This window comes from Collinsella aerofaciens (assembly GCF_039758965.1).
Taxonomy (GTDB): domain Bacteria; phylum Actinomycetota; class Coriobacteriia; order Coriobacteriales; family Coriobacteriaceae; genus Collinsella; species Collinsella aerofaciens_BR.
The window spans coordinates 1-57,671 of record NZ_JBDMSL010000009.1; the positions used below are offsets into that span (position 1 = coordinate 1).

A 57,671-nucleotide genomic window follows, 5' to 3' on the forward strand; every position below is an offset into this window, starting at 1 on the left:
CGCGGATGCCCGCCAGCATGAGGGTGGACAGCGGGTAGTAGATCATGGGCTTGTCGTAGACCGGCAGCAGCTGCTTGGAGGTAACGAGCGTGAGCGGGTACAGGCGGGTGCCGGACCCGCCGGCGAGGATGATGCCTTTCATTTATTTATCCTTCCCTGGATCAATGGTCCTTGTCTCAAATGAACAATCGATGAGTAATCTCCTGCCAAGATCGGACGTTCTTTTGATTACCTTTGCAGGATTTCCGATAACAATCGAATTGTCCGGAATCTCGCCCTTCACGACGGCGCAAGCACCTACGATGCAGTCTTTACCAACCGTTGTACCTGGCAGCAACGATGCCCTAGCTCCAATAAAAGAGTTATCTCCAATGGAAATCGTTCCATCAAGCTTCAGATGCCTATCAGTTGTTCCACCGCCCACGGCATGAAGGGCATTCTCAACCGAGTAGTCATGCGTCAACAGCATCACTTCGCGAGAGATAACAACCTCGTCACCGATTTCAATACCATTTAGTCCTTGCCCGTCAAAGTAGGCCGACGATGCGATGTAGTTAGGCCGCCCATGAAAACGTACGCCATGCTTCTTAAGAAACTTGGAGTACGCATCCGTAAAGACACGGTTATTCAAGCCGTCAAGACAGCAGATAAGATTCCTTTCAAGAACGCTCAGTACCTTCTTAACCTTATTCATTTGCTATCACCCTCTTGATAGGCTCCGAGCAGGCCGCGACGTCCGTCCGCAAGCCCACGTCGTATCATTTTGAGTTTTGCCGCCTTATTAGGTTCGAATAAGAGCATCTTTGGGATGTTGACAAACAGCTCCCTGTAGTACTTATCCCTATAGAAAGCCTTGTCCGTACCATATAAATAACGGCTATTTCGATAGCGGTAGTAATATCGAATCGCACTGTGATTCATCGCAAAGAATGTATGACCCAATAGCTTTATTTCAATTGGTGAGCCAATTTCATGCACAAGGGAGTAATTGTTCAAATAGCAAAGTTTCAACCCAGCGTTTTTTAAGCGATGCCCAAACTCAATGTCGACGTAATCGATAAATAGACTGCCGTCGAATCCGTCAACCATCTCGTAAGCACATAGAGAGAGAAAATTGCCAGAAGTAAGCCAGTACTTTGCTTCGGTAATCTCATCAGACTGCGCCGAATCAGCTGCGTTGAAATTTAAGCCAACAAGTGCATATTCGCCGAGAAGATCTTCGACTTTACTCAGAATCTGGATTGCATCATCAACCGGAAACTTACTATCTTGATCCATGGTCAGAGCGACGTCGAAGCCGTCTTCCATCAACGCATGACAGCCGGCGTTAAGAGCCGCAGCAATGCCCATGTTTCCACCCATGGAAAGGTAACGGACACCGTTCATAGATGCAATCTCAGATACCGCTGGGGAGGATACGGTCGAGTTATCTACGACCACTAGCTCCCCCAGAAAAGGAAGATACGTCTCAACGTTGCCCACGACATCATCCGCGGGATTAAAAAGGACAACACACCCGCCAAGCCTCATCTCGCAGCACCTCGCTTGTAGGAATAAATCCGCTTAGCGAGCTCGCAAGCGATAACAACGCGATTAGAGACCATCTTAGGCAACGGGTAATGCTCCATGCTGGATGAATTGGAACCGTGCCGCCGATAATCAAGAAGAACGTCGTCTATGAATTTAGTTTTCGAGAGCGACTCGGAGACCAGACCAATCCACCAATCGTGCATCTCAATATTCTCAGGTATGGGGAGAGCCGCAGAAAGCAAATCCCTCCTAATTGCCATACAGCAACCTACATACGAGTTTTTCATAAGGTTCTTTAGCAATCCGGCCTTAGATTGCCTAAGGTCATATAGGGATTCTCCCATTGGATTGCAATCAGAATCGACTAGCCGAGCATTATGTACGACTACGCCAAAGTTCCCGCTTCCGAACGCTGCGGTGACCTTGCTGACCTTGTCGCTGTGCCAGACATCATCCTGATCTGACAGGAAAACAATATCACCGCTTGCCAAACTAAGCGCATGACTAAAATTAGCGATTAGTCCTCGGCGAGGGCCTTCGACGATTTTGATATTTGCAAACTCCCCCTGCAGCAAAGAGAGTATCTCCAAGGTAGAGTCCTTTGACCCGTCATCCGAGACAATAACCTCATCCAAGGAAGAGAGACACGCCATAATCGAGCGAATCTGCTGTTCGATATATTTCTCTCCGTTATAAGTTGCTACGCAAACGGTAATCACAGAAAACCGTCCTAAGCTCTAGCCGCAAGAATCTTGCGAATCTTCGCTGCATCGCCCCAGATGGCGGGCGAATCATACGGACGATCGGGATACTTACCGTAACCGAGCTTGATCGTGAAGCCGTTCTCATTAATAAAGTGCTCGATGTAGTCACCAAGACCGATTGGCTCACCGGAGCAGATGTTGATGATGCCATTCACCTCATCCTGCTCGACGACAGCGACGACCTGTCGGCAGAAATCTTCATAAGGAAGGAAATCGTATTTGCATCGACCGCTCGTGAATGGGAACTCGTCCTTACCCTCGAGCTCAGCCGCGACGATCTTCGAGAAGATGGAACACCCGCGCCCGTCGTTAGAAACGAGATAAAACCCACGGAGCCACTGCATCTGGGCACCATGCTGGCGGCAAAGCTCTCCAGTAAGCTGACGAAGGGCGTTCTTCGCAACACCGTAGGGCGTAGTGGGATTGCAGGGGGTGTTCTCGTCAACGACACCCTCATGGTAACCGACCTCGTGCATAGAGCCCATGACAGCGATGCGCTTGACGCCCGCCTCGAGCGCCGCCTTGATAAATAGGTAGTGCTTAGAGAGATCATCCAAGTGCGAAATGTCGTTATGTGAGAAGCCGTTGCGCCAGGCAAGGTGCAGCAGTACATCCGGGTTCTCATTGGACTGGAAATTGTAGGAGAACACATCGCCGACGTGCTCCTCAAGATTATAGTGTTTCAGCCCGCACGAACATAGACCCATGGCCATGACCTTGTGTCCAGCATCCAGGAGATGAGAGACGACTCCCTTGCCGATGTAACCGTCGGCACCGGTGACCATAATCCTCATAAGTTGCCTTTCTCGTAGCCTTTATAGGCTGGCTCGTTGCCCAGCAGGGCCTTTACGAAGGTTTCAATGGAATAGCCGCGATACACTTCATCGGGAAGCACCCGATAAGGCGTCGTAAAGAATTGAGAGGGGACGCTGCCCTTCCCACTCCACACAGCGACATCGCCTTTACTCGCGAAATCGTAGAGAGCCGCATCAGGATTGGCAGTAATCAGCTTCCTATGCGCTCCGATGGCCTCGAGCGTGCGCATGGTAAGACCACGCTGCCCAGCCTGGGGAGAATCGACAATTGCTTTGGAACGCGCATAAATCTCAACTATCTTTTCAGTCGAGAGCGATTCAAAGCTGAACTCAACACCCCGATAGGCAGGGTTCGTAAGACGCCGCAAAGAGGCCGCCGACTTCGACGGCATAAAGAAGTAACGAAACACCCGCAGGCCCTGCGATTCTAGGTTGTCGCAGATAGAGCTAACCGCCTCAAATTTGCTCGGCTGGTGCACGCTCCCTATGAAGCAAGCGTCATACGTGAACCCACCGTCGGGAACGAGAGGCAGGCCATCGTATGCCCCAGAGAAGAAAAGAGGACGAAACTTCAGACCGTAACGTTCGCAGTCGGACGGCTCAAAAGAATAAACATCGTCAAATAGATCCCGGCAGGCACCGAAACGCTCGCAATTGTTGAAAGCATCCCAAAGGTACGAAACAAAACGAGCATTGCTTGATGACCTGATGGATGAAAACTGATCGCGTGTGAAACAAAAGGACATGCCACCCATGAAGATCAGCAAATCATAATCACCTGTCGCGACCTTCTTCTTAAGAGATTCGGCATACTTAGCGATCTGCCCGTCGACAAGTCTATAGCTGATCTTCGCAAGGGATCTGAACGAGACAGACTCGCTTGGACGGTCATCAACACATACAACGCTATGACCTTGGCGAGCGAGCTCATCACGTACCCGATCACGATACCCGAAGAAAGTCGGAGCCATAAGCAAAATGCGATAGCCCATCTAGCGCCCCGTTCTCTCTTTGCCGAACATGGCGCCAAAGGTGCCTGCGAAGCACTTCCAGTCCATACGGAAGCAGCGGTTCTGCACATAACGAAGTTCAATCTTCTGGCGCAGGCCGCTCTCGAACGTCGCAGCATTACGATCGGTTGCCTGCCACAGGCCCGTGATGCCGGGTTGAACAGAAAGCAGCTCAGCCCTTTCCTCGTCGGAAAAGTGCTGCTCAAGCTCATCCCTTGTAATGGGGCGAGGCCCAATAACAGAAAGGTCACCGTTTAGCACATTGAGAAACTGAGGCATCTCGTCAATAGAGCATTTGCGAATGAATAGACCAACCTTGGTAATACGAGGATCATCGTCAACCTTGCGTTCGACTTCCCACTGATGTAGCTGCTCGGGACTCAGATACTTCTGCACATCGCCAGCATCGGCGACCATACTACGAAGCTTAAAAATCTTGATTGTTTTTCCGCCCTTGCCGACGCGCTCTTGCGTATACATGGGGCAGCCGGGTGATTCAAGGCTAATAAGCACGCACACGATGGCGATGGGGATAAGCAGCAGCACACTCATCAAAAGACTGAATACAAGGTCAAACAACCTCTTAATAAAGCGGTAGCCAAGCGTACCGCTCGGTTTAATCTCTTTAATAGCCAGTCCATCCCCCACAGATACACAGCTCTCTGTTACTTCTTTAGCAGCCATAGTCAAACTTACGTCCCTGTTCCCCAGGGGTCCCCCAAATCGATAAATTCAAAAATGCGAACGAATAGCTGCTGCAACGTTTCCCTTACGTTTTGCTGGGAACGTCGAGCGGTAGCAGCTCCCTAAATGTGGAGTCACCCTCGCCCACGTCTACCAGGCACCAGCGCTTATGACGGTCGATCTTTTTAACGCGGGCCTCTTGCCCCAACAAGGGACCCTGCTCTATGTGCAACACGCCGTCTTCTATGCGCGCGACACTGTTGCGCACCACGCCGTCGCCGTCTAGCACGCTGCAGTACCAATCCTGCGCATCGTCCGGCATGGGCATGTACGCCCGCTCCCTACTGCCGGCGATGCGACAGCCAAAGCTCAACTGGGCCAAAGCCCTATCGAGCGCGGCAGCATCGTGCGTGGCGACGAAGAAATATTCCTTGTACATGGGTTTGGTTTGGAGCGACCAGGCGCCGTCCCGCTTAAACCAGAACTCCTTTTGCATCACAAAAGCGTCCTGCATCAGGTTGCGCGGGATAATGCGTCGGACCTTTTCGCAGGTCTCGCGCTCTTTTCCATTGGGGGTGTGGACCAGATACCAGCGGACGCGGCCGTGCTGGCTGTTGGTAGTGGCGCCGTTAAATGCGCCCGGCAGCTGCTCTTGGCGTCGTGCCGTCTGTTCCATGTTCTCGCCCCCTCTTTTGGCTTTGCGATGCACGCAAATGCAGGGGCGTTTAGAACAGGCTTCTCGCTCGCAGCTAGGCGCAGTCGCAAAAGTACAGGTTTTTGTATCTTTCGACAGACGACATTATACGAGCAATTAATCAGCGTTTGCCCAGATTACGCAAAATGTACTGCTAGTAGGTACATCTCCATACCCCTCTATAAAAACCTGTACCTTTTTGTGCAACAAAAAAAAGCCGCTCAACCTGCGGCTTTTCTTATTTGGGCATGAAAAAAGGCGACCGCCCTATGTGGACGGTCGCCTTTGTAAATTGTTGTGTCAGTTGCCTTAGGCGCGGGTCTTGATCTCCTCAGTCACCTTGGCAACAAACTCGTCGACGCTCATCTGAACGGTCTCGTTGGAGCGATCACGGACGGAGATGTTGCCGGCCTCGACCTCCTTCTCGCCCAGGATGAGCATGTAGGGCACGCGGTCGATGCTGCGGGCCTCACGGATCTTGTAGCCGATCTTCTCATCGCGGTCGTCGCAGACCACGCGGATGCCGGCCTCCTCCAGCTTGGCGCACACCTCGTGGGCGTAGTCGCGGCTCTTCTCGGAAACCGGAAGTGCCTTGACCTGCACGGGAGCCAGCCAGGTGGGGAACTTACCCGCAAAGTGCTCAATCAGAATACCGATGAAGCGCTCGATGGAGCCAAAGCATACGCGGTGCAGCATGATGGGGCGCTTCTTGGTGCCGTCGGCGTCAACGTACTCCAGGTCAAAGTTGAGCGGCATCTGGAAGTCGAGCTGGACGGTGCCGCACTGCCAGGTACGGCCGAGCGAGTCCTCCAGGTGGAAGTCGATCTTGGGGCCATAGAAGGCGCCGTCGCCCTCGTTGACCTCGTAGTCCATGTGCAGCTGCTCCAGAGCGGTGCGCAAGCCCTCCTCGGCGCGCGCCCAGTCCTCGTCGGAACCCATGGAGTCCTCGGGGCGGGTGGAAAGCTCAACGTGATACTTAAAGCCAAACTTCTGGTACACGGAGTCGATAAGGTTGACCACGCCCACAATCTCGTCGGTCAGCTGGTCGGGACGCACAAATAGGTGGGCATCATCCTGGTTAAAGCAGCGCACGCGGAACAGGCCGTGCAGGGCGCCGCGCAGCTCGTGGCGGTGCACCAGGCCAATCTCGCCGGCGCGAATGGGCAGCTCGCGATAGGAATGCGGCTTGGAGGCGTACACCAGCACGCCGCCCGGGCAGTTCATGGGCTTAATGCAGTACTCTTCGTCGTCGATGACGGTAGAGTACATGTTGTCCTTGTAGTGGTCCCAGTGGCCCGAGGTCTTCCACAGCTGCTTGTTCATGATGAGCGGCGTGGAGATCTCCACGTAGCCGGCCTTGTGGTGGATCTCGCGCCAGTAGTCCAGCAGCGTGTTCTTAAGGATCATGCCGTTGGGCAGGAAGAACGGGAAACCGGGGGCCTCGTCTCGCATCATAAAGAGGTCCATCTCGCGGCCGATCTTGCGGTGGTCGCGCTTCTTGGCCTCCTCCAGCATGTGCATGTGCTCGTCGAGCTCTTCCTTGGTGGCAAAGGCGACACCGTTGATGCGGGTGAGCATCTTGTTGTCCTTGTCACCCTTCCAGTAGGCGCCCGAGACGCCGGTGAGCTTAAAGGCCTTCAGCGCCTTGGTGTAGCAGATATGGGGGCCGACGCACATGTCGATGTAGTCGCCCTGCTGGTAGAAGGTGATGCGGGCGTCGTCGTCCAGGTCGCCGATGTGCTCGACCTTGTACTTCTCGCCGCGCTCCTCCATAAGGGCGATGGCCTCGGCGCGGGGCTTCTCGTACACGGAGAACTTAAGGTTCTCCTTGACGATCTTTTTCATCTCGGCCTCGATCGCGGGGAAGTCATCCTCGCTGATCTTGACGCCCTCGGGCAGGTCGACGTCGTAGTAGAAGCCGTTGTCGGTCGCGGGACCGTAGGCAAAGTCGGCCTCGGGGTACAGGCGCTTGATGGCCTGCGCCATGATGTGCGCGGCGGAGTGACGGATGACGTGCGTGACCTCGTCCTGCGGGAGCTCGGCCACCGAACCGTCATTGTAGAGTGCCTTCATGGGTATGTTTTCTCCTCTCGGATGCCTGATGCAAGTGCGTGCGATGCGCTCGGCGTTTTAACTTGCATCATTATAGGCAGGTTGCCTTGGTATACAAGCGCCCGCCGCACCTTAATGGCATGGCGGGCGATTTTCTACGCATGCTTCATCGTGTGGGACGGAATGTGAGGCGCGCGTGGTTTGCGGCGTGCCCGTGGCTTGCGGCCGTCCCGGCGATGGATGCGCTACTGAATGCGAGTTCGGCAGTAGGGGCAGACCTTCCAGTGCGCATCGAGCGGGCGATGGCAGCTGGGGCAGACATTGCGAACCTGGGTGTCGCACACCGGGCAGACGACGAAGTCCTTCTCGATGGGCGCGCCGCACTGCGGGCAGGTGCCGTACTGGGCAAGCTGGCGCTCGCGCAGAGCCATGTCCAGCTCCTGCTCCTCGCGGTCGGACGCGTAGGAGTGCGGACGCAGAACTAGGTAGGCGATGAGGCCCACAAACGGGATGAGGGCGATGATGCCCCATGCCACGTAGGCGCTGGCGCCGCGACGGCGAGCGTCGATAAACACATAGACGACCGACAGCACATACAGGGCGATGATAAAGCCAACGAAGGCATAGACGACGCCCATAAGCTGCGGCGACATGAGCTCGGAGATGTACTTGGACATTGGGGGTACCTTTCGGAATATTTACAGTCCGGTCAAGTTTACCACGGGGTTTGTTTATATGGGACCACGGCTAGGAGCGGGGCTGGCGCGGACACAAACATCTCAATCTGTAACAGGTGGGAGCTGAATCCAGGTCTAGATGTTACAGATCGAGACAAACGGAGGACCCGCATGGCAAATGTCTCAATCTGTAACATCTGGAACCCAAATCCTCGTCTAACTGTTACAGATCGAGACGAACGGTTGCCGTAGTTGTCGGCAGACGAGGTTGTAGACGTTGCCGGGTCTCCCCTCGTCTGCCGTTGGCGGGTGTTGCGGGGCTGTTCGCCGCATTGCCGCTGCGCTGGAGGTATGCAGACCGTAGGATAGTCTTATTGACGGCCTGTCAACTCGTCTGGGAGGCACTGTGACAGAAACGTTTGATATCGCGATTGTCGGCGCGGGCATCACCGGATGCGCTATCGCGCGACAGCTCGCGAGATTTGACCTTTCCATTTGCGTGGTCGAGGCGACCAACGACATCGCGCTGGGCGCGTCGAAGGCCAACGGCGGCCTCGTGCACGCCGGCTACGATCCGACACCGGGCACGGTTAAGGCGCAGGTCAACGCCCGTGGCTGCGAGTTGTACGGTACGTGGGCGCAGGAGCTGGGCTTTCCGTTCTGCCGCACCGGGTCGATGGTGTTGGGCTTTAACGACGGGGACCGCGCGCATCTGGAGCAGCTGCGGTGCAACGGCCTTGCCAACGGTGTGCCCGAGCTGTCGATCGTTGGACCCGACCGCATCCACGAATTAGAGCCGCGCGCCAGTGCCGATGCAACGTGCGCGCTGTGGTGCCCTTCGACCGGTTACGTCGACCCTTTTGAGGTCGCCATCGCCGCGCTGGAAAACGCCGTTGCCAACGGCGTGACGTTTATGCGGTCCGCTCCGGTGGAAGCGATTGAAGTCGCGGGCTCGGGCGACGACGCGCGCTTTACGCTAGCGACCCCCGTTGGCAACGTGTGCTGCCGCTACCTGATCAACGCCGCAGGCAACGGTGCCGCGAACATCTCACATATGGCGGGCGCCGAGGAGTTCCAGATGGTCTGGCGTCAGGGCAACATCGTGGTGCTGGACAAGGAGCCGCGCGCGCTCATGCCGCTCTACCCCGTTCCCACGCCGGTTTCCAAGGGCGTTATCGTCACGGGCACTGTGCACGGCAACACCGTGATCACCGCAACGGCTGCCGTGCGCGAGCCGGGCGACACGCAGACCTATGCGAGCGATGTGAACGCGCTGCTGAACGGCGCGCACAAGCTGGTGCCCGATCTGGATACGCGCCGTGTGGTGCGCGCATTTGCCGGCGGGCGTCCGGTCATTAAGGGGACGAACGACTTCTTTATTGGACAGTCGGCCGTAGTGCCGGGGCTTTTCCAGGCGGCGGGCATTCAGTCGCCGGGCGTGGCAAGCGCGCCGGCAATTGCCGAGCGCATGGAGCAGGTGCTGCGCGGTGCAGGCGTGGCCCTGCACGAGCGGGCGGACTGGAACCCAATTCGCCGCGCGCCGGATGACTTTGACCGCGCACCGCTGGCGCGCAAGGAGGAGCTGATCGAGTCCGATCCCGCGTGGGGACAGATTGTCTGCCGCTGTGAGACAGTGCCCGAGGCCGAGATCGTGGCCGCAATTCGACGCCGCCCGGGCGCGGTTTCGGTCGAGGGCGTCAAGCGCCGCTGTCGTGCCGGCATGGGTCGGTGCCAGAGTGGTTTTTGCCAGAGCCGCGTGGTTGCGATCCTTGCTCGCGAGTTGGGCTGCGACCCCAGCGACGTGCTGTTGGAGGATGCCGGATCTTGGCTGGTTAAGGGACCGCTGAAGGGGGTGCGCTAGGATGGCGACGTTTGATATGCACGACGGACGCGCGGAGGCGAGCGCCGTCGCAACGCAAGCCTTCGACGTGGTCGTCATCGGTGGCGGACCCGCCGGCATGGCGGCCGCGCTGGCCGCGCAAAAGGCCGGCGCGCGCGTGGCCATCGTTGAACGTGAGCAGCACCTGGGCGGCATCCTCCGCCAGTGCATCCACCCCGGCTTTGGCCTGTCTCACTTTAAGCAGGAGCTCACCGGTCCCGAGTACGCGCAGCGCTTTATCGACCAGGTGCACGCAACCGACATTGCGCTGTTCCTGAACAGTATGGTGCTTGGGATTGATTCAGGCGAGCCTACGGAAGACAACGCGGTCCATACCGTCACGCTCATGAGTCGCAACGGCATGTTACAGCTCACCGGACGCGCGATCGTCCTTGCCATGGGGTGCCGCGAGCGCACGCGCAGCGAGATCAAGATCCCCGGCAGCCGACCCGCCGGCGTGTTTACGGCGGGCCTGGCGCAGCGATACATCAATATCGAAAACCTCAAACCCGGTTCGCGCGCCGTCATTTTGGGCTCGGGCGACATCGGGCTGATCATGGCGCGCCGCTGCACGCTCGAGGGAATTTCGGTCGAAGGCGTGTACGAGCTCATGCCGTACGCCAACGGCCTGCGCCGAAATGTGAAGAACTGCCTGGACGACTTTGGAATTCCGCTGCACCTGTCCACCACTGTCACACGCGTGATCGGGCACGACCGCGTGGAGGCCGTCGAGGTAAGCCGGGTCGACGAGCACCTGGCGCCCATTCCGGGGACCGAGCACATTGTTCCGTGTGACACACTGCTGCTTTCGGTGGGCTTGATTCCCGAGAACGAGCTTTCGGTGGGCGCGGGCGTGGAGCTTGACCCGCGCACGCGCGGCGCCGTGGTGGACCAGAGCCTGCAGACGGGCGTGCCGGGCATCTTTGCCTGCGGCAATGTGCTGCATGTGCACGACCTAGCCGACAACGTGACGACCGAGTCCGAGAGGGCTGGCGCAGCTGCAGCGGCATACGCGCTGGGGACCGACGCGGGCACCGTTCCGAACTGCGAGCTCACCGTCTCCCCTGCCGGCATCGCGGGCTACGCGCTGCCGGGGCGCATTACGTCTGTGGCGCTCATCAAACTCAACTTCCGCGTGCGCCGGCCAGTCGATGCCGCCTGCGTGCGTATTCTGGCAGGCGACGAGGAACTGCTTACAGGCAAGGTCCGCCCGTTTAAACCGAGCGTCATGGAGAGCTTCCCGCTGCCGCCAAAGGTGATTCAGCGCACACTCGAACTAGGTGCTAGAGAGATTATTCTGTCTGTCGATCCCATTGAGGAGGCATAGCTCATGAGCACGAATGCGACCGAGACGCTGCAGTTCAACTGCACCACCTGCCCATCCGAATGCCTCCTGACCGTAGAGGTAGAGCGTGACGCAGACGGCGCCGTGGTAGAAGTGCGCTCCGTAACCGGCAACAACTGCCCACGCGGCGATAAGTTCGCGCATCAGGAGCTCACCTGCCCCATGCGCGTGCTCACCACCACCGTGGCCGCATCCGGCGGCGACGAGGCGCTTCTGCCTGTGCGCACGGCCGAAGCCATCCCGCTGGCACTCCACGCCCAAGCCATGGACCTTATCCGAGGCCTAGTCGTCAACGCCCCCATCCGCATGGGCGACGTAGTCCTACCCAACCTCCTAGACACCGGTACCGACCTAATCGCCAGCATGGACATCGACCCAGCCTAAGCAGCTAATTTAGGACGGGACTCTTTTAGCTACCCCACCATCCACCCCGCCCTCCTCAGTTGCGGTGAAATAGTTCCTGTTTTCCGCCAAAACCCCGGCATCCAGGAACTATTCCACCGCAACTATCCTTGGAATCGGTATTCAGCTTGTGCCTACTTTAGTGCCATTTCAAAACTATGCCGGATTACGGGGCTGATTCGGAGACTCCCCATCCATACCGGCCATTTTCAATTTTTGACAAGCCGTCTACCTGCGGTTTTAATTTCGCGATTTTTGCCATGGTCAAGTAATACAGGTCCAGCCCCGTAATCCGCCATACTTTTGAAACCAACCCATTTGGGACGGGCCTCTTATGACTACTTTTGCCCGAACGTTTGCTCAAATGATTTTTCTGGGACGGGGATTAAATAATCATTGGGTGCCGAATGATTATTTAATCCCCGTCCCAGAAAAATCATTCCGCATGTTGGACGCAGCTAAAATAGCCCCGTCGCAAATTGACTACCCTGGCATTGGGGATACCATGGTGGCAACCTAGCGAAAGGATGTTTCATGGCACATGTCGATGACCAGCGTGTGGCGCACGTGCTTGATGCGCTCGAGGCTCAGCACCCCGGCGCACAGCTGCTCGTAAACGACCCGTGGTCGATTTACTATCTGACCGGTTTTTATGCCGATATGTTCGAGCGTTTTTGCGGCGTGCTGCTCGCACGCGATAGCGAACCTGTGATCTTGGTCAACGCGCTGCATCAGCTGCCCGAGTACGACAATGCCCGCGTGGCCTATCACACCGATACTGACGTCGTGGCCGACGCCATCGTTCGCGAGGTCGATCCGAACAAACCGCTCGGCATCGACGCCGTCATGCGTTCCGGCTTTTTGATGCCACTCATGGAGCGCCACGCAGCCAGCGAGTTTTTCCTGGGCGACTTTGCCGTCACCGCCGCGCGCACCCACAAGGATGACGCCGAACAGGAGCTCATGCGCGCGTCCTCGGCCGCTAACGACGCCGTGATGGCCGACGCCATCAAGCTCGTCCACGAAGGCGTGACGGAGCGCGAGATTGCCGACCAGATGCTCGGCCTGTATCGCAAGCACGGCTGCGAGGGCTTTAGCTTTCCGCCCATCGTGAGCTTTGGTGCTAACGCCGGCGACCCGCACCACGAGCCCGACGACACCGTGCTCAAGCGCGGCGCCGTAGTGCTGTTCGACATTGGCGGGCGTCATCGCAACTACTGCTCGGACATGACGCGCACGTTCTTTTGGGGCGATCCGGACGAGGAGACGGCGCGCATCTACGACATCGTGCGCCGCGCCAACGAGGCCGCCGAGGCACTCATCGCACCGGGTGTGCGCATGTGCGACCTGGACCGCGCCGCGCGCGATGTGATTGAAGACGCGGGCTATGGGCGGTACTTTACGCATCGCCTGGGTCACTCGATCGGCCTGCAGGACCACGAGCCGGGCGACGTTTCACTCGTCAACGAGCAGGTCGTAGAGCCGGGCATGACGTTCTCCATCGAGCCGGGCATATACCTCCCCGGCCGCACCGGCGTCCGCATCGAGGACCTGGCCCTGGTTACCGAGACCGGCGTCGAGATTCTCAACGCCTACCCCCACGATCCGCTCCGCCTAGACTAGCCAATGTGACAAAGGGACAGCGCCTTTGTCACATTGCGATTACGTCGCGCCACAAAAACGGGCTATCTACTACGTTTAACCCGCATGGGTCGACCATGCGGGTCTTTTTTGAAAACTGGCAAGCCTTTTACCTGCGGTTTTGATTTCACGATTTTCCGTGTGGTCGAGGGTAACCTGTCAAACGTAGTAGATAGGCCCATTTCGTGACAAGCGAGTCAACTCGGGGTACAGGGCAGCTAAAAAAGCCCCGTCCCAAATTGGCTGCTTTTGAGTTGCGGTGATATACGGACTGTTTGAGGCCTCTGGCTTGTAAAACAGTCCGTATATCACCGCAACTGATGAGGGGATGGGTTAGCGCAGCAGGCCGGCTACTTCGCCGGCTAGGGTGATGGTGCCGGCCGCTACGAAAGGTTCACCCGCGGCATCGAAGGCGGCGAGGGCCTCGGACACGCTGGGGTATACGCCCGCCAGCTTGTCGGCGTCCACAAGTGCGGCGAGTTCCTCTGCCGGCAGGGCGCGGTCGGAATCGGTCTGGGTCACGACCACGCGCGGAAAGGCCGGGATCAGCACGTCAACGATGCCCGCCACGTCCTTGTCGGCCAGTGCAGCGCACAGCAGCGTGGGGCGATTCTCCACGCACGGATCGATCTCGTCCAGCGCGCTTACAAAGTTCTCGCAGCTCTGGGGGTTATGGCAGGCATCGATCAGCTTGAGCGGATCGGTCCCCAGCACATCAAAACGACCCGGTGTGGGGCAACCCATAAGCGATGCATCCAACGCATCGTGATCGAGCTCGCGGCCCAAATACCCCTCGCAAAGCATAATCGCACACACAGCATTCTGCGGCTGGTAGGCCGGCTTAACCATGCTCGACGTATAGATCGCACGCGGCGTGGTGCAGCTAAACTCAACCGTGTCGCCCACATGCGCCGGCACCTTGGTCGTAGCATGGCTCACCACGAGCGGTACGATGCCGCACTCGCGACAACGGGCATCCATCACGCGCTGAACGCTCGCCTCGTGCGTGCCCTCGCCCAGCACAACCAGGCGTCCGGGCTTAATGACCGCAGCCTTCTCCCCCGCAATGGCCTCGAGCGTATCGCCCAAAATACGTGTGTGATCGAGCCCAATGCCCGTAATGGCAACGGCGACGGGATCGGTCGCGCTTGTGGCGTCCCAACGCCCGCCCATGCCGACCTCGAGCACGGCAACATCCACCGCGGCCTCGGCAAACACGACAAGTGCGGCAGCCGTCAGCAGGTCAAACGGCGTGATGGTATAGGCGTGCTCCCCCGCCGCCACACGACGGGCATTCACACGACGTCCCGCCTCAACAGCGGCAGAAACGCCACGGGCAAAGGCCTCGTCGCTCACGACGCGCCCGTCGACTTCCATGCGCTCGGGATAGCGCACCAGCTGCGGCGACGTATACAGCGCGGTCTTGAGCCCCTCGCCACGAAGAATGGCAGCCGAAAAACGCGTGGTCGAAGTCTTACCATTGGTACCGGCAACCTGAATGCAATCAAAGTACTCGTCCGGACGCCCCAGCTCATCGAGCATATCGACAACCGTCTCAAGCAGAGGACCAGCATCCCCAGAAATACGCCCCGTATCAGCAGCCAGCCCAACAGCCTCATCAAACGAAAGCAACTCAAACGAGAAAGGAACGACATACGACCCAGAACGCTTAGGCATAAACCAAAGTCCCCTCAACATAAAAAGAGGCCCGTACTAAACAACGAGCCCCTCCCATTCAAAATATCAGCCAAACACCGCTTGCAGCGGAATCAAGGCCACAACCCAGCGGTCCTAACAGGCAGATGCAAACAACCACGCAACCGCCATGGGAGCGGTTTGGGGCTTTACTCGATACAAGTTCCGCACGAGCCGAAGGCCACTTAATGTGGCCTTCGTGCGAGCAGGACTGTCCGCAGTAGCGAGCAATGCCCCAAACCGCGTCCCCCAGTACCGCTTACGAGAAGTCAGCAACCTGAGCAGCCAGCGCCGCCAGGATTTCCTTGAGCTCAGCTGCACGGTCCCTCTTCTTCTGGACCACCGCGGGCGCGGCCTTAGCCACAAAGCCCTCGTTGGCGAGCGTCTTCTCGCAGCCGGCGAGCTCCTTCTGGGCCGCGGCGATCTCCTTCTCCAGGCGTGCCTTCTCGGCCGAAAGGTCAACCTTGCCCTCGAGCACCACAAAGACCTCGACGCCACTGTCAACAACGGCGATGCTCGCAGCCGGCTTCTCAACGTCGGTACCCATAACCAGCGAAGCCGTGTTGGCCAGCGGCTCAATCGTGGAGCGCAGGCTCTCGAGCTTCTCGATGTCCTCGGCACCGGCGCGCACGACCACGTCGAGCTCGGCCTTGGGGCTCAAGCGGTAACGCGAACGCGTGGCGCGGGCGGCGGAAACGACGGTGCGGCACAGCTCAAACGCGCGCTCGGCGGGCTCGTCGACGTACTTGGCATAGTCGGCGGGCTCGGGCCACTTGGCAATCATGAGCGCCTCGGCGCGGTTCACGTTGCCCTCGGCGTCCAGATCGAGCACACTCGCCGGCATGTTGTCCCAGATCTCCTCGGTGACAAACGGCATAAGCGGGTGCATCAGGCGAATGGAGGTGTCGAGCACAAAGATCAGGTTGCGCTGCGCCTGCAGACGACCCTCACCCTTCAGGCGGGACTTGGTGACCTCGACGTACCAGTCGCAGACCTCGTTCCAGAAGAACTGCTGCACGCCGCGGGCCATGTCGCCAAAGGTGTAGCTCTCGATACCCTCGGTGACCATCTTGACGGCCTTGGCCAGGCGGCTGAACATCCAGGCGTCGGCCGGCGTCTCCACGACAGGCTCGCCGGGCGTGTAGCCCTCCATGTTCATGAGCAGGAAGCGGCTGGCGTTCCAGATCTTGGTCACAAAGCTCTTGGCCTGATCGGTACGCGGGCTGTCGATGAGCTTCTTGGTCTTCTTGTCGATGTTCGCGTCGAACTTGACGTCCTGGTTGTTGGTGCACAGCGTCAGCAGGTTGAAACGCATGGCGTCGGCACCGTACATGCCAATGAGATCCATGGGGTCAACGCCGTTGCCCTTGGACTTGGACATGCGGCTGCCGTCCTTGGCCAGGATCGTCGGGTAGATGACGACGTCCTTAAATGGAACCTCGTCCAGGAAGTACAGCGAGCTCATGACCATGCGGGCGACCCACAGCGCGATGATGTCGCGCGCGGTGACGAGTGCCGTCGTGGGGTGATGACCCTCGAGCAGCTCCGGCTTTTGCGGCCAGCCCTGCGTGGCAAAGGTCCACAGCTGCGAGCTGAACCAGGTGTCCAGCACGTTCTCGTCCTGATGCACGTGATGGCCGCCGCACTTGGGGCACACGTCGGTGTCCTCGGTGAGGGCGTCCTCCCAGCCGCAGTCCTCGCAGTAGAACACGGGGATGCGGTGGCCCCACCACAGCTGGCGCGAGATGCACCAATCCTTGAGGTTCTCCATCCAGGTGGTGTAGGTCTGCGTCCAGCGCGCAGGGTGGAAGGTGACCTTGCCGGAGTTGACGGCGTCGAGCGCCGGCCCCTTGAGCTTGTCGACGGCCACAAACCACTGCTCGGACAGCCACGGCTCCAGGGCGGCGTCGCAACGGTAGCAGTGCATAACGGAGTGGTCGAGGTCCTCGACGTGATCGAGCAGGTCGTGCTCCTCGAACCACTTGATGACGGCCTCGCGGCACTCCTCGCGGGTCATGCCGGTGAACTCGCCATAGCCCTCAACGACCACCGCGTGCTCATCGAAAATGTTGATCTGCGGCAGGTCGTGAGCCTGACCCATGGCGTAATCGTTGGGGTCGTGGGCCGGGGTGACCTTAACGAAGCCGGAACCAAAGTTGGCGTCGACGTGCCAATCCTCAAAAATGGGGATCTCTCGGTCGACGATAGGGAGCTTGACGGTCTTACCCACAAAGGCGGCCTTCTCGGGGTCCTTCGGGGAGACGGCAACGCCCGTGTCGCCGAGCATGGTCTCGGGGCGCGTGGTGGCAACGACGATGTAATCCTGGCCGTTGACCGGCTCGGTCAGCGGGTAGCGCAGGTGCCACAGGTGGCCCTTCTCGTCCTTATATTCGGCCTCGTCGTCCGAGATGGCGGTGGTGCAGTTGGGGCACCAGTTAACGATACGCTTGCCACGGTAGATCAGGCCGTCGTGGTACCAATCGCAGAAGACCTTGCGCACGGCCTGTGCGTAATCCTCGTCCATGGTGAAGCGCTCGTTGTCGAAGTCGACGGAGCAACCCATGCGCTTGATCTGCTCGACGATGATGCCGCCGTACTCGTGGGTCCAATCCCAGCAGGCGTCGACAAACTTGTCGCGACCGATCTCCAGGCGGCTGATGCCCTCACTCTTGAGCTTCTTGTCGACCTTAGTCTGCGTGGCGATACCGGCGTGGTCGGTACCCAGCACCCAACGCGTGGACTTGCCGCGCATGCGGGCCATACGGATGATGGCGTCCTGGATGGAGTCGTCGGTGGCGTGACCCATGTGGAGCTTGCCGGTCACGTTGGGAGGCGGAATGGTGACGGTGCAGTCGCCCACGCCCTCACGGCGCTTGTAGTAGCCGCCGTCGAGCCACTTCTGCAGGATCGCCGGCTCGTTGGTCGACGGATCGTAGTTCTTGGGCATCTCTTCCATATATCTCTCCCTTGCCCGTCGGCGTGTCCGCCTGCTTGGTTTTCGCTCGGTCAGGTCCTGGCTCGCACGAAGAGCACATTTAGTGCTCTTCGGCTCGTGCGGAATCTACGAAAACCAAGCAGGCGGACACGCCTTAGGTATTGATTACTTCAGTCTGAAGGTACTAACTTGACAATCTCACAGAATAGCACAGGCATACCTGCCGAAAAGGGACAGGTTTATTTTGGTAGGTTTTATCAGGGGAAACGACAGTTGCCCATATAAAACCGACCAAAATAAACCTGTCCCTAAATGGCAGGCCCCGCGGTGGTTGCCGCGGGGCCTGGATTCAAGCTATTTAACCGTAGATGCGTTGGGGCTGTTCTTCGCCCTTTACGGAGGCTTCGGTCACAATGACCTTGGAAACGCCTTCCTCGCTGGGGAGGTCGAACATCGTCTGCTGCAGCACGTCCTCGCAGATGGAGCGCAGGCCGCGGGCGCCGGTCTTGCGGGCAAGCGCCATGCGGGCGATCTCGTGCAGGGCAGCGTCTTCAAACACAAGCTCAACGTCCTCGAGCTGGAACATCTTACGATACTGGCGCACCACGGCGTTCTTGGGCTCGGTCAAAATCGACACCAGGTCGTCCTCGTCGAGCGCCTGCGTCTGGGTGACGACGGGCGTACGTCCCACAAACTCGGGGATCATGCCAAAGGCGTTGAGGTCCTGCGGGAGCACCTGACGCAGCAGGTCGTTCTCGTCGACCGAGGTGGGGCCGGCGATCTCTGAGTTAAAGCCAACGCCCTTGTTTCCCACGCGATCGGCGATGATCTTGTCCAGACCCACGAAGGCACCACCGCAGATGAACAGGATGTTGGTCGTGTCGATCTGCAGCAGCTCCTGCTGGGGATGCTTGCGGCCGCCGGTGGGCGGAACGCTGGCCACCGTGCCCTCAAGAATCTTAAGCAGCGCCTGCTGAACGCCCTCGCCCGAAACATCGCGGGTGATGGAGAGGTTCTCGGCCTTGCGGGCGATCTTGTCAATCTCGTCCACGTAGATGATGCCCACCTGCGCGCGCTCGATATCGCCATCGGCAGCATTAATGAGCTTGAGCAGGATGTTCTCCACGTCCTCGCCAACGTAACCTGCCTCAGTAAGCGCGGTGGCATCGGCGATGGCAAACGGCACCTCGAGGATGCGCGCAAGCGTCTGGGCGAGCAGAGTCTTACCGGTACCGGTGGGACCGAGCAGCAAGATGTTGGACTTGGCGAGCTCCACCTCGTCCATATCGTCGTCGAACTGCGAGTCCAAGCCGTCGTCAAAGGCAGACACGGCGGCGCCGCCCTCAATCACGCGGCGATAGTGGTTGTACACGGCAACCGACATGGCGCGCTTGGCGTCCTCCTGGCCCATAACATAGGCCGAAAGCTCGTCATAGATCTCGTGCGGCGTCGGCACGTGCGTGATGACCTGGCGGTCGTCCTCGAGCTCAAAGCCCTCGGTCTCGGGGTCCACGGCGGGCTGGGATGCAGCCTGACCATGGTCGTTGAGGAAGCCCGGCAGCTTGCCGTTGCGGGCAGCGTCCATAAAGTCCGAAGCCAGCGACTCCTCCAGAATCTCGGAACAGGCGGCGACGCACTCGTCACAGATAAAGATGTTGGTCGGGCCCTTTACGAGGCGACGGACCTGGCCCTGCTCTTTTCCGCAGAAGGAGCAGCGGATGGGGTTGCCGTTCTCGTCGAAGCCGTCCTGCATGTTACCGGCCATCCTAGGCGTCCTTCGCGGCGAGATCGCGCGAGGTGACAATGCGGTCGATCAGGCCGTAGTCGAGGGCCTCGGCAGCCGTGAGGTAGTTGTCGCGCTCGGTATCGGCTTGGACCTTCTCGATGGGCTGGCCCGATGCGTCGGACAGAATCTGGTTGAGCTCGCGACGGGTCTTCTTGATCTCCTCGGCCACGATCATGATCTCGGTCTGCTGGCCCTGCGCACCGCCGCTGGGCTGGTGAATCATGACCTTGGAATGCGGCAGGCAGAAGCGCTTGCCCTTGGCGCCGGCAGAAAGCAGCACAGCGGCCATGGACGCGGCCATACCGACGCAGATGGTGGAGACCTGCGGCTTGATGAAGTTCATGGTGTCCAGAATCGCCAGGCCGGAGTAAACCTCGCCGCCGGGCGAATTGATGTAGAGCGAGATATCCTTCTCGGCATCCTGGCTCTCAAGATGCAGCAGCTGGGCAACGACCAGGTTGGCGCTGACGGAGTTGATCTCCTCGCCCAAGAAGATGATGCGGTCGTTGAGCAGGCGCGAATAGATATCGTAGCTGCGCTCGCCGCGCGGCGTCTGCTCGATAACGTATGGCACGAGGGCGGAATCGAACTTAGCGATCATACGCATCTCCATTTCTCTTACGGACCAATAATGGTTCTAGATAAACGTACGGTGCCCGCATGCTATGCATTGGCTGGCACCGTACGAAGCAACCGGATAACCGGTGTATAACTTTACCCCATCACGGGCGCACCCATGCGCTCGTGGACAAGGTGGCGAGAATTACTCGGCGTCCTTAGCGGTCTCGTCGACCTCGGTCACCTTGGCGTTCTCGACCAGGTGGTCGACGGCCTTGGAGCGGCGGATGGACTCGCGGACGGCAGGCATGCGGCCATCGGCGATGAACTCGGCCTTGGAAGCCTCGACGTCCTTGACTCCGGCCTTCTCGAACTCGGCGTTGATGTCGTCCTCGGTGACCTCGATCTTGAGCTCGCGGGCGAGGGCGTCCAGAGCCAGGGACTCACGGGCAACGTCGTTGGCCTGCTTGTGCAGGTCGCCGATGAACTGCTCCATGGTCAGACCGGAAGCGGGCAGCCAGGTGTCGAGCGTCATGCCGCGGGCAGCGAGGTTGGACAGGAAGTTCTGGCCAAGCTCCTCAAAGACGGACTGCTCGTAGTCGGCGTCCATCTCGTCGAGCTGCAGGCGCTCGGCGAGAGCGGAGACGCAACGGTTCTCCTTCTCGGCCGGAAGGCGAGAAGCCTTGTCCTGCTCGATCTCGATCTTGATGGCGTCGCGCATAGCGTCGATGCTGTCGAAGCCAAAGTCGGACTTGACGAGCTCGTCGGTGAGCTCGGGGGTGTTGCGGACCTTGATGCCCTTGACGGTGACCTCGACGGTGTGGGTCTCGGCCTCCTCGCCCTCCTCGACCTCGTCGGTCCAGGTGACGGTCTTGACGTCGTCAACGTTAGCGCCGATCAGGGCCTCATTGAACTCCTTGGGGTTGCTGTCGCTACCGGCGATGAGCATACGGCCCTCGGCGGCAAAGTTGTCGGCGTTCTCGACGGCCTTGAGGTCGACGGTGACGTAGTCCTCGGCCTCGACGGCGCGACCCTCGACGTCCTCGAAGGTGGCACGGTAGTTGAGGAGCATCTCGACCTGGTTGTTGATCTCGGACTCGGTGACCTCCGCAGGGGGCATCTCGATCTCGACGGCGTCGAAGGAGGAGAGCTCAGCGGCGGGACGCAGGGAGAACTCGACGGTGTAGGTGTAGTCCTCGTGATCCTTGGCGAGGTCGAGCTCCTTGTAGTCACCGCTCTTGGTGGGGACGATGTCCAGCTCGTTGAGGACGGCGGGCTCGTTGGCGGCGATCAGGTCGTTGGTGGCCTGAGCGAGGGTAGCCTCGGCGCCAAGAGCGGAGTCGATGACCGGACGGGGGGCCTTACCGGCGCGGAAGCCCGGGAAGCGGTACTTCTTGGCGGTGTCCTTGTAGGCCTTCTTGATCGCGGCGTCGACCTCGGCGGCCGGGATGGTGACCGTAGCGGTGAGCTTGGCGTCCTTGACGTCAGAAGCGGTGATGTTCAACACGTTCCTCCTCATACTGCCCAGCTTATCTGAGGTGCTGGTACCTTTATGCAACAAAGTGTCGCGACGGCCAGGGCCGACGCAGATGCGTTGGTGCGGGCGAAAGGACTCGAACCTTCACGGGAATCCCACCAGAACCTAAATCTGGCGCGTCTACCAATTCCGCCACGCCCGCATGAGCGCACAGACTAGGAATGATAGCAGATACGAACGGCAAGCGCACGCACACCTTTTACAGGCTCACGACCTCACCACGAGAGCAAGCCAATAGAGCACGCCACCCCATCTCATAAGTTGCGGTGGAATAGGGACTGTTTGGGGCTCCAGTCCTCCAAAACAGTCCCTATTCCACCGCAACTTCGGTGGGACTCGGCAGTCAGGCGATGCTGGCCATGCGCCGGAAAGCGTGTCCCGGTTTGGGGCCTCGGAATGGGATGCAATTTCCGCTATAGCCATCAACCGGAAACTGCAACCCGTTTTGAGCCCCTATTCCGGGATGCACTTTCCGCCAAGGCCCTCAAACGGAAACTGCAGCCCACAATTCAGTTGAAAAGTGGGCTGCAGTTTCCCCGGGCTAGGCAATGAGCGGGTACAGCGCCTCCTCGCCTACTCCCCCAGCAGGGCCTTCTCGGGCGTGATGGGCAGCGAGCGAACCTGGTGGCCGGTGGCGTGCGCCACGGCCGAGGCCACGGCGGCGAGCGGCGTGTTGATGACGACCTCGCCGATTGACTTGGCGCCAAACGGGCCCGTCGGCTCGTAGCTCGGCTCAAAGGCCACGCGAATGCTTCCGATATCCAGGCGCGTGGGCAGCTTGTAGCTCATAAAGTTGCCGGTACGCAGGCGGCCGCGATCATCGTGCTCGACGATCTCGTAGAGCGCGTGGCCGATGCCCTGGGCAATGCCGCCCTCGGCCTGGACGCGCGCGAGCGCCTCGTTGATCACGGTGCCGCAGTCCACAGCCGCAGCGTAATCCACCACAGTCACCTTGCCGGTGGCCTTGTCGACCTCGACCTCGGCAATGCCGGCCATAAACGGCGGAGGCGAAACGGGCAGGCAGGCAGAGGCATGCGAGGTGAGCGCATCGCCGCCCGCGATGTTCTTGACGCACAGGTTGGCAAAGTCGCGCAGCGTGAGGTAGCGGTTCTGCTCACGCGCGGCGCGCTCGTCGGACAGGCGCACGTACTGACCATCGAAGACCACGTCGGCGGCGTCCAGGTCCCACATCTGGGCAGCCTTGGCGCAAATCTTCTCGCGCAGCTCGGTCGCGGCGTTCTTGGCGGCAAGGCCCGTCACGTAGGTACCGGAGCTCGCGTACGAGCCGGCGTCGAACGGCGACACGTCGGTGTCCACGCCGCGCACCACAATGAGCGAGCTCTCCACGCCCAGCTCCTCGGCGGCAATCTGCGCCAGGATCGTGTCGACGCCCATGCCGTTATCGGTGGCGCCGGTGCCGATGGTAATGAAGCCGTCCTCTTCCAGGCGCATGTCGATGCCGGCGATATCCACGTTGGAGATACCAGAGCCCTGCATGGTGAGCGCACAGCCCAGAGCACGCACGCGGTCGCCCAGGTCCACGGCCAGCGGCTTGTCGCGCCAGCCGATCATGTCCATCGCGCGCAGCAGGCAGCGGTCGAGCGCGCAGGCGTTGAGCTTCTCGTTGTAGTACTGCGGCATGACCTCGCCCTCGCGCACGATGTTCTTAAGGCGCAGGTCGGCGGGGTCCATGTGCAGCATGTCGGCGAGCTCGTTGACGGCGCTCTCCACGGCAAACTGGCCCTGGGTGGCACCGTAGCCACGATACGCGCCGCCACGGTTGGTATTGGTGTAGACGGCGTCCCAGCTAAAGCGGCTTGCCTTCACATGGTTGTAGATGGGCAGGCTCTTGTGGCCCGAAAGGCCGATCGTCGTGGTGGCGTGCTCGCCGTACGCGCCGGCGTTGGACAGCGTATGCAGGTCGATGGCCGTGATGGTGCCGTCGTTCATGGCGCCCAGCTTAACGGTCATCTGCATCTGGTGGCGCGAGTTGCCCGCGGTGATGGTCTCCTCGCGGGTGTAGCAGCAGTAGCTCGGGCGGCCGGTCTGCTGCGTCACGAACGCCACGAAGATCTCGCAGCAGCCCGTCTGCTTGGAGCCAAAGCCGCCACCGATACGCGGCTTGATGACCTGCACCTGCGACTGCGGAATGTCGAGCGACTGCGCGACCATGCGGCGAACGTGGAAGGGCACCTGTGTAGAGGTGGTCACCGAGATGCGCCCGAACGCGTCGGTCGTCGCGAAAGCGCGGAAGGTCTCCATGGGCGCGGTCTGCGTGGCCTGGCTGGTGTAGGTACGCTCAAAGACGATGTCGCTCTGGGCGAATGCCTCGTCAAGGTCGCCAAAATCACTGGTACCGCTGCACACCAGGTTGCGAGCAACGTCGCCGCCCTGCGGGAACATAAAGGTCACGTCGCCCTCGGGGTGGACCACGATGTCGTTATCGAGCGCCTGGGTAAAGTCGAGCAGGGGCTCGAGCACCTCATAGTCGACCTTGATGAGCTTGAGTGCCTTGTCGGCGGCCTCCTCGGTCTCGGCGGCGACGATCGCCACCTCCTCGTTTTGGTAGCGAACCAGGTTCTCGAGAATCAGGCGGTCGTAGGGACTCGGCTGCGGATAGCTCTGACCGGCGATGGTAAAGCGGCGCTGGGGCACGTCCTCGTAGGTGTAGACGCCCACCACGCCGGGCACCTTCAGGGCGCGCGATGTATCGATGGAGCGGATCTTGGCGCGGGCATAGGGGCTGCGTTTGAGCTTGACGATCAGGGCGCCGGCGGGCACCAGGTCGCCCGTGTAGACGGGACGTCCCTCGAGCAGGGCCTTCGAGTCCTTCTTGGGCTGCTTGTGAGTGATCTGCTTGTAGGAGACACCGTCGCAGCTGGTGTCGTTGACCGGCAGCTCGGGCATCTCAAAGCCCACCTGCACGCCGGACTCGTTGAGGAAGCGCACGATGGCGCGCAGCTGGCTCTCGTAGCCGCTGCAACGGCAGAGGTTGCCGGCAAGCTGGCGCGAGAGCTCCTCGCGCGTGGCGACGAGGCTCGGGTCCTCCTTGGCGGCGCGGGCAAGCGCCAGCACGTTCATGATAAGGCCGGGGGCGCAAAAACCGCACTGCTCGGCGCCTTCGGCAGCCATTGCGCGGGCGAGCGCCTCGGACTCGGCCTTGAGGCCCTCGAGCGTGGTGATGGTGTGGCCCTCAACACGGGCGGCGGGAACCGAGCAGCTCAGCACCGGGTCGCCGTCGAGCCACACCGTACACAGACCGCAGTTGGTGGTCTCGCAGGCGCAGCGCACCGACGCGCAGCCCTGCTCGCGCAAAAGCGAAAAGAGCATGGTGTCGGGGGCAATCTGAACCTTGACCTTGCGGCCGTTGAGCGTAAAGGAAAGATCGATGAGTTTGGCAGCCATTAGCGCACCTCGCTAGAATCGACGCCGGGCACGCGGCGGCAGGAATACTCGTCCGTGGCAAACTTAGGCACTTGCACGGACTCGAGCTCGCGGGCAAGCGCAGCCGAGAGCTCGATGCCGGCGGCGCGACGCACAGCCTGGACGGCAAGCGGGGCCGAGATGCGGCGGCGGTAGTCGGCCGAGCCCCAAAGGTTGGTGCCGTAGCTCAGGGAACGCACGGATGCGGCAAGGGCGCGAAGCTCGTCCTCGGAAGGCTGCTCGTTCACCAGGCCACAAGCCTCGCCCTGCAGCAGGGTCGCGCGCAGCGGGCGGGCGCCCACGGTGACATGCCAGCTGTTGTCCCACCAGGCGGCGGTGACGTTTAAGGAGGGGAAGTCGGTCGCGGCCTTGCGCACGGCCTCGTAGCTCGCACGGTAATCGTGCTTGACGACCACGACGCGCTCGATCACGTCACGTACGTAGCCCATGTCCACGAACTCCGCGAGCGGCACGCGGCCGGCGCCCGTCAGCTCAACATAGGAATCGAGCGCCAAAAAGGCCGAGAGCACGTCCGAAAAACCAAAGCGGCCGTAGATGCTGCCGCCCACCGTGGCGGTATTGCGCAGCTGCACGCCTACGATATCGTGGACGGCGAACTCAAAGACATTGTTGACAAGCGCGTTGAGCCCGGCATGACGCTCGAGCTGGCGCAGGGTACACATGGCACCGATGCGAAACTCGGTCTCGGTCTCCTCGATCTGATCGAGTCCGCAGGCCGAAAGGTCAATCGCCGTCGCGACGCGACGCGAACCCAAGCGCATCCAAATGCCACCGCCCACAATCTTGTTGTTGCGGTTCTTCTGCAAGAGCTCATAGGCTTCGGCCGCGTTTCCAACACGGACGTAGGTACCGAACTTGAGCACGTTCTCCCCCATCTCTTCACTTGTCCAGTACCTTTAAGTGTACCAAACGAGGGGCCGCACACCGTTTTAGGACAAAATCCACCCACCCATACATAACTTGCGGTGATATACGGACTGATTAGCCGTTCTGGAACGCAAAACAGTCCGTATATCACCGCAAGTTATGAGGAGTCCTCCGGGATAGAAAAGGCTCCCAGCCAGATAGCTGGGAGCCTCATCACATGCTATGTCGAGCGAAGATTTAGCAGACGCCCTGGGCGAGCATGGCGTCGGCAACCTTCAGGAAGCCGGCGATGTTGGCGCCCATGACAAAGTTGCCCTCCTGGCCATACTCCTTGGCGGTGTCGTCCACATTGTGGAACATGCCGCGCATGAGCTGCTCGAGCTTGCCGTCGACCTCCTCGAAGGTCCAGGACAGGTGCTCGGCGTTCTGGCTCATCTCCAGGCCGGACACGAGCACGCCACCGGCGTTGGCAGCCTTACCAGGCATAAAGGCAACGCCGTTCTCCTGGAAGTAGGTCGTGGCCTCGATGGTCGTGGGCATGTTCGCGCCCTCGCCGACCACCTTGCAGCCGTTGGCGACGAGCGCCTGGGCATCCTCGAGCAGCAGCGTGTTCTCGCGAGCGCAGGGCAGCGCGATGTCGCAGGGCAGCTGCCACACGCCGCGGCCGTCACCCTCGTGCCACGTGGCATTGGGCTTCTCGTCGACGTACATGGCGAGCGTAACGCCCTTGTCGTGGCCGGAGCGCTTCTTGTTGTAGATGTGCTCGAGCACGGTGTAGTCGATGCCGTCGGGATCCTCGACCCAGCCGTGGGTGTCGGAGCAGGCGAGCACCTTGCCGCCGAGCTGGGAAACCTTCTGGACGGCGTAGATGGCGACGTTACCGGAGCCGTGAACGACGACGTTCTTGCCCTCGAAGGAGTCGCCGCGGCTCTTGAGGTACTCGTCCACAAAGTAGGCCAGGCCGTAGCCGGTGGCCTCGGTACGGGCGAGCGAGCCGCCAAAGGAGAGGCCCTTGCCGGTAAGGACACCGGTCCACTCGTTAGTCAGGCGCTTGTACTGACCGAACAGGTAGGCAACCTCGCGGCCGCCAACACCCAGGTCGCCGGCGGGAACGTCGGTGTTGGGGCCAATGTGGCGATAGAGCTCGGTCATGAAGGACTGGCAGAAGTGCATGATCTCGTTGTTGGACTTGCCCTTGGGGTCAAAGTCGGAGCCGCCCTTGCCGCCGCCCATGGGAAGGGTGGTCAGGCTGTTCTTGAGGATCTGCTCCAGGCCCAGGAACTTGAGCATGCCCAGGGTGACCGTCGGGTTAAAGCGCAGGCCGCCCTTGTAGGGTCCAATGGCAGAGTTGAACTCGACGCGATAGCCGCGGTTGACCTGAACCTTGCCCTGATCGTCGACCCAGGGAACACGGAACATGACGATGCGCTCGGGCTCGACGAGGCGCTCCAGCAGGGCGGCCTCCTCGTACTCGGGGTGGGCGTCGAGCGCCGGCTGAATGGTGCCGAGAATCTCGGTCGCGGCCTGGATGAACTCAGGCTGCTCGGGATAGCGGGCCTTGAGCTCTTCGAGAACTTTCTGCGTGTAGCTCATGCTTCCTCCAATGATGGGAAACGAAAATGTTGGTCGCGGCACCCTATGCGCCGCGAGCTTTATCGTGTATGGATAATATCGCACTGTTGCGGGAAAGTTTCGCATAAGCCGACGAGCAGATGTTTCGTTTTGATTACGATGCAGGTAGAAGCGTTTTTGAGTGCCTGACGTGCAAAACCCGTGTTTCAAACCTGTTTCGCCCACATGTTCCGAACCACCACATTGTGGACAGGCACCTTTGTGGTAGTGTGGCGGTTAGAGGACGAGCTGATGGTAGTCGGCGGGGGTTACGCGGCCCTCGGTGGCGGCGCGGAAGGCGGCAAGGGCATCGCCCGAGAACGGCATGGCCCAGCACAGGCCGCAACCTGCGGTAATGGAGCCGGGCAGCGGCATGATGCGCCCGGGCACACCGGCGGCAAGGCACAGCTGTTCGCATTCCATCACATCGAAGGTGCTATCGAACGAAACGATGATCTTGCGTTCATGGTCGAGAGCATCACCGGACGGGCCTTCGCGGCGTGCATCGCGATACGCCGCGGCGGCCGCTTCCTCTTCCGCAGTATGTCCACAGCCACCGCAACCGCAGGTACAGGGTTCGGACCCGTCGCAAGTGCAAGGTTCTCCCGTGTCGGGACAAATATCGTGAGACATGGCAACTCCAATCGTCTAGGCGAGTAACTCGGCCGCCGCAAACTCCTCGGGCGTATTGACGTTCTCGAAGCAGAGCGTCGAGCCCGCGGCCTTAACGATCTGCGGCTCATCCATATAACCGGCCTGAACGCGATTGATCAGACAGCGAATGCGCTGTCGGTCGCAGGAGAGCAGCTCTTGGGCAACCGGCGCACACGCGTCACGGCGCCAGACGGCGCAAAGCGGCTCAATCCCCCGCTCCTCGCGCGGCACGCACACATCGAGCGCCTCGGCCTCAACACGATCGGCGAGCGCGCCGATGAGTTCCGGCGAGACAAACGGCATATCGCAGGCGACGATCGCCACGAACGGCAATCGCGCCGCGGCCAACGAGCTCGCGATGCCGCGCATGGCACCCGCCGGTCCTTCAAGGTCCGCCACCACACGCGGCACCAGACCGCCAAACGCGTGCTCTTCAAGATAGGCAAGCTCGCTGGGACGCGAAGTCGTCACGACCAACTCGCCGGCAACTGTCGCTAGCCGACCCAGCACGCGCTCGATGAGCGGTTCGCCGCAAAACGCCATGCGCGCCTTATCGCGGCCCATGCGTGAGGACAGCCCGCCCGCTTGGACGACGCAAGAAAGATCGGCCCGTCTTACGGTAGTCATACGGCAAAACACCTCCATCGGCATGCTCGAAACCCGGTGCACGAAGCCAAATACCGTCGCCGATAAAGCGGGCGGCACGGCAAACCCATGCAAAAACAAAACAGCGCCCTTGCGGCACGCAGCAAGACCGCGAGCACAAAAGCGCTGGTAGCGTATGGCGGGAACGTATGTGAATCGAACACATCCAAGACGTTTTGCACGCCTCGCAACGGTTTTGAGGACCGCGGAGCCCACCGGAGCCCATCCGTTCCCAAGTGCGCCGGTATTTTACCAAACCGAAACGGCTCCATCCCAAAAAGACGAGCAAGAAGTTGCGGTGGAATAGTTCCTGGTTTGGCGTTAGATGCCGAAAACAGGAACTATTTCACCGCAACTGATAAGGGTGGGCTAGCGCAGGGAGCGCAGGCCACCGGCTTCCTTGTCGAGCGCCGTAAAGCGCACGGCATCCAGGTGTTCCAAGATGCTGATGGCGCGTTTGCGCGACACACCCAGGGCCTCGCGCATCACGCTCGTGGTGGCAGCGCCGCCGGCTGCCTCTATGGCGGCGGCGACAAGCTCACGCGCATGGGACTCGGCGGCAGCGGACAGGGCAACGTCGCGCTCGACCTTAACGATCGAGCGGTTGAGCGAAAGCTCGCGCAGGGCACGCGTCATGGTGTCGCGACCGAGCTGCAGCTGTTCGCCCACCTCGGGAAGCGCCGGTGCATCCAGGCCAGCCTCGTCAAGCAGCGCGACGATGCGCTCGCAAGCCTCTCGCACCACGCGTGCCGCCGCGGCGGCCGAATGCAGATCGAATACCTCGGCGCCCTCGGCGGCGCACACGCCACGGGAGCAGCCCTCGGCAATCAGGGCCGCGGCAACGCCTTCATCAGCGGCAGGCCACGCAGCATGGGCAACGGCGCCAGGCGTAAAGCCCGTTTCCTTGGGAGCCGCCGCGTGCATGGCTGACAGGGTCGCCGCCAGTGAATCCATCGCAGCGTCGAGCACGGCGGCATTCACATACAGCGCATCGCCCGAGCCGGCAAGCTCGTATACAGCACCTCGCGCCACCAACTCTTTCAGCGCGGCATCGGCCCCACCGGAAACAAGATCCAGCGCCGCGGCAACGTCGGCAGCCACGACCGGCAACGTCTGCAGCGCCAACCACGCCTCAACACCAGCAACGGCATTGCCGGCCTCAAGTGCCGCAAGCAGTGCGCGCTCCCCCGCCGAAAGCTCGCGCGAGCGACGGCAGCGCGAAAGCAGCACACGTCCGCCGCCAATAAGCATAACGGGCGAATACGACAGCACCACGGCATGGTCGCCGGCACGCAGCGGAAGTGGTTCCTCCAAGCGTACCTGCACCACTCGCGTCTCGCCCACCGCCATGAGCGCCTCGCCCTCCATGAACATGATGCGGCCGACGACTTCGGCCGTACCCGCCATCACATGCACGCGCGCACCCGACTCGAGCACACGCGGCTTGGCTCCCTCGCGACCCAAATACGTAAACGCCATCATAAAGCGCAGCGTCTGGCCAAAGCGACCCTCCACGCCGAGCATCTCACCACGATCGAGCGCAGCGACGCCATCGCCAACCAGGTTGAGCGCCACACGCTGACCGGGCAGCGCCTGCTGCGTGTCGCCATGCACTTGGATCCCACGTACGCGGCAGGCCGTGCGCGACGGCAGCGCAACGAGCACATCGCCCACCGCAACCGGCGCATCGTGCAGCGTTCCCGTCACGACGGTGCCGGTGCCCTTGATCGTAAAGCAGCGGTCAATCGGCAAGCGCGGCGCGGCATCGGTACGCTCGGCACGGTCGCGGCAGGAATCCCAGCAGGTACCAACCTGATCGTCAAGCGCGGCCAGCAGCGCGCCAATCCCCTCGCCGGTCTTGGACGACACGGGGACCATCGGCGCGCCCGCAAACACGGTACCCGACAAAAAGTCATCGACATCGAGCTCGGCAAGCTCGGTCATCTCGGCATCGGCCAGGTCACACATCGTCAGCGCCACCACCATATGCGTGACGCCCAGCAGCTCCAGCACGTGCACGTGCTCGCGCGTCTGCGGCATTACGCCCTCGACGGCAGAGACCACCAGCACGGCAACGTCGATGCCTGTCGCACCCTGTACCATAGCGCGCAGGTAATGCGCGTGGCCCGGCACGTCGACAAGGCCAACGATCTTGCCGCTCGGCAGTGCCAGTTCGCCAAAGCCCAGCTCCACCGTCATGCCCCGGCGACGCTCGACCTCCAGGCGATCGGGATTCTTGCCGGTCAGCGCCTCGATCAGTGCCGACTTACCGTGGTCGACGTGACCCGCCGTGCCAACGATAACGGGACACTCCACCAGCGCCTGAACCTCACTCATCGAGCAATCGCCTTCTTAACGCACGCAACGAGCGTCGATGCCGCTGTCTCGATATCGCGGTCGCCCACGAGCGTACGGACGTCAAACAAAATGCGATCGTGCGAGGTTCGTGTGACGACCGGAGTGTCGAAATCTTGGACGAGCGAGCGCTTGAGTGCGTCAACGGAAAGACGCTCATCGACAAGACGCACGGCAACGCACATGGTGGGCAACTCGACGGTAGGCAGCGAGCCGCCGCCGGGAGTCGACGACTCCTCGACGATTTCCACCTGCACGGCACACGGGCAGCCAGCCTTATCGAAGCCCGCCACCATCAGCTCGCGCAGCTTGCGTGCGCGACGCTCCAGATGAGCCTGCGGAAGCGTGAGCATGTTGAGCACCGGCACCTCACGATGGGCCACATCCGCCCCATCCATGTAAATGCGCAGTGTAGCCTCGAGCGCCGCGAGTGCGAGCTTGCCCGGGCGCAGGGCACGCATAAGCGGATGCGACCCGCAGGCCTGGACCAGATCGCGACGGCCCATGATAATGCCCGCTTGCGCGGCGCCCAGCAGCTTATCACCCGAGCACGACACGATATCGAGCCCTGCCGAAACCGAAGCCGGCGTGGTTTCTTCGCCGCCGCGCACCAAGATGTCGTCGGGCAACAGCGCGCCCGAACCCTGGTCCTCGTAGAACAGCAGACCATGCTTGTGGGCCAGGGCGGCAAGCTCCCGAGAGCCCACTTCCTCGTGAAAGCCCTCGATGCGATAGTTGGAAGGATGGACCTTGAGGATCATGGCCGTATCGGGCGTAATGGCTTGCTCATAATCTGTCAGGTGTGTGCGGTTGGTGGCGCCGACCTCGACGAGCTTGGCGCCCGAAGCCGCCATGACATCGGGGATGCGAAAGCTGCCGCCAATCTCGACAAGCTCGCCGCGGCTGACGATAACCTCTTTGCCCGCAGCATGAGTCGCCAGCACTAGCAGCACGGCGGCGGCGTTATTGTTAACGACCAGCGCGTCCTCGGCTCCGGTAAGCGAGCGAATGAGCTGCGCGGCATGTTCCTTACGCGACCCGCGCGAGCAGGTGTCCACGCTGTACTCGAGCGTGCTGTAGCCGCGCGCGACCTCGGCCACGGCCTTGGCAGCCGATTCCGCGAGCGGGGCGCGACCCAAGTTGGTATGGATAACCACACCCGTGGCGTTGACGGCGGGACGCAGGCTCGGCAGCGCGGAGCGATGCGCACGCCACTCGATGGCCGAGGCCAGCTCGCGCTTGGAACGCGGCGCGGCACCGGCGCGAATCGCGGCGCGCTCCTCGTCGAGCTCAGCAGTCACAGCAGCATGGACCACCGCGTCGCAGGTCTCCCCCGCCGCCTTCACAACCGGCCACTCGGCAAGCAGCTCGTTGACGGAAGGAATGGCGCGCAGGCGGGCGCGTACCTCATCGGACATGTTCTGGCTATCGCTCATGTGCGGCCTTTCAAAAGAAACGTGGATCAGTCGAATACATCAGCTGAGTCAATTACTCGTTATTATCCTCGCGCGCCGCGATCTTTTCCACACGAACGGCGTTTTCCTGGGTGAGCGCGGCACCCGTCAACGGGTCCCAGCGCAGCGGCGTATGGTCGAGCGGGCCCACGCCCAAGGCTTGAGCGCCACCGGCATCGGCGCCAAACGAACGCCCGCCGGGGGCGGCCGACGTAAAGATACACGCCGGATGCAGATACGGCGTCGGCTCCACGCGCACGCGGTCGCGGCCCATATCGCTCACGAGCTCGACGATCTCGCCGTCGGCGATGCCCATGTGCGCAGCAGCATCGGCATTCATCTGCACGGCATCCAGGTCCGATCCAGCCTCGGCGGCACCTTGGGCCGCGAGCCTTCGCGAGGTATGCGACTCAAAGGGACGGTTGCCGCTAATGAGGCGAAACATCCCCGGGCCGGGCTCCACCATGGGCGCGATCCAACCGGGAACGCGGCCCAGGCCGGTTCGGCCCCACACGTCGCTTGCTAGCGCGATCCTGCCACCGTTCAAGGGAATCGCCGGCTCGCCCGTACGCGACGGCAACGCAACACCCGTGTCGGCCCAGCCGCGTTCCTTGAGCTCGTCCAGATTGATCCCAAAAGGCGCCACCTGGGCAGCCGCCAGATCGTCAGACGTAAACTGGAAGTACTCGCCCACGCCGCAGGCAGCAGCCAACCCGGCAAAGATCTCCCGACCGGGACGCGTGTCGTCATGCTGCACGGGCAGCACGGCATTACGGTAGAACACGCGCGCATCGTTGGTGCCTATCACCGTTCCCACGCCACGGTCGGCCTCCAGATACGTCACGTCGGGCAGCACGAAGTCAGAAACGCGCGCTGTCTCGGACCAGCGAATACCAACGGTCACGAGCAGATCAAGCTGTTCCAGAATCGATAGCCACGCCCCGGCGTTGCCATAGCCCGCGCCGGGATTGCTGGCGTAAACGATCAGCCCGTGCAGGTCCCCGGCAAGAATCGACTGACCGATGGTCGTACACAGGCCGCGCACCGGATCGACCAGTGGATAGCGCTCGGACCCCAACTTGGGCTCACGCGGCACCGGCGGCGTCGCAAAGCGTGCGGGATCGAGGTCGCCCAACACAAGCGGCGTGGGCGGGTTGAGGGCACCGCCCGCGTGTCCGATGCAGCCCAGCAGCACGTCGACCAAGCAAATAGCGCGCGCGGTCTGGGTGCTATTGGCATACGCGATTCCGATGCCGCCATGAAAGCCCGCATCCACCACGGCGGCAGGCGCGGCGCCAGCGAGATCGCGCGCCGTGGCGACAATCTCTGCGGCTGGCACGTCGCACATCGACTCGGCCCACTCGGGCGTCCAAGCACTGGCCGCCTGTGCCAGCTCGTCAAAGCCTGTGGTGTAGCGGTCCACGAACTCGTGATCGTACAGGCCCTCGGCAATCAAGACGTGGACAATACCCAACAGCAGCGCCAAGTCGCAGCCCGGGCGTACGCGGAGCCAGCGATCGGCAAGCGCGGCCGAGCCGCTGCGCCGGGGGTCAACCACGATGATCTTCGCCCCGCGCCGGCGCGCATCGTTGAGCGCGTCAACGGCCCCCATCGTCGACGAATCGACAATGGAACGCCCCAGGTACATGATGCAGTCGGTATGCGACAGGTCGGAGGCGGGACTATAACCCAGGCTGTGCTCCCAACCGGTAAGTCGGCTTACCTCGCAGGCACCGTCGGCACCGTACACGTTGGGCGAGCCCAGCGCATGCATAAAGCGATACGCCCAGTAGCGGTCGAACGAGGGCACGCCGAGCGTCATGCCCAGTGCACGAGGCCCGCACTCGTCAACAATCCCCAAAAGACGCTCGGCAATCTGCGCGAACGCCTCGTCCCAGGTAATCGCATCAAACCCCGAGCCATCTCGGCGGCGTCGCATGGGGTGCACAATGCGGTCACGCTCGTCAAACGGCATTGCCAGGCGATGCCGTCCGCGGGCGCACAGGGCACGCGCCGCGCACGGATGCCCCGGCACCGGCAACTCGGCCACCACACGCCCATCCTCAACATGGGCCGCAAAGGCGCAATCGGCATAGCATCCCCCGCATGTGGTCACCACGGCGCGACCGTCACGCTTCACAGCAGATGCCATCTCGATTACCCCTTTCACAAGCCAAACACAACAGACCAACAGCCCGGCAACGGGCCCCAGACCCAAAAAGCCTCCCGCACGGCAACGCCCCGCGGGAGGCCCAACGTCAAACAGACGGTACCTTACGCCTCGGACTTCTTGGCATAGATAAACCAGTAGCCGAGCGCGATCAGGACCGCGCCGCCCACGATGTTGCCCAGCGTGGCGGCGGACAGGTTAAACGCAATGCCCGCGGCGTTGAGTGCATCGGCGCCGGCGACGTCGGCACCATAGCCGCACGCGTGCATCACGGCACCCATGGGCAAAAAGTACATGTTGGCAACGCAGTGCTCAAAACCGCAGGCCACAAAGGCGGCAATGGGCAGCAGAATGCCCACAACCTTATCGACCACGGTCTTGCCGGCGGTACCAATCCACACGGCCAGGCACACAAAGATGTTGCACAGGATGCCGCGGAAGAAGATCGTCACCCAGTCGACCGTCACCTTGCCAGCGGCGACGCTCACCATGGAATTGGCGACCGCCTCGCCGTTGAGCTTGTAAATGCCGGCCATGTACACCAAAAAGACGATGAACAGGGCACCGGCAAAGTTACCAAGCCACACGACGACCCAGGCCTTGAGCATCTGGGCCAAGGTGATCTTTTTGCTCTTGAGCGCGCAGACCATAAGCGAGTTGCCGGTAAACAGCTCGGCGCCGCACACCAGCACCAGCACCAGGCCCAGGCAAAAGCACAGGCCGCCCACGACACGCTGAGCGCCCCAGCCCAGCGTGCTATCGCTCAAGAACACGGTAAAGAACAGACCGCCGAAGGCAATGAACGCACCGGCGAACATTGCCAACAGAAAGGCCTTTGCGACCGGCAGGTTGGCCTTGGTCACGCCGGCGGCCTCGGTCTTGGCCTCGATCGCGGCGGGCGCCAGGCAATCGGGAGCGGGATATTCTGCCTTGGAATCTGCCATGTCAATCACTTCTTTCCTAATCAGCAGGGACAGGCGCTCCTATTGCTCTTGCCCCAAGCGGACAAAGTGGGAAAAGTCATTGGCGGCCACGGCGTCGTACACGGCGTCGACGGCGTCAAAGACTTCCGGGGACATGGGGTTGTAGAACTCCGTGTCGCCCGGCTGAATCCCAACAAAGACGATATCATCGCACGATTGCTCAATCTCTTCGATCAGAATCGACAAAGGGAGCGAATGCGTGGTGAACATCGACTTGCGGGCCACATCGCGCTTGTCGAGCAAGCGGATGGACCCGACGGGCAGCGCCATGTCGGCGGCATCGACCAAAACCAAACGCGGCGGACGCTCACGCTTGACCTCGATGATGTCATCCTCGGGCGTCTGACCGCCATCGATGGTGTACCAGCCGGCAAGCGGCGCGTCCTCCATCTTTTTGGAGAGCACGGGGCCGGCGGCATCGTCGGCGCGCAGCACGCTTCCCGCCGTGAGCACGATACCCGCAAACGGGGCGCCGTTCACACGTCCATCCACAACGTGACCCATTACTGCAACCTTCCCGTCAGATACACGCCCGACACATCGCGCACGCGCTCCACCAAATCGCGGAACTTCATTAAGAACGCGACCTGCTGGGCATGCAGGCCAAAGTCGTCGTCGAACACCGAAATGCCGGCCTTGGCCGACCCGCGAAAACCGCGCTCGTCGAGCAGCGCATCGCAGGCCTCGAGCAGCGACGGCACCGCCGCCTTGTCGAGCTGGCACTCGCCAAAGGAGCGGATGGCCTCGAACTTGGTCTTGGCCTCCCCCTCCGGCAGCGCGTCGACGAGCGAATAGAACACATCCACCGGCACCGACAGGCGCGGCTCAAAGCAGTCGAGCACACCGGTGTGGTGGCCCACGGCGAGCGTGTAGTACAGCACGTCGCAGGCCTCCTGGGGAACGTCTTCCTCGGTCTCCACAAACTTACGCGTGAGCTCATAGAAGACCACCTGGTCGGGCGCATGGCCCAGGCAGGGGTCGACGACGCCCTCGGCGGCCTCGTCGCTTGCGCGCGAGGCATCGCCAAAGGAGCCGCCGAGCATGCCGGGGCCCGCAAAGTAACCAGAGCGGTCCGTGAGCTCCATCTAGCGACCTCCGGCCAGCACCAGATCCTGCAGCGCCGAGTAGACCTCAACGCGGCGAGGATCGTCCTGCTTGTCGATGAGCAGCGCCATGGCACCGCGGATATCGCCCTTGGGCGCACCCTCGAGCGTGTCCATAAACTCGTTGGCCAGGTCGCGGCCGTAACGGTAGCCGCTCATGGCGCGAGCCTCGCGCTCGATGGCAACGCGCAGCTTGTACGGCACGCCGGGGTGCAGGATATCGGCCTGCTCGCCGGCGGCCTCCACCGTGGTCTCGGCATGGAGCTTTTGGTCCAGCAGACCGAGCGCCATGGCAAAGCCGTAGATGGTCTGCGCGGGGCTGGGCGGGCAGCCGGGAATGTAGACATCGACCGGAAGAATCTTATCCGTGCCGCCCCAGACGCAGTAGTTGTCGTAGAAGATGCCGCCGGTGCAGCCGCACGCGCCATAGGACACCACGATCTTGGGATCGGGTGCAGCCTCAAAGGCGCGCAGGGCCGGCATGCGCATGGCACGCGTCACGGCACCGGTGTACAGCAGCACATCGGCGTGACGGGGCGAAGGCACGACCTTGATGCCAAAGCGCTCGACGTCGAAGACGGGCGTGATGGAACCGAAGATCTCGATCTCGCAGCCGTTGCAGCCGCCGCAGTCAACGCGGTAGACGTACACCGAGCGCTTGATCTTCTTAAGAAGGGTCGCCTTGGCCTTCTCGATGCTCTCGTCGAGCTCGATCTTGGTCGGGCGGTACTGGAGCCGCTCGGGCAAAAGCGTGGGTTCGGCCATGGTTACTCCTCCTTCGTTTCAAAATCCATGATGATGCCCTCGACCGGCGCCGGACCGGCGGGAATCTCGGGCGCATCGGGGTTGAGCTCGCGGTCGATATACTCCGGGTTCACGCCGTGGCCGCCCAGATACTCCATGCCGGGGCCCTGGGGCTCACCGGACGCAAGCGTCTCGTTGGCAGCCATGCCGTGCGCGTTGCCGGTCTTTACGGCCGATGCGGCGCGCAGGGCGTCGAGCTCGCGCTTGCACTCCTGGCACATACCGACGGTACGGGCGGCCTGGATGGCCTCCATGCCGCCGGTCTTTTGCAGCAGGCGCTTGGCGTAGTCGATCTCCTTATGCGGGGCAAACGGCTTGCCGCAACGCGAGCAGTGCTCGAGCGTGTAGACGCTCTTGCTGGTGAGGTCGTCCTTGCTCATGACGGCCAGCTCAAACTCCTCGGTGAGCTTGATGGCCTCCATGGGGCAGGCCTCCTCGCAGCGGCCGCAGAAGATGCAGCGGCCGTAGTCGATCGACCAGGTAATGGTATCGGCCGCAAGGTCGGTGTCCATGCGAATGGCATCGGCCGGGCACGCCACGCCGCAGGCACCGCAGGCGATGCAGAGCTCGGCATTGTGCTCGGGCTTGCCGCGCATGTCCTTGTTGGTGGGGAACGGCGCAAACGGGTACTTGACCGTCGCGTCGCCGGCCTTGGCGTTTACCTTCCAAAGCTTCAGCATATTAGAGCGCCTCCTCATCGAGCGGAGCGGCCACGGTGCCCTCGCCCGCAAGCGGCGACTTGTCGCGCCAGACGTTCTCGAACTGCTCCTTATCGAGCACGTGGTCGCGCTTGGCGGCGACATCGGTCACCGTCACGCGGTCGGTGCAGGAGTAGCACGGGTCGAGCGAGCCGACGATCAGCGCCGCGTCGCCCACGGTGTTGCCGCGGAACATGTAGCGCAGGACCGGCCAGTTGCTGTACGTGGCGGCCTTGGCGCGCCAGCGGTAGCACTTCTGGTTGTTGCCGAGCATGGCCCAATGCACGTCCTCGCCGCGCGGCGCCTCGGTGGCACCGATGGCGTACTTGTGCGGGGTGTACTCCCAATCCGTGGTGAGGATGGGGCCCGACGGGCAGTTCTCGAGCATGGTCTCGATCATGTCGATCGAATCGTAGACCTCCTGGATGCGGACGGCGGTACGGCCGAAGGCATCGCAGGTGTCGGCCGTGGCGGCGTGCATCTTTTGGACGTCCGGATCGGCGTAGCCGTCGAAGGGATGATCAAAGCGCACGTCGCGGGCATAGCCCGAACCGCGCATGAGCGGGCCGACCGGCGAGAAGTCGCGTGCGATCTTGCGGTCCAAGATGCCGATGCCACTCGTACGCTCAATAAAGTTGGGCGTCGAGAGCAAGACGTCGACGAGCTCCTGAACCTCGGAGCGCAGCTGGTGGATGGTCGTGAGGGTGGAGAGCTTCTGCTCGGCCAAAATGTCGCGACGCACGCCGCCGATCACGTTGAGGCCGTAGGTCTTGCGGTGACCGGAGAGCTTCTCGGCCAGGTCCATGGACTTCTCGCGGACGCGGAAGAACTGCTGGAAGCCGGAGTCGAAGCCCGTGTAGTGCGACGCCAGGCCAATGTTGAGCAGATGCGAGTGCAGGCGCTCGACCTCGAGCATGATAGCGCGGATGTACTGGGCGCGCGGCGGGACATGAATGCCCTGGGCGCGCTCGACGGCCTCGGCGTAGGCCACCGAGTGGGCGCAGCCGCAGATGCCGCAGATGCGGTCGGCGAGGAACGTCACGGCGTCATAGTTCAGGCGCGTCTCGGCGACCTTCTCCATACCGCGGTGCACGTAGAACAGACGGTAGTCGGCGTCGACGATCGTCTCGCCCTCGACGAACAGGCGGAAGTGGCCGGGCTCGTCGGAGGTAATGTGCAACGGGCCCATGGGGACGAGTGTGGTCTCCTTGCCCTTGGTATCGGCCAAGAACTCGTAGTTTTCCATGTCGCTCGCGGGAGCGGGACGGAAGCGGTAGTCCATGGAGTCCTTGCGCAGCGGGTACAGGCCGCTGGGCCAATCGTCGGGCAGCACCAGGCGGCGACGATCGGGCAGGCCCTCGGGGATCAGACCGAACATGTCGCGAAGCTCGCGCTCGCCCCACACGCAGGCGGGGACGAACGGCGTCACGGACGGGAACGTCATCTTGGCGGGATCGACCTCGGTGCGCACGGTCACCCAGCCGGGGTCCTCCCCCTCCATGGAGATGACGTAGTACACGGCGTAGCGACCGCACAGACTGCGCTCGTCGTTGCCGATGATCACGGGAATCCAGCCGTAACGCTCGTAATACAGGTAATGGACGGCCTCGGGCAGCTTGTCCTGCTTGACGGTGATCGTCAGCTGGTCCTCGCACTGCCACTCGACCTTCTCGATGCAGCCCGGAACGGCGCGGCGCAGGGCCTCGACATGGCTCTCGCAGCGACGGGCATACACCTTGTTCTCAGTTTCAATCATTCGTTACTCCACCTCGCTCTGAGCGGTCTCGGTACCGAACACAGCGCGGTACATCGGCGTCGCGTGAAGTTCCTCGGTGCTCTGCTCGAGCACGATGCCGGTCGCGGTCTCCACACCGTGCACGAGGGGCAGCGGGGTGGCGATGCCAAACCACAAGATCATGACGGCCAGGATGATTTCGGGGATAAGCATGAGCGCCGGGGCCTCATGCTTGCCCATGCCCTGGGGCGCATGGCCGAATACCGACTTGAGTGCGATGCGGGTGAGCGCGGAGATGGCCACGGTAAGACCGAGGGCGACCACGACAACCAGCCACATGGGACCGGCGGTAACACCGGCGACAAAAGTCAGGAACTCGGAGATAAACATGCCAAAGGGCGGGAAGGCACCAAGACCGAGCAGCGCCAGGACGGCGAGCGCGGCGGTTGCGGGAGCAACCTCGACGACGCCCTGGATCTTGGCCAGGCTACGCGTGCCAAAGGCGTGCTGGATGTTGCCGGACACGCAGAAGGCAAGCGTCTTGGTAAAGCCGTGGAACACGCAGTGCAGCAGGGCCGCGGCGATACCCAGCGGGCCACCGATACCCAGGCACAGGGCAATAACGCCCACGTTCTCCACAGACGAGTACGCAAAGCGGCGCTTGAGGTCGTCCTGGCGGAACATCGAAAGTGCCGCCACCAAAATGGACAGCGTGCCGACGATCAACAGCAAAAGCTGCGGATACTCGGCGCCCACGGCTTGGATGGTAAAGCCGTAGAAGCGCATGATCACGAGCATGGCGCACTTAAGCAGCACGCCCGAGAGCAGGGCCGAGACAGGGCTCGGGGCCTGGGAGTGGGCATCGGGCAGCCAGGTGTGCATGGGGAACAGGCCGGCCTTGGTACCAAAGCCGATCACGATAAACGCAAAGGCGAGGCGCATGAGCGTCGGGTCGAACTGGTCGGCATACGGCAGCACGCACGACAGAAATGCGGCCTCGTGGGCGTTGGGAATCACGTCGGCGGCGTTGGCGTAGATCAGCAGCGTACCGAAGAGGCCAAAGGCCACGCCGGCGGTGCAGACCATCGCATACTTCCAAGAAGCCTCGAGGGCCGTCTTGTTCTTGTAGATGCCCACGAGGAACACGGTGGAAAGCGTGGTTGCCTCCACGGCGGCCCACGTGAGGATCATGTTGTTGGACAGGCACGCGAGCAGCATGGTGAACACGAACAGGCTAAACAGCGCAAAATACTGCTTGGCGCGCTCGGCGGGCATGGAGCCCTCCTCGATATCGGCCTTTACATAGGGCAGCGAGAACAGCCCCGTAAGAAAACCGATAAAGCCGATGAGCAGCACAAAGATGGCACCCAGTGAATCGAGGTGGAACCACAGACCAAGAGCGCTCGCGGTTTCGCCGCTCATAAGGACGTCACCGGCCGTCATAATCGACAGCACCAGGACGGCTGCGACGGAGACCAGGTTAAGACCGGCAAACACGTTATAGGACGTGTTCTTGGGCAAAAACGCCATGACCAGCGAGAACACCAAAGGAGTCGCGAGCAAGGCGAGAATCAACGTTTCCATGGACTACCCCCTCAGCTCGGACAGGTCGCGCGCATCGAGCGAGTGGGAGTCGTCCCAAATGCGACGCACGACGATGGACATGATGATGACGGCAAAGATGGCGTCGGTGGCGATGCCGATCTCGATGATCTCGGGAGCGGTGGGGGCCAAAAGCGCGAGCGTCACATGGCTGCCGTTTTCCATAAGGCAGTATCCAAAGATCTGCTTCATGATGTTGCGCTGCGAGATGATGCAGGTGAGGCCCACAAAGAAGTGAGCGAAGCTAATAGCGAGCGCAGGCGTTGCGACCTCGGCCGTGGGCAGGCTGATCTGCGTCACGACGGCAAAGCAAATCGCGACCTCCACGGCGATGATGCAAATGGCCCACGCGGGCTTAAGGCCGGCCTTGAGCGATGCGTCGCTCGGCTCGCCCATCTTCTTGTATGCGCGGTTGAGAATATAAGGGACCAGGACGACCTTGGTGATAAAGGCAGATCCAGCCCACATAAGCAGCTCCTGCGCACCGGTGGTGACACCGAGCGTGGCGAGCAGCCCCACGAGCACCAGCGACTGCACCGCATACCAGTTGATGGCATGTTTGATGTTCTTGGAGACGACCACCATGGTGGACGTGACGATCAGAAGGCCGCCAAGGATGTTGACGATCGAATAACCCATGTCGTTCTACCTCCTAACCGATCCAGCTGGCCGAAAGCGGGCCGCTGACGATGACCATGATGATGAGCACGATGAACACGAACGCCATCGCGCGGGGAAGCGGGGCACCCGCAGCGACCTCTTCGCTCGGCTCTCCGGGCAGGCAATAGCCCATCCACTTGAGGAACCAGGCAAAGGTGGCGACGGTCTCGGCGACCATGATGCACACGAGCACCAGAATCGCGACGTTGCCGGCACCCACGGAAAAGCCGCCGGCGATGATCTGGAACTTCGAGAAGAACGTGTTCATGGGCGGCACGCCGGCAATGGCGAGCGCCGCGACACCAAAGCCCACGCCCGAGATCGGGTACTTCTTTACGATGCCGCGAAGCTTGGGCAGCATACGCGTGCCGAGCGTAAAGGAGAACGAACCGGCGATCAGGAAGAACAGCGTCTTGGCGAAAGCGTGGTTAAAGATGTGGCACACGGCGCCATCAAAGGCCAGCTGGCTGCCAAAGACCGAAAGGCCCAGACCAAAGAACACATAGGAGAGCTGGGCGATCGTCGAGAAGGCCAGCAGGCGCTTCATGTCCTTTTGCGGCAGGTACATAAGGAAGCCAAAGAGCATGGTGACCATGGCGTCGATAATGGCGACCCAGCCCACGATCTCGGGAATCTCGCCGGCAGAGACGAGTGCACGCGCGAACACGCACACGCCGACCTTAACCATCGAGGCGCCATGCAGGTAAGCCGAAACAGGCGTCGGCGCCTCCATGGCCGAAGGCAGCCACATGTACATGGGGACCTGTGCGGACTTGGCCCAGGCCGCAAACAGCACGAGCAAAAGGACGATAGCCTTGAGTTTGGCATCGAGGCCGGCAATCGCGGTAATGGCGAAGGTGCCGGTGTGGGCAAACACAATGGCGGCGCCCAGATACAGGCCGAGCGCACCGATATGCGTGATGATCAGGGCCTTCATGCCGGCCTTCTTGGCCGTAGGCGACATGTAGTAGCTAATGAGGCCCCAAGAGCACGCACCCGTGATCTCAAAGAACACGAGCTGGCCCAAAAGGGTCGAGCTGTACACAAGGCCGGCCATGGCACCGATGAAAGTCGCGAGGTACGCGTAGAAGCGACGACGCGGCGCGTCGGGATGCTCACGGTTATTCTCGCTCATATAGGGAATCGAATAGATCACGACAAGCAGGCCGATACCCACAAAGGCGGGCGCGAGCAGCGTGCTCATGCGATCGAAGGTGAATCCCATGACGAGGGTCTGCCCAAACGAGATCAGGGGGACCTGCGTGTCGGGCATGCCGGCGCCGGCGAAATTCGCGGCGAGGGCGATGGTGCAGACCGTCGAGACGGCGGCACCCAAAACGCTGAACCACTTGGCGTACGGACGGGGGGACAGGGCGACGAGCACCGAGGCCACCATCGGGGCCGCGATAGCGACCAAGCCGAGAAGGGACAGACTGACTGCAAATGACATTGTTTCTCCCTTCTCCTACACGCCGACGACCACGAAGACAAACGCCAGAACGGCGATGCCCACGACGGCCCAGGTCTGATTGCCGAGCACCTTAAAACGCGAGCGCGAGCAGGAGTTCTCGATCACGCCGCACACGACAAAGTCGACAAGGCACTTCACCAGGAAGATGACTGCGCCCAGAACGGCGGCGGTGCCCACGGTCGTGGGCTCACCCCAGGGGATGAAGATCGCGCAGAACCAAGCGACAACCAGGACCTGCTTCATGGACATGGCAAGCTTAGCCATGGCGAGCGACGGGCCGGAAAGCTCGGCGAGCGGACCTTCCTGAAGCTCTTGCTCGGCCTCGGCCTGATCAAACGGCAGCTTGCCGAGTTCCATGTAGCAAGCGATCGCAAAGGCGATGCCGGCGAGAATCACAGCGACCGGCGCGTCGATGGCGCCCGTCATGATGTGCTGACCCATGGTGGCGATGTCGGTAGAACCGCACACCAGGGCGGCGGCAAACAGCGCCAGCAGCATGGGCGGCTCGATGAGCACGCTCATGAGCAGCTCGCGGACGCCGCCGATACCGGCGTAGGCGTTGGACGAATCCACACCGCAGAGGGCGAAGAAGAAGCGGGCGAGCGCCAGGCTGTACATGATGGTGATGGCGTCACCAAAGACTGGGATGGGGCTTTGTGCCGTAAAGAGCGGCAGGCCCATAGCGAGCATAAAGGCGACGGCGAAGAACAGCGGCGGCATAATGCGCAGCGCAAAGCTCGCGTCCTCGCTCTGGGACTCGGGACGCGCAAAGAGCTTGGCCAGGTCGCGGTAGTCCTGCATGATGCTGGGGCCGCGACGGTTGTGCATCTTGGCGCGGATCACGCGACCGAGACCGGAGAAGAACGGCGCGACGGCCATAACGACCACGCCCTGCAGAACGGCAAGTACGATGTTGTTCATGCTCTCCCCTCCTTAACCCATTTGCACGGCGAGCACGAGGAACACCACGAGTGCCGCGACGATGTAGCAGATATAGATGCTGTAGTTGCCGCCCTCGAGCTTAGTCGCGAGGTCGGCGAGCTTCTCGACACCCTTATGCGGGGCATCGACGAGAACCTTGTCGGGTACGGGCTCCACAGCCTCGGCCACACCGGTGAGCTTCTGGAAGAAGTGCGCGATGGACCAGCAGACGGCCGTGCAGCGGTCGCGCAGCGTGTAGAGCGGCTGCATAAACCAGGACACCTCGGAGGCAAAGGTCGTGGCCACGACGGGCATATGCTCGTTGGGAGCATAGCCGCATGCCCACGGCTGGGACTTCTGCACCTTGCCGACGGTCTTGAGCTTGCGATAACCGCAGGCAAGGCCGACAAGCACCACGAGTGCAATAGCGATCGCGGGCGTGGAGGTGGCAGCGCCGGAGTACTGATTCATGAGCTCCATACCCTCGGCGGCAAACACGCCACCGTACGGATGCAGCACGGACGCGGCGACATCGACCAGCACGGGCGCGATCACGGGAGCGCCAATGCCCAGCACGACGCAGATGGCCGCGAGCAGGCCCTGCGCAAACACCATGGGGGCGGGAACCTCCTTGGCATTGGCCGCGGCCTCGGAGCGGGACGCGGAGGCAAAGGAGACGCCATAGGCCTTGACGAAGCACGTGACAGCCAGCGCGCCGGTAATGGCAAGCGCGACGGCAGCGAACACGGCCACGATCATGACGGCCTTGTCACCCTGCATGGCGGCGTTAAACAGCGACTGGTAGGTAAACCACTCGGACACAAAGCCGTTGAAGGGCGGGATGGCCGAGATGGCAAGCGCGCCAACGAGGAAGCAGATGGCCGTTGCCGGCATACGACGGAACAGGCCGCCCATCTTCTCCATATTGCGCGTACCCGTGGAGTACAGCAGCGCGCCGGCGCCCAAGAACAGCTCGCCCTTAAACATCGCGTGGTTAAACGTGTGGTAGAGAGCGGCCATCAGGGCCAGGACGGCGATGCCGACAGAGTTGAGCGCCATGGCGGCCATGGAGGCGCCGACGCCGAGCAGAATGATGCCGATGTTCTCGACGGAGTGATAGGCCAGCAGGCGCTTGATGTCATGCTCCTGCAGGGCGAAGGCCACGCCGAGGACCGACGAGATCGCACCGAAGACCATGACCATAAGGCCCCACCAGACCTGAACGCCCGAGGCGGAGAGCAGGTCGAGACCCACCTTAAGGATACCGAAGATACCGATCTTGATCATGCCGCCGGACATGAGGGCCGACACGTTGGACGGCGCCTCGGGATGTGCCTTGGGCAGCCAGCCGTGCAGCGGGATGATACCGGCCTTGGCGCCAAAGCCAAAGAAGGCGAGCACGAAGCACACGGATGCGACCGCGGGGCTAAACTGCGTGGCGCGGAAATCCGCAAAGGCAAACGAGCCGCCGGCGAAGTTGGTCATGGTGAGGAAGCTCGCCATGATGAGCACAAAGCCCACGTGCGCGATCACAAAGTAGAGCCAACCGCCATGGATGGAGTTCTCGTTCTCCTCGATCACGACCAGGAAGTACGAGGTCAGCGACATGAGCTCAAAGGCGACCAGGAACCAAAACACGTTGTCGGCGGTGATGACGAGCATCATGGACGCCACGAAGGTGTTAAAGAAGAAGCCGGCGCGGCCCTTTTTGCCCGGATACTCATCAAAGTAGTTGAGACCGTAGATCGAACCGGCAAACGCGAGCACCGAGATGAGCGCCACGAACAGGCCGGACAGCTGATTGAGCAGCAGCTGGAGATGGGCAAACGGGAAAAACACGATGGTGTCGACCGACGTGACATCGCCCAGCACGGCCTGGATACCGGCCACAAACGAAAGCACCGCGGCGACGGCACCGATAAGGCAGCCGGCGGTCTTGGCGGCGTTATCGGCCTTGATCAGCAGAACCGAGGCGAGCGCACCGATGCACGAGACGGCAAGCGATGCGATAAACAGCGTCAAGCTATCCATTGTTTACGCTCCCTTCTGCTTTCTCGGACAGACCCTGGGCCACAGCGGTAACGTCGACGGACGGACCGTTTTCGATCGAGCGCAGGCGCTTGGCCTCGTCGAGCTCGCGATCGGCCGCGCCGCCCATGACGGTCAGCGCCTTGGTGGGGCACGCCGCCACACAATGCGGGCCGTCCGGATCGAAGGCGCACAGGTCGCACTTGACAGCGCAGGTGTACTGGCCGGGAGCCCACGTAAGCAGGCTGCTCAGGGACTTAGGATACGAAGGCGTCGGGTCGCACATGCCTGCGACACCGGCGATAGACGTGCCATCGGGATGGATGGCTCCGAAGGGGCACGCGATGGCGCACAGCCTGCACCCGATGCACTCCTGCTCCTTGACGTGGATGCGGTCGCCATCGTGCTCGATGGCATTCACCGGGCAAACCTCGGCGCAGGGGGCACCCTCGCAATGGTGGCAGGCAAGGGCGGCCGAAATACCGCCGGTCTTCACGAGCGCCAGGCGCGGCGTATCCTGAAGACCCTGCATCCGGTGGGCGTCGGCACAGGCGGACTGGCATGTTCCGCAGCCGATGCACCTCTCCGGGTTGATGTCGATGAAGCGGTTCATCCCCACTTCCTTTCAAAATAACGGGCCGGGCTCCCGAACGTACGGGACGCCCGGCCCAAAAAGCCAACGAGAACGGGACTACACGATTTGGTTCACGTGCGCCTCGTCGTCGAACTTGGCGGCGCCGGGCTCAACGTCCTGAGGAGCGGCGGCGTCCACCAGAGCCTGCTTGAGCTCGGTGTACTGACGCTCGACCTCGCCCTCGGCCCAGACCTGGTCGGCGATAGCGTCGACCTGGCAGGCGGAGAACTTGTCCTCGGGCGTGTGCGAGACCGGGTCGACCTTGTGCATGGTCAGCTCGTTGCACTTGCCGATCCACCACTGGTAGGTCATATAGACCGTGCCCTTGTTGATACGGTCGCTCACGTCGGCGCGGCTGTATACCTGACCGCGGCGGCTGTGAATCGAGACGATGTCGCCGTTCTTGATGCCGCGCGGCTGGGCGTCCGCGGGATTCATGCGGACAAAGCCGGGCTCATCGGCAAGCAGCGTCAGCGTCTTGCAGTTGCCGGTCATCGAGCGGCAGCTGTAGTGGCCGACCTCGCGGACGGTGCACAGGATGAGCGGGTACTCATCGTCGGGAAGCTCGGAGGGCGCCTCCCAGTCGTGCGCCATCAGGTTGGCGCGGCCGTCCTTGGTGGTGAACTTGCCACCAGCGAACATGTCGGGCGTACCGTGGTCGTTCACATCGGTGCTCTTGACGGGCCACTGGGCGTAGCCGCCCTCGGGAGCCATCTTCTCGTAGGTCGCGCCCACAAAGTTGGGGCACAGGCTAATGCACTCGTTCCAGATCTGCTCGGTGTTGTCGTAGTGCATGGGGTAACCCATGCGCGTAGACAGATCCGCGAAGATCTCCCAGTCGTGACGGCACTCGCCCTTGGGCGGAACGGCCGCGTCAAAGTGCTGGAAGCTACGGTCGGATGCGGTAAAGACACCCTCGTGCTCGCCCCAAGAGGTGGCAGGCAGGATGACGTCGGCGAGCATGGTCGTCTGCGTCATAAAGATGTCCTGGCAAATGAACAGATCCAGCTCGGAGAGCGTCTTGCGCATTCCGGCCGAATCGGGCTCGGTCTGCACCGGGTCCTCGCCGTAGTTGTAGAAGCAGTGCACCTTGCCCTCGTCGACCAGGTGGCCCAGGTCGGTGAGCTTGTAGCCCTCCTCGAGCGGGAGCTTTTCCTCGGGCACGCCCCAAGCCTTGGCAAACTTGGCACGCACTGCCGGGTCGGTGACCTTCTGGTAGCCAGGGTACAGGTTGGGCAGCATGCCCATATCACAGGAGCCCTGGACGTTATTCTGACCGCGCACGGGCGCGAGGCCGGAATTGGGTTTGCCGATCTGGCCGGCAACGCAGGCGATGGAGGCGATAGTGTGCACCGTCTTCAGGTTCTGCTTCTGCTGGCATACGCCCATACCCCAGCCAATGATGGCAGAGGGCTTCGCCGTGGCGTACATCTCGGCAGCTTGGTGGATCAACGCGGGCTCGACACCCGTGATGTCCTGTACGGATTCGGGAGTGTAGTTCTTGATGGTCTCCCACCATTCGTCAAAGCCGTTCGTGTGCTCGGCGACGAATTCCTTGTCGTAGAGGCCATCGTTGACCAAGCAGTTGGCAAAGGCGTTGAGGAACGCAACGTTGCAACCGTTCTTGATCGGAAGGTAGATATCGGCGATACGCGCGGTTTCGATATGGCGCGGGTCGGCGACGATGATCTTGCAACCCTTTTCTTTGGCTCGCACGATACGCCTTGCGACGATGGGGTGCGAATCGGCAGGGTTATAGCCGAAGAGGAAAATGCAGCCCGCATCCTCCATACCGGGGATGGAGCATGACATGCAACCTGAACCAACCGTGTCCATCAGACCGAGGACAGTAGGGCCGTGTCAAGTACGGGCGCAGTTGTCTACGCTGTGGGTGCCGATGCACGCACGCGTAAACTTCTGCATAACGTAGTTCGCCTCATTGCCGCCGCCTCGCGAAGAGCCGGTGGTCATGACAGCGTTAGGACCATATTCGTCAATTATGGCCTGCATCTTAGATGCGGTGAAATCCAGTGCCTCGTCCCAACTTACGCGCTCAAGATCCGCGCCCTTAGTGCGGCGGATCATCGGGTGCAGTACGCGAGGAGTCAAGATCTTGGTGTCGTTGATGAAGTCGTAGCCGCTCATGCCCTTAAGGCACAGCTCGCTCTGGTTGGTGATGCCGTTGAGCGGTTCGATACCCACGACCTGGCCGTTTTGGACCAAGAGGTTAAACTGGCAACCGGCACCGCAATACGGGCAGATCACTTTATGCTTCTCCATGACACCCTCCTTCCTTTCTCTGCTACCGAATACTCGGTACTTATTTGACAATCATTGGGCCTGTCGCCCCAACACTTACGCCTCGTTTTCGATGGTGGCGCGGGCACGCTCGGCAGTCAGTTCTGCCAGACGCTCATCGTCTACCAGGGTGAGGCCCTTGGTCGGGCACGCCTCGGCACACGCCGGACCGCCGGGACGGTCCACGCACAGGTCGCACTTGAGCACGAAGCTCTTAGTCTGCGAACCCACGCGCACGTCACCCATCAAGACGGGGACCTGCGTGGTCGCCACGCTCACGGCGCCAAAGGGGCATGCCATGACGCAGCTCTTGCAGCCGATGCAGTTGTCCTCGTTGACGCCGATACGATGGTTCTTTGGATCAAAGAACAAGGCGCCCGTGGGGCAGGCCTTGGCGCACGGTGCATCCTCGCAGTGATGGCAAGCCACCGGTGCGGAGATCTCGTAGGTGCGCGTTACGCGCAAGCGAGGTGCGGCGATGTTGCCGGGAATATCGTGTGCCTCGATGCACGCCGCCATACAGGTTTGGCACCCAATGCAGCGTGAAGAATCAGCCACGACTCGTTTATTGCCCATGTTGTTCACTCCCTCCTGAATCCCATGCCGGAGAGACCCTGTCGACGTTGCCCCGGACCGCCCGTGGTCCGGCATCGACGTATCGAGTGCATGCGGCGAAACAGGCACTTCGATAGAATTCCTCCAACGATATACAGGTTAAATATACGCAGTTGCAGGGGGCAAACTTGAGTATAGGCCCTGCAATACGAGTGTATTGCAGGGGTTTTGGCAGGTTGGAATTATTCTCTAAAAGCTATAAAGGTGAGTGTATTACATGCGTACGCCCAAGAAAGATTTCACGTTCGCTTCTGAAGGATGTAGTACGTTTGTAATATTGTTCACAATCAATTACTCTAGTGCAATAAAGTAGTAGTTATAAGATTGGCTATTATTAGCCGATGCTGTATTTGACTGTTCATATTGCACGCTCATTAAGGGAGGCCAGTAATGTCATCGACTCAAAAACGAGCCATCCTGCAGGTGCGCATTCGCGAGGAAGACAAGCAGCATGCCGAGCATCTCTACGACGCCATGGGCACATCGCTCGCCGAGGCTGTCCGCCTTTTTGTCGCGCAGAGCATTTTGATGTGCAAGCTTCCCTTTCAGCCGGTCGCCGTGCGCTCAAAGGACGGCACCGCCGCCTATGGATCGCTCAAAGCATATGGTGACCCCAATCGCCGCTCCGAGGAGCGCAATGCCTGGATTGAATACCTTGCTACAGAAGAAAGCGACGATTCGATTTTGGGTCCCGAGGAAGTAGATATCCATGAGTAGCACCATCATCGACGAGACCGTCATCCTACGCTACCTGCTTGACGACGACGAAGTTCTGTCACCGCGCGCCGCCAAGGTCATCGCCACGCGCACCGCTCGCGTCTACCCCGAGATCATCACGCGCGTCGTGGTCACGCTGCACGACGTCTATAAGGTTCCCCGCGCTGAGATTGCTACGGCCATGAGAAGGCTGCTCCATGACGTCATGGTCGACGAGCCCACCGTTGTCGCCCTTGCCGTCAAACTCTTTGGCAAGACTCATATGGACTTTACTGACTGTCTGCTTGCCGCCCGTACCGCCATCTACAACGATGATGTCGTGAGCTTTGGCAAGCCCATCATCCAAGGCATGATCGATTACCGTCGCAAGCGCCAAACCGCAGCCGAAGCCCGCAACCGCAGCACCGACGCCACCATCGACAAGCTCCGCCACCGCCCCCGCAGCTAACCCCATCCCCACCTAAGTTGCGGTGAAATACGGACTGTTTTATGCCTTTAAAGGCCTCAACAGTCCGCATTTCACCGCAACTTATTGAAGGTGGACCGCGAACGATTTCGCTATCGGGATTCGGCGTAGGGTTTTGTTGTCGGAATGCCGTAGCCGCGAATCATGGCACCGAACGATTCTACGTCGTAGGTGTCCGAGAGTTTGAAATGAATGACGTTGTGGCCCATGGAGCGAAGGTTCGCGTCGCGCATGAGGGCCGCTCGATACATTTTTGCCGCCGCCCGCTCTGGATCATTTTGAGCCTCGTCTTCAAACTTGCCTAGCCCATGCAGCTCTGCCAGCGTCCATGAGCCGTCTGGCATCTGCCAGCCATAATCTGCTAGATAATAGCCAGCGTTTCCCGGTCGCGTTATCTCAACTTGAAGCTCGGGCGCGGCAACCCCAGCGAGAATCATCGCTGCTCTCGCCTCAGACTCGCCGCCATTGTCTGACCTGCCGTCCATATACTCAAAAACGTCAAAAGCACGCGCGATGCCATGCAACCCTCGGCAATTTGCCTGGGCATATGCTCGCAGCTCTTCGCGTTCGACATCGTACTCACGGGCCAAGCCATCGACATAGCCCAGCGCATAGCGAAAGGCGCTCGTTCGAGCGATATCAACAACCGTTCGACACGGATCCGTCAGTGTAAACAGACCTAGCCGCCACACTTCGCCCGCCCGCCAGCGCTTGTATTCAACGAACTCATACTTATCACGCCTTGTAGACCGTGGCAGCAGTACTTGCACTTTATCCAGAAGCGTATACGCCGAGCCGATGCCGTAGAGCAGCGCTGCTGTCGCTCCGCAAAACACAGCATCCGGTTCAACGACCGCAATAGCGGATGCCAGCTGAAAGATACGATCTTCAACCCCAAGATTATTCCAATAGACCGGATCCGCATATACATGGTTGTAAAGACGAAGCATGAGCTCTTCCTGCATAAGCTCGCGCGCACGGCGTTCATCCCAAGGATCAATTGTTATAAGCAGCTGTCCATCTTGATGAATTCCAACGGCCGAGAATAGCATCCTTGCATAGGACTGCGGAAAATGTTTGCCTTTATCGAGCATGGCCAACCCCATAACCATCACGGCGGAGAGAATACCATTACGCTATCGCATGCTTCCGTCCGCAGGCCTTGCCAAAAGCTGACCAAAAGCTTGACGTCGCAGGTCAGAGCTTCAAAAAATATTTCCACTCTCGGTAGACGGTCGCTACGATCCTCCCAACGGCATCAAAATCCAACCTTACAAATAGTTGCGGTGAAATACGGACTACATGGGCCATAAAAGCCGAAAAACAGTCCGTATTTCACCGCAACTTAGGAGGGGATGTGGGGTCCCGGCATGTATATGAAAATGGCTCTGGTCCCAAAAGGAATCAGAGCCATTCATCTATCTTATGGAGCGGGCGACGGGAATCGAACCCGCGTCATCAGCTTGGAAGGCTGGGGTTCTACCATTGAACTACGCCCGCAAGATATGGTCGGGACGACAGGATTTGAACCTGCGACATCCTGCTCCCAAAGCAGGCGCGCTACCAAACTGCGCCACGTCCCGAAGGTGTTGAGCAGCTAAGGTCTAAACCTTGCGTGTCCCAAAGCGAAGGAAATTATAGGGGAGACTCCCCGCCTGTGCAAGCATTGATGCCTTAGCTCCTCGAATGTGCAACAAAACGACGATGGAGCAGGCCTATCACAAACGCCACCACGGCGACCGGCGCCCACGCGGCCCCAATGTCCGCCAGCGGCAGCGCGTCGAACGGCAGCCACGCGCTCGCAAAGAACGCGTCACGAACCGAGGTGATCACGCTCTGCACCGCGACAACGCCGCCGACCCAAACCCACACCTGCGGATGCGCGTCGCAAAAACCGTTCACCAGGCCCATAAGAACCAGCACAATGGCGACGGGGTACAAGGCATTGAGCATGGGCACCGAGAACATAAGGATCACGTCGAGGCCCACGTTGGAGAGCACGCACGAAAACGCTGCGAACACAAAGGCAAGAACCGCAAAGGGACGACGCATAGCCTCCTCGGAGGCCTCCGCTCCCCCTTCGACCACATACGTCTCGCAGAAGTAACGCGAGCAGCAGCTGATGAGGCCGATGCACACGTTCATGCAGGCGAGGAAAAAGATCGCAAAGACCACGACCGTGCCGACAAGGCCAAAGTGCATGGAGGCCGAGCGAGCAAGGATTGCAGCGCCGTTGGTGGCGTCGGGCATCACGGTGCCGAGCTGCATACCGGCAAGTGCCAAGCCGCAATAGATAATGGCCATGAGCACGCCGGCAATCACACCGGAGCGCGAGATCTCGAAGGCCACGCGCTTGTCATCGGTAACACCCAACTCGTGGATGGTCTCGGCGATGATGATGCCGAAGGCGAGCGACGCAAGCAGGTCCATGGTCTGGTAGCCGGTCAAGAAGCCTTGGACCGCAGCGCCGGCATCATAGGGAGCTTGCGGGGCAGCAGCCGGTCCCAGCGGCGAAATCACGGCGGCGCCGACAACGAGTACGATAAGCGCAATGAGCGCGGGGCCCGTAATGCGACCGAGCACGCGCGTGATGACGCCGGGGCGCAGCGTAAGTGCAAATGCGACCACGAAGAAGGCGACGGCGAAGACCAAGCGCGCGGTGCCAAGCGAGATGCCCTCGGGTAGCAACGGTACCAGCATCTCAAACGCCGTGGAGCTCGTACGCGGAATGGCCAGACACGGACCGATGGCCAGATAGACCGCCGCAACGAAGAATTCGCCAAACTTGGGATGCACGCGGCCGGCCAGTTCGCGGGCCGTGCCGGCGAGCGCAACGGCGATAAATCCCATGACGGGCAAACCGATAGCGGCAATCAAAAAGCCAACCATGGCAAGCGGTGTGGCCGTGCCGGCCTGGAGCGCCAGCAACGGCGGAATGATGAGGTTGCCGGCGCCAAAGAGCATCGAGAACAGCGCAATGCCGACAGTAACGACATGGTCGGAGCACAGACCGCGCGGAGCGGATGAGGCCATAGGCACACCTTTCAGGTCGAAACAAAAACGGGACGGGCAAAAACACCCGTCCCGCAAGTATATACGCTCTAGCAGGCTAAATCGCGCAAAGCGCCAATCGCGGTGTCGACTTCTTCGTCCGTATTGAAATACCCAAACGAGAAACGAACGACGCCCTGACGCTCGGTCCCCAGCGCACGGTGCATGAGCGGGGCGCAATGGGCACCGGGACGGGTCGCAATCCCCCACCCTTGCATGAGTGCATCCGAGATCTCGGCCGAATCGATATCGCCCACGTTGAGCGACACAATCGCAGAGCGCATCGGTTGGTCAAAGGCACCGTAGAGCTTAATCCCCGGAATCTCGCTCACACCGGCAAGGAAGCAATCAGCGAGCGCACGCTCGTGGGCAGCAATCGCCTCGACCCCACCCTGAGCCTCGATAAAGTCGAGACCTGCGGAAAGTCCCGCGATGCCGTGACCGTTGAGCGTGCCTGCCTCCAGGCGCGTGGGCCACTCAAGCGGCTGCAGTGCATCGAAGCTGTGCACGCCCGTGCCGCCCATGGCCCAGGGCGCCACGTCGACACCCTCCGCCACGGCCAGACCGCCGGTGCCCTGCGGGCCCATCAGCCCCTTGTGGCCGGTAAAGCACACGACGTCGAGCCCCATGGCCTGCATATCGATATGCGCCGTGCCGGCAGACTGCGAGGCGTCAACGATCACTAGCGCACCTGCCGCATGGGCGATGGCAGCCACGCGCGCAATGTCGACCGCGTTGCCGGTCACATTGGAGGCGTGAGTCACCACCACGGCACGCGTGCCCGGCGTGACCAACCGCTCGAGCCCGTCGTAGTCGAGCACACCGTTTGCTTCGCAGCCCGCATGCTCAACCGTCACACCCTGCTCCGTCGCCAAGCGATTGAGCGGACGCAGCACGGAGTTGTGCTCGAGCACCGTTGTGACCACACGATCGCCGGGGTGCACTACGCCGTTAATGGCAGTGTTGAGCGCGGCTGTCGAGTTAGGCGTAAAGCACACATGGTCAGCCCGCGGGCAGCCCAACAAGAGCGCGAGCTTAGTGCGGCAACCGTGAATCGTGCGTGCCGCGTCAAGCGCGCCCGACGTCGCGCCGCGTCCGGCATTGCCGAGCGAGCACATCGCCTGCGTCACGGCATCGATGACCGTCTGCGGCTTGTGCATGGTCGTCGCCGCGTTATCCAGGTAGATCATCGCACGACCTCCCACATATCGATCACGGTAAAGCCCTCGGTGGGGACGCCCGCCGCGGCAAGCTCGCCGCGCAGCAGGTCCTCATCGGCAGGCAGCGCCTTCCACGCCAAGCCGCAGCCGGCGGCGACCTCCCCGGGCACGGGAATCGTGCGCCCGGGAAGGCCGCGCTCGATGCACAGGGACTCGCAACCCATGGCGGCCGCCGTGGTAGAAAACGTGATGACAAGCGCCGGGCGCTTCTCCCTCATGGCAACTCCAACCAATACGCTACGGGCGCACGACGCGCACGGCCTGCTCCATCTTCTCCACGATCACGTACATGTTGGTGACCTCGCCCACGGCAAGCTGGTCCTTAATGCCATAGTGGTCGAGGCAGGTGCCACAGGTAAGGATCTCGACGCCCTGCTCGGCCAGTCCCTTAAGGTCGTCGAGCACCGGAGAGCCCTCGACGGTGAGCTTGGCGCCGCCGTTGTAGAACAGCATGGTCGCGGGCAGCTCCTCCTGCTGCGTCACGGCAAAGATAAACGCCTTCATGAGCTTGTGGCCCAGCTCGTCGTCGCCGCGGCCCATGCAGTCGGTGTAGACGGAAATGACGAGTTTACCCTTGCCGGCGCTGGCGTCACAGAAGGCAGCGCCATCCTGCTCGGGATCGGCCACGGCAACTGCACCGGAGGTCGCCACGGTCACGTGCCACTCGGCATCAGAAACCTTCTCGACCGAGGCCGTGCAGCCCTTCTCCTGTGCCATCTTGGAGATGTTCGTGACGGCGGTCTCGTTATCGACCGCGGTCACGACGGCGCCCTCGCCATCGAGCTGCTTCAGGGCTTTGAGCGTCTTGACGACGGGCAGCGGGCAGGCATCGCCCATGGCATTGACTTCAATTTTGGTAGACATAGTTTTTCCTTTCGAATAAATCGTTTTAGAACAGTGCATAGTTCAATAAACGTGTCGTTAACTGACAACGTGGACGGCAGGACCGCCCGGCTCCGCCTCACACACGCGCCCGACAACGGCCGCGATGCGCCCCTCGGCACGTAAACGACGCGCAAGCTCATCCACATCCGCCGCGGGCGCCGCAATGAGCAAACCACCCGAGGTCTGCGGATCGTACAGCGCATCCAACATGCCCGGCCCCAGGTCGTCGTCGGCCGCCACGCGCAGGCCAAAGAAGTCCTGGTTGCGGTAGGCACCGGCAGGAATAATGCCCAGACGCGCCATATCGAGCACCTGGTCAAAGAGCGGCACCGCCCCCGACGCAAGTTCAATCTGCACGCCCGAGCCCTCGGCCATCTCGCACGCATGCCCGATCAGGCCAAAGCCCGTGATGTCGGTGCAGCCGTGAAGCTCGAGTCCCTCGGCCAGGCGAATCGGGGCCTCGTTGAGGGTACGCATCGAGTCAAACATGGCTGCGGCCTCGTCCTGCTCGATAAGCTCGCCCTTAATGGCCGTGGTGATGATGCCCGAGCCGATCGCCTTAGTCAGCAGCAGAAC

50 protein-coding genes and 4 tRNA genes (1 of these 54 running past the window's edge) are annotated in these 57,671 nt (G+C 61.2%); 7 read left to right on the forward strand and 47 right to left on the reverse strand.

All coding sequences use genetic code 11. The features are described from left to right. The 10 genes from ABHU32_RS03910 to ABHU32_RS03955 all read right to left on the reverse strand — a co-directional run. Positions 1–142 (reverse strand): sugar phosphate nucleotidyltransferase (locus ABHU32_RS03910; protein WP_346978841.1); only part of this gene is annotated, 142 nt, incomplete at its 3' end. Continuing rightward, entirely contained in the window at positions 143–694 is a 552-nt protein-coding gene (locus ABHU32_RS03915; RefSeq protein ID WP_346979026.1) for an acyltransferase, read from the reverse strand. Continuing rightward, positions 691–1,530 carry a glycosyltransferase family protein gene (locus ABHU32_RS03920; RefSeq protein WP_346979027.1) on the reverse strand — a complete coding sequence of 280 codons (840 nt, stop codon included), beginning with the start codon at positions 1,528–1,530 and terminating at the stop codon, positions 691–693. The genes ABHU32_RS03915 and ABHU32_RS03920 overlap by 4 nt, the downstream gene beginning before the upstream one ends. Continuing rightward, on the reverse strand, positions 1,527–2,249 hold the full coding sequence (locus ABHU32_RS03925; RefSeq protein WP_346979029.1) for a glycosyltransferase family 2 protein: 723 nt from the start codon (positions 2,247–2,249) through the stop codon (positions 1,527–1,529). Before ABHU32_RS03925 ends, ABHU32_RS03920 begins: the two co-directional genes overlap by 4 nt. Positions 2,250–2,260: 11 nt before the next feature. Then, a complete protein-coding gene (locus tag ABHU32_RS03930) occupies positions 2,261–3,088 on the reverse strand; it encodes an NAD-dependent epimerase/dehydratase family protein (protein ID WP_346979030.1) in 828 nt (275 codons plus the stop codon). Then, positions 3,085–4,101, reverse strand: coding sequence for a WaaS/CpsH family glycosyltransferase (locus ABHU32_RS03935; protein WP_346979031.1), 1,017 nt, complete (start codon positions 4,099–4,101; stop codon positions 3,085–3,087). The genes ABHU32_RS03930 and ABHU32_RS03935 overlap by 4 nt, the downstream gene beginning before the upstream one ends. Further along, the gene (locus ABHU32_RS03940; RefSeq protein ID WP_346979032.1) at positions 4,102–4,803 is read right to left on the reverse strand and encodes a sugar transferase; all 702 of its coding nucleotides are present in this window, start codon (positions 4,801–4,803) and stop codon (positions 4,102–4,104) included. It abuts the gene before it with no gap. Between the two features lie 85 nt (positions 4,804–4,888). Continuing rightward, positions 4,889–5,479, reverse strand: coding sequence for a hypothetical protein (locus ABHU32_RS03945; protein WP_346979034.1), 591 nt, complete (start codon positions 5,477–5,479; stop codon positions 4,889–4,891). 327 nt (positions 5,480–5,806) lie between these two features. Continuing rightward, positions 5,807–7,570, reverse strand: a complete 1,764-nt coding sequence (gene thrS, locus ABHU32_RS03950; RefSeq protein WP_055309551.1) for a threonine--tRNA ligase — start codon at positions 7,568–7,570, stop codon at positions 5,807–5,809. Between the two features lie 224 nt (positions 7,571–7,794). Beyond that, complete coding sequence (locus tag ABHU32_RS03955) at positions 7,795–8,226, reverse strand: double zinc ribbon domain-containing protein (protein WP_055251579.1); 432 nt, start codon at positions 8,224–8,226, stop codon at positions 7,795–7,797. Positions 8,227–8,632: 406 nt separating this feature from the next. On the opposite strand from ABHU32_RS03955, the gene ABHU32_RS03960 reads away from it, so the two are divergent. The 5 genes from ABHU32_RS03960 (at position 8,633) to ABHU32_RS03980 (ending at position 13,475) form a co-directional block, all read left to right on the forward strand. Continuing rightward, entirely contained in the window at positions 8,633–10,087 is a 1,455-nt protein-coding gene (locus tag ABHU32_RS03960) for an NAD(P)/FAD-dependent oxidoreductase (protein ID WP_346979036.1), read from the forward strand. Between the two features lies 1 nt (position 10,088). Beyond that, complete coding sequence (locus ABHU32_RS03965; RefSeq protein ID WP_346979038.1) at positions 10,089–11,432, forward strand: NAD(P)/FAD-dependent oxidoreductase; 1,344 nt, start codon at positions 10,089–10,091, stop codon at positions 11,430–11,432. A gap of 3 nt (positions 11,433–11,435) precedes the next feature. Further along, positions 11,436–11,834 carry a DUF1667 domain-containing protein gene (locus tag ABHU32_RS03970; RefSeq protein ID WP_346979039.1) on the forward strand — a complete coding sequence of 133 codons (399 nt, stop codon included), beginning with the start codon at positions 11,436–11,438 and terminating at the stop codon, positions 11,832–11,834. A 352-nt stretch (positions 11,835–12,186) separates the two neighbouring features. Next, the gene (locus ABHU32_RS03975) at positions 12,187–12,372 is read left to right on the forward strand and encodes a hypothetical protein (RefSeq protein ID WP_346979040.1); all 186 of its coding nucleotides are present in this window, start codon (positions 12,187–12,189) and stop codon (positions 12,370–12,372) included. 14 nt (positions 12,373–12,386) lie between these two features. Continuing rightward, positions 12,387–13,475, forward strand: a complete 1,089-nt coding sequence (locus tag ABHU32_RS03980) for a M24 family metallopeptidase (RefSeq protein ID WP_346979041.1) — start codon at positions 12,387–12,389, stop codon at positions 13,473–13,475. 351 nt (positions 13,476–13,826) lie between these two features. On the opposite strand, the gene ABHU32_RS03985 is transcribed toward ABHU32_RS03980, so the two are convergent. The 29 genes from ABHU32_RS03985 to ABHU32_RS04125 all read right to left on the reverse strand — a co-directional run bounded on the left by ABHU32_RS03985 (position 13,827) and on the right by ABHU32_RS04125 (position 50,717). Then, entirely contained in the window at positions 13,827–15,170 is a 1,344-nt protein-coding gene (locus ABHU32_RS03985; RefSeq protein ID WP_346979042.1) for a bifunctional folylpolyglutamate synthase/dihydrofolate synthase, read from the reverse strand. A gap of 277 nt (positions 15,171–15,447) precedes the next feature. After that, positions 15,448–18,144, reverse strand: coding sequence for a valine--tRNA ligase (locus tag ABHU32_RS03990; protein WP_346979043.1), 2,697 nt, complete (start codon positions 18,142–18,144; stop codon positions 15,448–15,450). Between the two features lie 337 nt (positions 18,145–18,481). Then, positions 18,482–19,888 (reverse strand): ATP-dependent Clp protease ATP-binding subunit ClpX, encoded by a 1,407-nt coding sequence (gene clpX / locus ABHU32_RS03995; protein ID WP_346979045.1) that lies wholly within the window; start codon positions 19,886–19,888, stop codon positions 18,482–18,484. Between the two features lies 1 nt (position 19,889). Beyond that, complete coding sequence (locus tag ABHU32_RS04000; RefSeq protein WP_346979095.1) at positions 19,890–20,510, reverse strand: ATP-dependent Clp protease proteolytic subunit; 621 nt, start codon at positions 20,508–20,510, stop codon at positions 19,890–19,892. A 162-nt stretch (positions 20,511–20,672) separates the two neighbouring features. After that, positions 20,673–21,974 (reverse strand): trigger factor, encoded by a 1,302-nt coding sequence (gene tig / locus ABHU32_RS04005; protein WP_346979047.1) that lies wholly within the window; start codon positions 21,972–21,974, stop codon positions 20,673–20,675. 88 nt (positions 21,975–22,062) lie between these two features. Further along, a tRNA-Leu gene (locus ABHU32_RS04010) sits at positions 22,063–22,146 on the reverse strand. A 431-nt stretch (positions 22,147–22,577) separates the two neighbouring features. Then, on the reverse strand, positions 22,578–25,409 hold the full coding sequence (locus ABHU32_RS04015; protein WP_346979048.1) for a molybdopterin-dependent oxidoreductase: 2,832 nt from the start codon (positions 25,407–25,409) through the stop codon (positions 22,578–22,580). Next, positions 25,409–26,323, reverse strand: coding sequence for an FAD binding domain-containing protein (locus ABHU32_RS04020; RefSeq protein WP_346979049.1), 915 nt, complete (start codon positions 26,321–26,323; stop codon positions 25,409–25,411). Before ABHU32_RS04020 ends, ABHU32_RS04015 begins: the two co-directional genes overlap by 1 nt. 229 nt (positions 26,324–26,552) lie before the next feature. Then, the gene (gene gdhA, locus ABHU32_RS04025; RefSeq protein WP_346979050.1) at positions 26,553–27,908 is read right to left on the reverse strand and encodes an NADP-specific glutamate dehydrogenase; all 1,356 of its coding nucleotides are present in this window, start codon (positions 27,906–27,908) and stop codon (positions 26,553–26,555) included. 255 nt (positions 27,909–28,163) lie between these two features. Further along, positions 28,164–28,559: a putative Se/S carrier protein gene (locus ABHU32_RS04030; RefSeq protein WP_195363849.1), complete on the reverse strand. Its 396-nt coding sequence runs from the start codon at positions 28,557–28,559 to the stop codon at positions 28,164–28,166. Between the two features lie 15 nt (positions 28,560–28,574). Further along, a complete protein-coding gene (gene mobA / locus ABHU32_RS04035; protein ID WP_346979052.1) occupies positions 28,575–29,207 on the reverse strand; it encodes a molybdenum cofactor guanylyltransferase in 633 nt (210 codons plus the stop codon). Between the two features lie 155 nt (positions 29,208–29,362). After that, a tRNA-Sec gene (locus tag ABHU32_RS04040) sits at positions 29,363–29,459 on the reverse strand. Between the two features lie 135 nt (positions 29,460–29,594). Continuing rightward, entirely contained in the window at positions 29,595–31,562 is a 1,968-nt protein-coding gene (gene selB / locus ABHU32_RS04045; RefSeq protein ID WP_346979053.1) for a selenocysteine-specific translation elongation factor, read from the reverse strand. After that, positions 31,559–33,016 carry an L-seryl-tRNA(Sec) selenium transferase gene (selA, locus tag ABHU32_RS04050; protein ID WP_271748348.1) on the reverse strand — a complete coding sequence of 486 codons (1,458 nt, stop codon included), beginning with the start codon at positions 33,014–33,016 and terminating at the stop codon, positions 31,559–31,561. The genes selB and selA overlap by 4 nt, the downstream gene beginning before the upstream one ends. A gap of 52 nt (positions 33,017–33,068) precedes the next feature. After that, entirely contained in the window at positions 33,069–35,186 is a 2,118-nt protein-coding gene (locus ABHU32_RS04055; RefSeq protein WP_346979055.1) for a molybdopterin-containing oxidoreductase family protein, read from the reverse strand. A gap of 122 nt (positions 35,187–35,308) precedes the next feature. After that, a complete protein-coding gene (locus tag ABHU32_RS04060) occupies positions 35,309–36,148 on the reverse strand; it encodes a formate/nitrite transporter family protein (RefSeq protein WP_346979056.1) in 840 nt (279 codons plus the stop codon). Between the two features lie 39 nt (positions 36,149–36,187). Then, positions 36,188–36,691 (reverse strand): hydrogenase maturation peptidase HycI, encoded by a 504-nt coding sequence (gene hycI / locus ABHU32_RS04065; protein ID WP_346979058.1) that lies wholly within the window; start codon positions 36,689–36,691, stop codon positions 36,188–36,190. Then, positions 36,691–37,272, reverse strand: a complete 582-nt coding sequence (locus tag ABHU32_RS04070; protein ID WP_195363856.1) for a formate hydrogenlyase maturation HycH family protein — start codon at positions 37,270–37,272, stop codon at positions 36,691–36,693. The genes hycI and ABHU32_RS04070 overlap by 1 nt, the downstream gene beginning before the upstream one ends. Next, positions 37,273–38,055 carry an NADH-quinone oxidoreductase subunit B family protein gene (locus ABHU32_RS04075; RefSeq protein WP_022095195.1) on the reverse strand — a complete coding sequence of 261 codons (783 nt, stop codon included), beginning with the start codon at positions 38,053–38,055 and terminating at the stop codon, positions 37,273–37,275. It lies immediately after the preceding gene. A gap of 2 nt (positions 38,056–38,057) precedes the next feature. Then, on the reverse strand, positions 38,058–38,774 hold the full coding sequence (locus ABHU32_RS04080) for a formate hydrogenlyase complex iron-sulfur subunit (protein ID WP_195520786.1): 717 nt from the start codon (positions 38,772–38,774) through the stop codon (positions 38,058–38,060). A gap of 1 nt (position 38,775) precedes the next feature. Continuing rightward, positions 38,776–40,548: a hydrogenase large subunit gene (locus tag ABHU32_RS04085; protein WP_346979060.1), complete on the reverse strand. Its 1,773-nt coding sequence runs from the start codon at positions 40,546–40,548 to the stop codon at positions 38,776–38,778. A gap of 3 nt (positions 40,549–40,551) precedes the next feature. Next, positions 40,552–42,111: a hydrogenase 4 subunit F gene (locus ABHU32_RS04090; RefSeq protein WP_271740043.1), complete on the reverse strand. Its 1,560-nt coding sequence runs from the start codon at positions 42,109–42,111 to the stop codon at positions 40,552–40,554. 3 nt (positions 42,112–42,114) lie between these two features. Beyond that, on the reverse strand, positions 42,115–42,768 hold the full coding sequence (hyfE, locus tag ABHU32_RS04095; RefSeq protein WP_346979061.1) for a hydrogenase 4 membrane subunit: 654 nt from the start codon (positions 42,766–42,768) through the stop codon (positions 42,115–42,117). Positions 42,769–42,781: 13 nt separating this feature from the next. After that, positions 42,782–44,239: a hydrogenase 4 subunit D gene (locus ABHU32_RS04100; RefSeq protein WP_346979062.1), complete on the reverse strand. Its 1,458-nt coding sequence runs from the start codon at positions 44,237–44,239 to the stop codon at positions 42,782–42,784. A gap of 15 nt (positions 44,240–44,254) precedes the next feature. Then, positions 44,255–45,181, reverse strand: a complete 927-nt coding sequence (locus ABHU32_RS04105) for a respiratory chain complex I subunit 1 family protein (RefSeq protein WP_346979063.1) — start codon at positions 45,179–45,181, stop codon at positions 44,255–44,257. Positions 45,182–45,193: 12 nt separating this feature from the next. Then, complete coding sequence (gene hyfB / locus ABHU32_RS04110) at positions 45,194–47,212, reverse strand: hydrogenase 4 subunit B (RefSeq protein WP_346979064.1); 2,019 nt, start codon at positions 47,210–47,212, stop codon at positions 45,194–45,196. After that, entirely contained in the window at positions 47,205–47,822 is a 618-nt protein-coding gene (locus ABHU32_RS04115) for a 4Fe-4S dicluster domain-containing protein (RefSeq protein ID WP_117746396.1), read from the reverse strand. Before ABHU32_RS04115 ends, hyfB begins: the two co-directional genes overlap by 8 nt. A gap of 78 nt (positions 47,823–47,900) precedes the next feature. Beyond that, positions 47,901–50,123 (reverse strand): formate dehydrogenase subunit alpha, encoded by a 2,223-nt coding sequence (gene fdhF / locus ABHU32_RS04120; RefSeq protein ID WP_346979065.1) that lies wholly within the window; start codon positions 50,121–50,123, stop codon positions 47,901–47,903. Positions 50,124–50,198: 75 nt separating this feature from the next. Then, positions 50,199–50,717, reverse strand: coding sequence for a 4Fe-4S dicluster domain-containing protein (locus tag ABHU32_RS04125; RefSeq protein ID WP_346979066.1), 519 nt, complete (start codon positions 50,715–50,717; stop codon positions 50,199–50,201). 429 nt (positions 50,718–51,146) lie between these two features. Here ABHU32_RS04125 and ABHU32_RS04130 point away from each other — a divergent pair, with 429 nt between their 5' ends. Continuing rightward, the gene (locus ABHU32_RS04130; protein ID WP_346979067.1) at positions 51,147–51,473 is read left to right on the forward strand and encodes a type II toxin-antitoxin system RelB/DinJ family antitoxin; all 327 of its coding nucleotides are present in this window, start codon (positions 51,147–51,149) and stop codon (positions 51,471–51,473) included. Then, entirely contained in the window at positions 51,466–51,921 is a 456-nt protein-coding gene (locus ABHU32_RS04135) for a type II toxin-antitoxin system VapC family toxin (protein ID WP_346979068.1), read from the forward strand. Before ABHU32_RS04130 ends, ABHU32_RS04135 begins: the two co-directional genes overlap by 8 nt. A 110-nt stretch (positions 51,922–52,031) precedes the next feature. Here ABHU32_RS04135 and ABHU32_RS04140 read toward each other — a convergent pair whose 3' ends face one another. The 8 genes from ABHU32_RS04140 to selD all read right to left on the reverse strand — a co-directional run. Continuing rightward, positions 52,032–53,033: a hypothetical protein gene (locus tag ABHU32_RS04140; protein WP_195544617.1), complete on the reverse strand. Its 1,002-nt coding sequence runs from the start codon at positions 53,031–53,033 to the stop codon at positions 52,032–52,034. 332 nt (positions 53,034–53,365) lie between these two features. Further along, positions 53,366–53,439 (reverse strand) — tRNA-Gly (locus ABHU32_RS04145). A 6-nt stretch (positions 53,440–53,445) separates the two neighbouring features. After that, positions 53,446–53,522, reverse strand: a tRNA-Pro gene (locus ABHU32_RS04150). 91 nt (positions 53,523–53,613) lie between these two features. Further along, positions 53,614–54,972, reverse strand: coding sequence for a branched-chain amino acid transport system II carrier protein (brnQ, locus tag ABHU32_RS04155; RefSeq protein ID WP_346979069.1), 1,359 nt, complete (start codon positions 54,970–54,972; stop codon positions 53,614–53,616). A 68-nt stretch (positions 54,973–55,040) separates the two neighbouring features. Next, complete coding sequence (locus ABHU32_RS04160; protein ID WP_346979070.1) at positions 55,041–56,180, reverse strand: aminotransferase class V-fold PLP-dependent enzyme; 1,140 nt, start codon at positions 56,178–56,180, stop codon at positions 55,041–55,043. Further along, positions 56,177–56,428, reverse strand: coding sequence for a putative Se/S carrier protein (locus tag ABHU32_RS04165; RefSeq protein WP_346979071.1), 252 nt, complete (start codon positions 56,426–56,428; stop codon positions 56,177–56,179). The genes ABHU32_RS04160 and ABHU32_RS04165 overlap by 4 nt, the downstream gene beginning before the upstream one ends. Positions 56,429–56,447: 19 nt before the next feature. After that, a complete protein-coding gene (gene yedF / locus ABHU32_RS04170) occupies positions 56,448–57,074 on the reverse strand; it encodes a sulfurtransferase-like selenium metabolism protein YedF (RefSeq protein WP_346979072.1) in 627 nt (208 codons plus the stop codon). A 57-nt stretch (positions 57,075–57,131) separates the two neighbouring features. Then, positions 57,132–57,671: the 3' portion of a selenide, water dikinase SelD gene (selD, locus tag ABHU32_RS04175; protein WP_346979073.1), read on the reverse strand. 510 nt of this gene lie beyond the right edge of the window; only the last 540 of its 1,050 coding nucleotides appear in the window; its start codon lies beyond the right edge, outside the window; the stop codon is at positions 57,132–57,134.

Bases quoted from the DNA above. Each gene is read 5' to 3' on its own strand.
- ABHU32_RS03915 (WP_346979026.1), bottom strand. From the start codon at position 694: ATGAATAAGGTTAAGAAGGTACTGAGCGTTCTTGAAAGGAATCTTATC.
- ABHU32_RS03920 (WP_346979027.1), bottom strand. From the start codon at position 1,530: ATGAGGCTTGGCGGGTGTGTTGTCCTTTTTAATCCCGCGGATGATGTC.
- ABHU32_RS03930 (WP_346979030.1), bottom strand. From the start codon at position 3,088: ATGAGGATTATGGTCACCGGTGCCGACGGTTACATCGGCAAGGGAGTC.
- ABHU32_RS03935 (WP_346979031.1), bottom strand. From the start codon at position 4,101: ATGGGCTATCGCATTTTGCTTATGGCTCCGACTTTCTTCGGGTATCGT.
- ABHU32_RS03940 (WP_346979032.1), bottom strand. From the start codon at position 4,803: ATGGCTGCTAAAGAAGTAACAGAGAGCTGTGTATCTGTGGGGGATGGA.
- ABHU32_RS03945 (WP_346979034.1), bottom strand. From the start codon at position 5,479: ATGGAACAGACGGCACGACGCCAAGAGCAGCTGCCGGGCGCATTTAAC.
- thrS (WP_055309551.1), bottom strand. From the start codon at position 7,570: ATGAAGGCACTCTACAATGACGGTTCGGTGGCCGAGCTCCCGCAGGAC.
- ABHU32_RS03955 (WP_055251579.1), bottom strand. From the start codon at position 8,226: ATGTCCAAGTACATCTCCGAGCTCATGTCGCCGCAGCTTATGGGCGTC.
- ABHU32_RS03965 (WP_346979038.1), top strand. From the start codon at position 10,089: ATGGCGACGTTTGATATGCACGACGGACGCGCGGAGGCGAGCGCCGTC.
- ABHU32_RS03970 (WP_346979039.1), top strand. From the start codon at position 11,436: ATGAGCACGAATGCGACCGAGACGCTGCAGTTCAACTGCACCACCTGC.
- ABHU32_RS03975 (WP_346979040.1), top strand. From the start codon at position 12,187: ATGACTACTTTTGCCCGAACGTTTGCTCAAATGATTTTTCTGGGACGG.
- ABHU32_RS03980 (WP_346979041.1), top strand. From the start codon at position 12,387: ATGGCACATGTCGATGACCAGCGTGTGGCGCACGTGCTTGATGCGCTC.
- ABHU32_RS03985 (WP_346979042.1), bottom strand. From the start codon at position 15,170: ATGCCTAAGCGTTCTGGGTCGTATGTCGTTCCTTTCTCGTTTGAGTTG.
- ABHU32_RS03990 (WP_346979043.1), bottom strand. From the start codon at position 18,144: ATGGAAGAGATGCCCAAGAACTACGATCCGTCGACCAACGAGCCGGCG.
- clpX (WP_346979045.1), bottom strand. From the start codon at position 19,888: ATGGCCGGTAACATGCAGGACGGCTTCGACGAGAACGGCAACCCCATC.
- ABHU32_RS04000 (WP_346979095.1), bottom strand. From the start codon at position 20,510: ATGATCGCTAAGTTCGATTCCGCCCTCGTGCCATACGTTATCGAGCAG.
- ABHU32_RS04015 (WP_346979048.1), bottom strand. From the start codon at position 25,409: ATGGCTGCCAAACTCATCGATCTTTCCTTTACGCTCAACGGCCGCAAG.
- ABHU32_RS04020 (WP_346979049.1), bottom strand. From the start codon at position 26,323: ATGGGGGAGAACGTGCTCAAGTTCGGTACCTACGTCCGTGTTGGAAAC.
- gdhA (WP_346979050.1), bottom strand. From the start codon at position 27,908: ATGAGCTACACGCAGAAAGTTCTCGAAGAGCTCAAGGCCCGCTATCCC.
- ABHU32_RS04030 (WP_195363849.1), bottom strand. From the start codon at position 28,559: ATGTCTCACGATATTTGTCCCGACACGGGAGAACCTTGCACTTGCGAC.
- mobA (WP_346979052.1), bottom strand. From the start codon at position 29,207: ATGACTACCGTAAGACGGGCCGATCTTTCTTGCGTCGTCCAAGCGGGC.
- selB (WP_346979053.1), bottom strand. From the start codon at position 31,562: ATGAGTGAGGTTCAGGCGCTGGTGGAGTGTCCCGTTATCGTTGGCACG.
- selA (WP_271748348.1), bottom strand. From the start codon at position 33,016: ATGAGCGATAGCCAGAACATGTCCGATGAGGTACGCGCCCGCCTGCGC.
- ABHU32_RS04055 (WP_346979055.1), bottom strand. From the start codon at position 35,186: ATGGCATCTGCTGTGAAGCGTGACGGTCGCGCCGTGGTGACCACATGC.
- ABHU32_RS04060 (WP_346979056.1), bottom strand. From the start codon at position 36,148: ATGGCAGATTCCAAGGCAGAATATCCCGCTCCCGATTGCCTGGCGCCC.
- hycI (WP_346979058.1), bottom strand. From the start codon at position 36,691: ATGGGTCACGTTGTGGATGGACGTGTGAACGGCGCCCCGTTTGCGGGT.
- ABHU32_RS04070 (WP_195363856.1), bottom strand. From the start codon at position 37,272: ATGGAGCTCACGGACCGCTCTGGTTACTTTGCGGGCCCCGGCATGCTC.
- ABHU32_RS04075 (WP_022095195.1), bottom strand. From the start codon at position 38,055: ATGGCCGAACCCACGCTTTTGCCCGAGCGGCTCCAGTACCGCCCGACC.
- ABHU32_RS04080 (WP_195520786.1), bottom strand. From the start codon at position 38,774: ATGCTGAAGCTTTGGAAGGTAAACGCCAAGGCCGGCGACGCGACGGTC.
- ABHU32_RS04085 (WP_346979060.1), bottom strand. From the start codon at position 40,548: ATGATTGAAACTGAGAACAAGGTGTATGCCCGTCGCTGCGAGAGCCAT.
- ABHU32_RS04090 (WP_271740043.1), bottom strand. From the start codon at position 42,111: ATGGAAACGTTGATTCTCGCCTTGCTCGCGACTCCTTTGGTGTTCTCG.
- hyfE (WP_346979061.1), bottom strand. From the start codon at position 42,768: ATGGGTTATTCGATCGTCAACATCCTTGGCGGCCTTCTGATCGTCACG.
- ABHU32_RS04100 (WP_346979062.1), bottom strand. From the start codon at position 44,239: ATGTCATTTGCAGTCAGTCTGTCCCTTCTCGGCTTGGTCGCTATCGCG.
- ABHU32_RS04105 (WP_346979063.1), bottom strand. From the start codon at position 45,181: ATGAACAACATCGTACTTGCCGTTCTGCAGGGCGTGGTCGTTATGGCC.
- hyfB (WP_346979064.1), bottom strand. From the start codon at position 47,212: ATGGATAGCTTGACGCTGTTTATCGCATCGCTTGCCGTCTCGTGCATC.
- ABHU32_RS04115 (WP_117746396.1), bottom strand. From the start codon at position 47,822: ATGAACCGCTTCATCGACATCAACCCGGAGAGGTGCATCGGCTGCGGA.
- ABHU32_RS04125 (WP_346979066.1), bottom strand. From the start codon at position 50,717: ATGGGCAATAAACGAGTCGTGGCTGATTCTTCACGCTGCATTGGGTGC.
- ABHU32_RS04130 (WP_346979067.1), top strand. From the start codon at position 51,147: ATGTCATCGACTCAAAAACGAGCCATCCTGCAGGTGCGCATTCGCGAG.
- ABHU32_RS04135 (WP_346979068.1), top strand. From the start codon at position 51,466: ATGAGTAGCACCATCATCGACGAGACCGTCATCCTACGCTACCTGCTT.
- ABHU32_RS04140 (WP_195544617.1), bottom strand. From the start codon at position 53,033: ATGCTCGATAAAGGCAAACATTTTCCGCAGTCCTATGCAAGGATGCTA.
- brnQ (WP_346979069.1), bottom strand. From the start codon at position 54,972: ATGGCCTCATCCGCTCCGCGCGGTCTGTGCTCCGACCATGTCGTTACT.
- ABHU32_RS04160 (WP_346979070.1), bottom strand. From the start codon at position 56,180: ATGATCTACCTGGATAACGCGGCGACGACCATGCACAAGCCGCAGACG.
- ABHU32_RS04165 (WP_346979071.1), bottom strand. From the start codon at position 56,428: ATGAGGGAGAAGCGCCCGGCGCTTGTCATCACGTTTTCTACCACGGCG.
- yedF (WP_346979072.1), bottom strand. From the start codon at position 57,074: ATGTCTACCAAAATTGAAGTCAATGCCATGGGCGATGCCTGCCCGCTG.